The organism is Pseudomonas sp. PDM25, from assembly GCF_019219045.1.
GTDB lineage: Bacteria > Pseudomonadota > Gammaproteobacteria > Pseudomonadales > Pseudomonadaceae > Aquipseudomonas.
In genome coordinates this window covers 173,015-230,685 of the sequence record NZ_JAHUWL010000005.1, presented here as the reverse complement: position 1 = coordinate 230,685, position 57,671 = coordinate 173,015, and the positions used below count along the sequence as shown (strand labels likewise).

Below are 57,671 nucleotides of genomic sequence, written 5' to 3'. Positions count from 1 at the left end.
AGTCGATCAGGCCCGGCGTCACCCAGGCCCCTTTAAGATCATTGACTGCCGGGTACTCGCCCGCCGGCAGTTCAGCGCGTGGGCCGATCCACTCAATGTGCGCTCCTGACGTCACGATGGCCGCATCCTCGATGATCGAGTAGGCGCCTTGCGCCATGGTTGCGACGTGGCAGTGTTGCCAGAGAGTTTTCATCCGTGGCCTCCGTTAGGTTATCGATGAGAAAAAGAAGGTTCCCGCTCCACCGGTACTGCCTTGCCTGCCGCCGGTTTCACCCACGTCAGGTAGGCCAGCACCAGCAATACAATCCAGACCACGCCGACGATCAGAGCCGCCTGGGTGTCCGGGAAATAGCCCAGCACGCCAAAGATGAACAGCATGAAGGCAATCGCCGCCATCGGCGCATAGGGCCAGAACGGCACCGGGAATTTCAGTTGGGCGACCTGCTCGGCACTCATGGAGCGACGCATGGCCACTTGGGTGAACAGAATCATCAACCAGACCCACACCGTCGCAAAGGTGGCGATGGAGGCGATCAACAGAAATACGTTTTCCGGAATCAGGTAATTCAGCAGCACGCCCAGCAGCAACGCGACACTCATCACCACTACCGTCATCCATGGCACGCCATTGCGCGACAAGCGGGCAAAGCCCTTGGGCGCATGCCCTTGCTGGGCCAGACCGTACATCATGCGGCCCGCACCGAAGATGTCACTGTTGATCGCCGACACTGCCGCCGAGATCACCACGATATTGAGAATGGTCGCCGCCGAGCTGATCCCCAGGTTGTCGAAAATCTGCACGAACGGGCTGCCTTGGCTGCCAATCTGCTGCCATGGAAAGATCGACATCAGTACGAACATCGTCAGCACGTAGAACAGCAGGATACGCAACGGTACGGCATTGATCGCCCTGGGCAGCACGCGCTGCGGGTCTTTGGCTTCACCGGCCGTTACGCCGATGATTTCAATCCCGCCAAATGCAAACATCACTACCGCAAACGAAGCGATCAGGCCGCCCACGCCATTGGGCATGAAGCCGCCATGGCTCCAGAGGTTGCTGATGTCGGTCGCCTGGGCGCCCGGCGCCGTGCTGATACCGAACAACATGATGCCGAAGCCACCGAGGATCATCGCGACGATGGCCGCGACCTTGAGCAGCGACAGCCAGAACTCCATTTCACCGAAGACTTTGACGTTGCACAGGTTCAAGCCGCCGACCACCGAAACGATGCCCAGTACCCAGATCCAGCGGGCGACTTCCGGAAACCAGAAGCCCATGTAAATACCGAATGCGGTGACGTCGGCCATGCCGACGATGACCATTTCAAACGCGTAGGTCCAACCGAGGATGAAGCCCGCCATCGGGCCAAGATACGTGCTGGCGTAGTGGCCGAAAGAGCCGGCCACCGGGTTGTGCACCGCCATCTCGCCGAGGGCGCGCATGACCATGAACACCGCCGCGCCACCGATCAGGTAAGCGAGCAGGACCGCAGGACCGGCCATTTGAATGGCCGAGGCAGAACCGTAAAACAGCCCGGTGCCGATCGCCGACCCCAGCGCCATGAAGCGAATATGTCGGGCAGAGAGCCCGCGTTTCAAACCTTTTGCTGGCTGTTGCATTGCTCGTCCTTATTTATTCTTATTCGACGCTAAATCGAATCGCGAGCAGGCTCGCTCCCACAGGGGGTATGCATTCCAATGTGGGAGCGAGCCTGCTCGCGATGGGGACATTACAGACTAGGCAGCAACTTCGCCGTAACCAGCTCATTCAGGCAACGCGTCGCCAACAACTCGCTCGCCGCGTTGATGTCCGGTGCGAAGAAACGGTCTTTCTCATAGAACGGCACTTCGGCACGCAGGATGGCACGAGCCTTTTCCAGCTTCGCAGAGGTCTTCAGACCTTCACGCAGGTCGAGGCCCTGAGCCGCCGCCAACCATTCCACCGCGAGGACGCCGCGAGTGTTTTCGGCCATTTCCCACAGACGTTTGCCGGCAGCCGGCGCCATGGAAACGTGGTCTTCCTGGTTCGCGGAAGTCGGCAGGCTGTCCACCGAGTGCGGATGGGACAGCGCCTTGTTCTCGCTGGCCAGTGCCGCAGCAGTCACCTGGGCGATCATGAAGCCAGAGTTCACACCGCCATTGGCCACCAGGAACGGCGGCAGTTGCGACATGTGCTTGTCCATCATCAGCGAGATACGACGTTCGCTCAGGGAACCGATTTCAGCGATGGCCAAGGCCATGTTGTCGGCAGCCATGGCGACCGGCTCGGCGTGGAAGTTACCGCCGGAGATCACGTCGCCTTCAGCGGCGAATACCAGCGGGTTGTCCGAAACGGCGTTGGCTTCGATGGCGAGCACTTCGGCGGCCTGACGGAACTGAGTCAGGCAGGCGCCCATGACTTGTGGTTGGCAACGCAGGGAGTACGGGTCCTGGACCTTTTCGCAGTTCTGGTGCGAGTCGGATACTTCGCTACGCTCGCCCAGCAGATCGCGGTAAGCGGCAGCGGCATCGATCTGGCCTTTCTGGCCACGAGCGGCGTGGATGCGGGCGTCGAACGGCGAGCGCGAGCCCAATACCGCTTCAACCGTCATGCCACCAATGGCCAGGGCGCCGGCGAACAGGTCTTCGCCTTCGAACAGACCACGCAGCGCGTAAGCGGTGGACACCTGAGTACCGTTGAGCAGCGCCAGACCTTCTTTGGCAGCCAGGGTCAGCGGGGTCAGACCGGCCACTTTCAGTGCTTCGGTGGCTTCCATCCACTCGCCTTTGTAGCGGGCCTTGCCTTCGCCCAGCAGCACCAGCGACATGTGGGCCAAAGGCGCCAGGTCACCGGAGGCACCCACCGAACCCTTCAATGGAATGTGCGGGTAAACCTCGGCATTGATCAGGGCGATCAGCGCGTCGATCACGACGCGACGAATGCCGGAGAAACCACGGCTCAGGCTATTGACCTTGAGCACCATGACCAGACGAACCAGCGCGTCGCTGATCGGCTCGCCAACACCGGCAGCGTGGGACAAAACGAGCGAGCGCTGGAGGTTTTCCAGGTCTTCGCTGGCGATACGGGTCGAAGCCAGCAGGCCGAAACCGGTGTTGATGCCATAAGCGGTGCGGTTCTCGGCGAGGATCTGTTCCACGCAGGCAACGCTGGCTTCGATCTGGGCCGAGGCACTGTTGTCGAGGGTGATTTTGACCGGTTGCTGATAAACATCACGCAGTTGGGCAAGGCTCAGTTGGCCGGGAATAAGGTTTAACGCAGTCATTTCGTGCTCCTTTTGAGAGTTTTTATTAACTCACCAGACGCTCCGGAGATGTCCGTTGTCCGTCGCGTCTCGCCTTCTGGGGAGCCGCGCCTTGGCACGCTGGTGTGGTGGAAATCAGTTCAGGTTCGGTAACACTTTGTGCAGCAAAATCGGGTCTTTCAAAACGGCGGCAGCACTGGCGATGTCCGGTGCCAGCCAGCGGTCCTGATCGTAGGCCGGGACTCGCTCGCGCAGCAGGCGCCAGGCAGCATCGGTGCCGGCCCCGAAGCGTTGCTCTTTCAAGAACTCAAACGCCTGAGCCGCCAGCAAGTACTCGATGGCAAGGATCTGCGTGCAGTTTTCCAGCGCGCGATGAAGCTTCAGCGCGGCGTTGGTGCCCATGCTCAAGTGGTCTTCCTGCAGGCCAGAGGTGACGTAGTTGTCGAGTACCGCCGGTTGCGCTAACTGGCGGTTTTCCGCACACAGCGAAGCGGCGACGTACTGGACGATCATCATCCCGGAGTTAACCCCCGGGTTGGCCACCAGGAATGCCGGCAAACCGCTGACATGCGGGTTGATCAAGCGGTCCAGACGACGTTCGGCGATGGAGCCGATTTCAGCCATGGCGATGGCCAGCAAATCCGCCGCCAAGGCCACGGATTGACCGTGCGGGTTAGCCTGGGACATCACGCGGAAGTCGTCCGGCGTACCCAGCAGCATCGGGTTGTCGGTGACCGAGTTGAGTTCGGTTTCGATTTGCTTTTTCGCGTGTTCGAGCTGATCGCGAGCGGCGCCGTGAACTTGCGGAATCGAGCGAATGCTCAGCGCATCCTGAGTACGAATGCCTTTGCTGCTGGCGATCACTTCGCTGCCATCAAGCAACGCACGCAGGTTGATGCCGACTTGCTGCATGCCTGGATGCGGTTTGAGCGCGATGATCTCGGCATCGAACGCGGCAATCTGACCGCGCTGGGCTTCGAAGCTCATGGCACCGATCACGTCGGCCCATTGCAGCAGACGTGTCGCATCCGCCAGCGCCAGGCAGCTGAGGCCGGACATGCACGGCGTGCCGTTGACCAGGCACAAGCCATCTTTGGCGCCCAGTTGAACCGGTTGCAGTCCTTCTTCGGCCAGCGCCTGCTGCGCGGAAACGATCTGCCCGCGATAGCTGACATTGCCGACACCCAGCAGCGCAATGCTGATGTGGGCCATGTGGGTCAGGTAACCCACCGAACCCTGGGACGGCACTTGCGGGGTGATGCCGCGATTGAGCAACGCCAACAGGGCTTCGACCACCCGGCGATGAATGCCGGATTTACCGTGGCTGTAGTTGCGAATCGCAGCGCAGATGATTGCGCGGGTCTGTTCGTCGGCCAAGGGGGCGCCGACGCCACAGGCGTGACTGAGCAGGGTGTTGCGTGACAATTGGCTGAGTTGCTCGTCTTTGAGCGAGACATTGCACAGCGCGCCGAGGCCGGTGTTGACGCCATAGGCGCGCTCGCCGCTGACGACGATGCGCTGGACGATGGCCTGGGCATTGTCGATCCGCGCCCAGACCTGTGGTGACAGCTCAAGCTGTGCGCCATGGCGGGCGACGGCAACCACATCCTGCCAACGCAACGGGGCGTCGGCGATAACGATTTTTTCAGCCTGGGACATCTGGAGCCTCATACAAATTCTGTTGACTACTGGAACCTTGTGGCGAGGGGATTTATCCCCGTTCGGCTGCGTAGCAGTCGTAAAACCATTACACGCGTTATGCCTGAGAAACTGTGGTGGTAGGTTTTGGGGCCGCTTCGCAGCCCAACGGGGATAAATCCCCTCGCCACAACCTCAGACCACCGCAGCCCGACGTTGTACGAACCGGTCCACATACTCATCCGCCGGCGAATGCAGGATCTCTCTTGGGGTACCCACCTGAATCAGGCGGCCATCCTTGAGAATCGCAATGCGGTTGCCGATGCGCACGGCCTCGTCGAGGTCGTGGGTGATAAAGACGATGGTCTTGTGCAGGGTCTTTTGCAGCTCCAGCAACTGGTCCTGCATTTCCGCGCGAATCAGCGGGTCGAGGGCGCTGAACGCCTCGTCCATCAGGATGATGTCGGTGTCCGCCGCCAAGGCGCGAGCCAGGCCCACACGCTGACGCATGCCGCCCGAGAGCTGATGCGGGTATTTGTTTTCGTAGCCCTTGAGGCCCACGGTGTTGATCCAGTGCAACGCACGCTCGGAGCACATTTGCTTGGTCTCGCCACGCACTTTCAGGCCGTAGGCAACGTTATCCACCACGGTCTTGTGCGGCAGCAGGCCAAAGCTCTGGAACACCATGCTGATCTTGTGCCGGCGAAATTCGCGCAGGGCTTCCATGTCGTATTGCAGGATGTCCACGCCGTCCACCAGGATCGCGCCGCTGGTCGGGTCGATCAGGCGATTGAAGTGGCGCACCAGGGTCGACTTGCCGGAACCCGACAGGCCCATGATCACGAAGATCTCGCCGGTGCCGATGCTCAGCGACAGGTCGTTCACGCCGACTACGCAGCCGGTTTCGGCCAATACCTGGTCTTTGGTTTTGCCCTGGCCGATCATGGCCAGCGCATCCTTGGAACGGTTGCCGAAAATCTTGAAGACGTTTTTGACTTCGATCTTGCTGATGGCTTCGTTGTTCATTTGCTCACCTCATGCCGTGCCCGACCATACGCCTGAGTAATACGGTCGATGACCACAGCCAAAATCACGATCGCCAGACCGGCCTCAAGACCACGTCCAACGTTGAGGGTCTGAATCCCCACCAACACGTCCTCACCCAAGCCACGGGCACCGATCATCGAGGCAATCACTACCATCGACAGGGCCATCATGGTGGTCTGGTTAATCCCGGCCATGATGCTCGGCAGGGCCAGCGGAAGTTGCACTCCAAACAGTTGCTGCCAGCGGTTGGCACCGAAGGCGTTGATCGCTTCCATCACTTCGCCGTCGACCTGGCGAATACCCAGATCAGTCAGGCGGATCAGCGGTGGTGCGGCGTAGATCACGGTGGCGAAAATCGCCGGGACCTTGCCCAGGCCGAACAGCATCAGCACCGGGATCAGGTACACGAAACTTGGCATGGTCTGCATGATGTCCAGCAGCGGCATCAAGATCGAACGCAGGCGATTGCTGCGCGCCGAAAGAATGCCCAGCGGAATGCCGATCATCACCGAAATGATGGTCGCCACCATCATCAGCGCCAGGGTCTGCATCAGCTTGTCCCAGAGGCCGACGGCGCCCACCAGGAACAACAAGCCTACGATCACGGCGGTGGTCACGACTTTGCGGGTCGCGTGCCAGGCAACGCCCGCCACGATCGCCAGCATCAGCCACCAGGGCGCCGCACGCAGCAGCCCTTCAAGATTGACGATGGCCCACAACAGGGTGTCGGAGATGTGCCGGAACACGTCGCCGTAGTTGGTGACCAGCGAATCGACCCAACTGTTGACCCAGTCGGCGATGGAAAAGGTAAAGCTTTCGGGAAACATAAGAGACTCTCAATCAAGGGGTTGCGATCAAGCATCCGACTGCCGCTCAGGGCAGTCGGAGAGGCTCAACCTACAAGGCCGCGTCGATCTTTTTGGCTGCGTCGTCGCTCACCCATGCGTGCCAGACTTCAGGATGTTCCTTCAAGAAGATCTTGGCCAGTTTTGGTGACTCGATCCGCTCTTTGGCCATGCGCCCGAGGTTCTGGTTAAGCAGGTCGATTGGCAGGTTGACCTTTTCCAGCACAGCCACCAGTTCCGGGGCTTGCTCGTGGAAGGTCTTGGACAGGCCGACCTTGATGGTCACTTGCTTGTTCACGCCTGGTTTCTCATCGAGTTTGACCAGATCCACCTGGCCCATCAGCGGGGTTGGCGACCAGTAGTAGAACAGGATCGGCTCGCCACGCTTGTAGCTCGACAGCACCGCGGCATCCAGCGCCGGGCCGGTGCCCGGACGGAAGTTGGTATAGGTGCTTTCCAGGCCGTAGCTTTTCAGCATTTCACTGTTGTCCAGCTCACAGGTCCAGCCAGCCGGGCAGTTGTAGAAACGGCCCTTGGAGGGTTCTTCGGCGTCCTTGAACACTGCAGCGTATTTACCCAGATCGGCGATCGCTTTCAGGTCCGGGGCTTTAGGCTCCAGCTTGCGCTTGGCGTCGCCTTCGATCACGTAACGCGGCACGTACCAGCCTTCGACAGCACCCACGACAGGCGCGCCGACACCGACAACTTTGCCGGCCTTCTCAGCCTTGTTCCAGACTTCGCTACGGCCGACCCACTCTTCGGCGAAGATTTGAATATCGTTGCTGCTCAGGGCGTTTTCCATGGTGATGGAGTTGCCCGGCAGGCTGTCGGTCTTGCAGTCGTAGCCTTTCTCCAACACGACTTGCAGCACGTCGGTCAGCAGCATGGCGCTTTCCCAGTTCAGGCCGGCAAATTTCACCGGTTTGCCCGACTCGCACCAACCCGCCGCCTGAGTGGCGCCGGCGCTGGCCAGCAGGCCCATGGAAAGCAATGTGGTCAGCAGGGTCTTGTTCGATTTCATTGTAGTGACGCTCCTAATCATGAGTTGGCTTACGGCAGTCAAGAGGCATCCAGCCCTGTCCACGTCCAATCAGGCCTGCGCCGCAGCGCGACCGGCCCCGCTTGTTATAGGTGCTGCATCGCTGTCCTGCTCGAGCGGCAGGATCAGGTGATCGGGAACTGCGCTGTGCCATTTTTTCGCACACACGTAATACAGGGCTGCAGGAATCACCAGACCGATGATCCAGGAAATATCCACATCACCCAGGGCCGCCACCAGCGGACCGGTATAGAACTTGGTGGAGATAAACGGCAGCTGCACCAGCAAACCGAAGACATAGACGCTGATACCGAGGGCGTTCCAACGGCCGTAGCGACCATTCGGATCGGCCAGTGCCGGCACGTCATAGCGCTCGCGAGTGATGCAGTAGTAGTCCACCAGGTTGATCGCGCTCCATGGCGTGAAGAACGCCAGCAGGAACAGGATGAAGGACTTGAATGCACCGAGGAACGAGTGCTGACCGAGCAGCGCCATCAGGGTCGCGGCACCGACGATGACCAGCACGAAGACCAGACGCTGCAAGCGCGATACCTTCAGGTCACCACGGAAACCACTGATGATGGTCGCAATGCACATGAAGCTGCCGTAGGAGTTCAGCGTGGAGATGGTGACCTTGCCGAACGCGATGCTGAAATACAGCAGCGCAGCGGTGGCACCGGTACCGCCCAGACCGACGATGTAGGCGACTTCGTGACCGGCAAATTGGCCGTTGGCCGATGCGGCAGCGAACACGCCGAGGACCATCGCTACCTGCGCACCAATGACCGAACCTGCGCCTGCGGCAAAAAAAGTTTTCACCGAGGAAATCTTGCTCGGCAGGTAGCGAGAGTAGTCAGCCACGTAAGGACCGAAGGCGATCTGCCAGGACGCCGCGAGCGATACCGCGAGCAGGAAACTGCTCCAGCTGAAGTGGCGGATTTGCAACAGTGCGCCAACATCAACCTGGCTCATCAGACGGCTGAACAGATAAACAAAAGCAATCACGCCAATGACACTGGCAACACGGCCGATCCAATGGATCACCCGATAACCAAGCACCGTGACCAGCACGATGACACTGGCGAAGATCAGGATGCCGACGCTGTCGCTGACATCAAACAACTGGCCCAGCGCTTGACCGGACAGCACGGTGCCCGTTGCGGTGAAGCCGAGGTACATCAGGCAGACCAGCACGATCGGAATGGCCGCGCCATACACGCCGAACTGCACCCGGCTGGAGATCATCTGCGGCAGGCCAAGCTTGGGCCCTTGCGCCGCATGCAGTGCCATTACGCCACCGCCGAGCAGTTGACCGATCAACAGACCGATCAACGACCAGAAAACGTCACCGCCCAGCACCACGGCCAGGGCCCCGGTGACAATCGCGGTGATTTGCAGGTTGGCACCCATCCACAGGGTGAACTGGCTCAACAGACGACCGTGTCTTTCCGCTTCCGGGATGTAGTCGATCGAACGTTTCTCGATCAACGGTTTGCTGCCTGCACGATCGCTATTAACAGCCATGATTCAACCTCTGTGGATTGTTATTGGAATTCACTGTGAAGCGGCTCTTTGTGGGAGCGGGCTTGCTCGCGAAGAGGCCGGCACATCCAACATCAATGCCGACTGGTCTACCGCTTTCGCGAGCAAGCCCGCTCCCACAGGTATTGCGTTATTTGCCGGTAATCATCGGCAGGTTCAGCCCCTGTTCCTTGGCGCAGTCGATCGCGATCTGGTAACCCGCATCGGCGTGACGCATGACACCGGTAGCCGGGTCGTTGTGCAGCACGCGAGCGATACGCTCGGCCGCTTCGTCAGTACCGTCGCAGACAATCACCATGCCCGAGTGCTGGGAGAAGCCCATGCCGACGCCGCCGCCGTGGTGCAGGGAAACCCAGGTCGCGCCGCTCGCGGTGTTGAGCAGAGCGTTGAGCAGTGGCCAATCGGACACGGCATCGGAACCGTCTTGCATGGATTCGGTTTCGCGGTTCGGGCTGGCTACCGAGCCGGAGTCCAGGTGGTCGCGACCGATCACGATTGGCGCGGACAATTCACCGCTGCGAACCATTTCGTTGAACGCCAGACCAAGCTTGGCGCGCAGACCCAGGCCAACCCAGCAGATACGTGCCGGCAGACCCTGGAAGCTGATGCGCTCGCGCGCCATGTCCAGCCAGTTGTGCAGGTGCGCGTCGTCCGGGATCAGTTCTTTGACCTTGGCGTCGGTTTTGTAGATGTCTTCGGCGTTGCCCGACAGTGCAGCCCAGCGGAACGGACCGATACCGCGGCAGAACAGCGGACGGATGTAAGCCGGTACGAAACCCGGGAAGTCGAATGCGTTCTCGACGCCTTCTTCCTGAGCCATCTGACGGATGTTGTTGCCGTAGTCGAAGGTCGGAATACCCATTTTCTGGAATTCGAGCATCGCTTTAACGTGTACAGCCATCGATTGCTTGGCGGCCTTGACCACGGCAGCAGGCTCGGTCTTGGCGCGAGCGCGGTACTCTTCCCAGGTCCAGCCGGCTGGCAGGTAACCGTTGAGCGGGTCGTGGGCGCTGGTCTGGTCGGTGACCATGTCCGGGCGCACGCCACGCTTGACCAGTTCCGGCAGGATTTCAGCCGCGTTACCCAGCAGGGCGATGGAAATCGCTTTGCCTTCCTTGGTGTATTTGGCGATACGGGCCAGCGCGTCGTCGAGGTCGGTGGCTTGCTCGTCGACATAACGGCTGTTCAGACGGAAGTCGATGCTGACCTGTTGGCATTCGATGTTCAGCGAGCAGGCGCCGGCCAGGGTCGCGGCCAGAGGTTGAGCGCCGCCCATGCCGCCGAGGCCTGCGGTCAGGACCCAACGACCTTTCAGCTCATCGTTGTAGTGTTGGCGACCGGCTTCGACGAAGGTTTCGTACGTACCTTGAACGATGCCCTGGCTGCCGATGTAGATCCAGCTGCCGGCAGTCATCTGGCCGTACATGGCCAGGCCTTTGGCGTCGAGTTCGTTGAAGTGTTCCCAGCTCGCCCAGTGTGGCACCAGGTTGGAGTTGGCGATCAGTACGCGCGGGGCGTTGCTGTGGGTCTTGAACACGCCGACCGGCTTGCCGGATTGCACCAGCAGGGTCTCGTCGTCGTTCAGGTTGGTCAGGCTTTCGACGATCTTGTCGTAGCATTCCCAGTTACGTGCCGCACGACCGATACCACCGTAAACCACCAGTTCTTTAGGGTTCTCGGCGACTTCCGGGTCGAGGTTGTTCATCAGCATGCGCAGCGGCGCTTCAGTCAGCCAGCTCTTGGCGGTCAGCTTGTTACCGCGGGCAGCGCGGATTTCTACATTGCGGTATTTAGTAGGTTTCTGGGTATTGTCAGTCACGAAAAAGACTCCTCAGCGATCAATCCAAACCAACCCTGGCGGTGGGTAAGCCAGCCTGTGCGCGTCAACGCGACACAAGCGAATCAGTGGACGTTGCGAGGAGTCTCGATCGACTCATACGCATACGTCTTTACTTGTACATACAAGCATATGCAATCAAGCGGCCAACTTGCTGAATGCGTGCTCAAGAAAAGTTCTGAAAGGGCTGGAAAGCGCCTGGATCAAGGGTTCTGGCAAAGATGAAATTTTTCAGGGGGATTTTGTGAGGTGATGACAGCTGTTACTTGAGCGGGGTTTTGCGCCACGCTGGGGCGTTCGGTAACAAAATGGTGCGCGATGGGAAACAGGGGTAGAAGGCTGCTTTGTGGTGAGGGGATTTATCCCCTCACCACATTAGATTGCTTCAGCAGTTAATCAGCGTGCAGTCAGTTCGATCACGCAGCATGGGCCATTGCTGGAGACTTCCAGCAGGCCGGCGTTACCGTCGAGTTGCAGGCAATCATGGCGACCGAGTTGTGAGGCACTGTTACCGACCTTCACTTCAAGTTCGTCGGTGACACTGAATACGAGCACGGTGCCTGCCGAGCTGAAAAACCGCTGCTCGCCATCCAGCCACTGCAACCGCGCGCTATAACGCTGCGGTGCATAAATCAGGTTGAAGTCGCGGATCGGCCCACCGAGCAAGGTGCAGGAAACCTGGCTCTCGCCACTGAAAGCAAATGGCTCCAGCGGTAACAATGGCCGAGTGTCCTGACCATCAACCCGCAAGGTCATGCCGTCGCCTTGCAGCACAGTGATCACTCGCTCATAGCCGGCGAATGTCGAGAAGCCGCCCGACTCGCCGATGTCGGCAATCGACAGACGCCAGCCGAAACCCTCAAGGCCGGCACCTCCATCACGGGTGATTTCTTCAGTGCTGCCGCCGCCGTTTTTCCACGGCATGCGCGGGTAATCTTTTGCGCGTAGAACCTTTACTTGATTCATTTATGAAACCGACCTTCCAGACGATGACGGGAACCGGGGTGGATCAAACGGGCGGCGGTCACTGGCTGACGGCCGGACCAGGTGCGGCGGCGAATCAGCAGGCACGGCTCGCCCTTTTCAATCTGCAGCAACTTGCACTCGCTGGCCTCGGCCAGAATCGCTTCGACCACGTGCTCGCCTTCCGTCAGCGGCGCGACCTGGTTCAGATAAGCGTATGGCGTTTGCAGGGTGAAGTCCTGCTTGAGGTAGTCCGGTGCTACCAATGCGTTGACGAAACGGTCTTCGATTTGCACCGGGATATCATTTTCAAAATGCACGATCAACGAGTGAAAGACTTTCTGGCCTTCACGCATGTCCAGGGCCAGTGCCCGCTCGGAACCGGCAGCCTCTTCTTCGAGGGTGATGACCTTGCAGGTGTGGCGATGGCCACGGGAGGCGATTTCGTCGGCGATGTTGTGGACTTCAAACAGCGCGGACTGACTTTTCGGCTCGGCGACGAACGTGCCGACACCCTGCATGCGCACCAGCAGACCGTCGGCGGTCATCTCGCGCAGGGCGCGGTTGATGGTCATACGACTGAAGCCCAGCTGGTTGACCAGTTCGCTTTCCGACGGAACGCGGTAGTGCGGTGGCCAGTTTCCACTGTCGATTTGCTGGGTGATCATCTGTTTGACGCGGGCGTACAAGGGCGCCGGACTGTCGCCCAGATTGGCGCTCAGATTGGCATTCGGCGGCAATGTGGCAGACGGAGTTGGCACGGTTAATCCTTGTTCATTTGTTAGAGATTGCTAGCTTGCCGGAGTTTACCGAGCAGGCAAACGTCTGTATATGTATATACAAATAACACACGATGGGGTGCTGAACCATGTCCGCCTTCTTTGCCGAACGCGCGCTGCTGCCTAGTGGATGGGCCAACAATGTACGTCTTGAGGTCAGCGCCGATGGCGTGTTGACCCATATCCAGGCCGATTCCAACGCAAATGGCGCAGAACGGCTTAGCGGTCCGCTGCTGCCAGGTATGCCGAATTTACACTCCCACGCCTTCCAGCGCGCCATGGCCGGACTGGCGGAAGTGGCGGGTAATCCGAATGACAGTTTCTGGACCTGGCGCGATTTGATGTATCGCCTCGTCGGAAAAATCAGCCCGGATCAACTCGGCGTCATCGCCCGTCAGCTGTACATCGAAATGCTCAAGGCCGGTTACACCTCGGTCGCGGAATTTCATTATGTACACCACGACACCAACGGCCAGCCTTACGCGGACCCGGCCGAACTGGCCCTGCGCATCAGCCAGGCCGCCAGTTCCGCCGGGATCGGCCTGACCCTGCTGCCGGTGCTCTACAGCCATTCCGGTTTCGGCGGCCAAGCCCCGAACGACGGCCAGCGCCGCTTTATCAACAGCACCGAAAACTACCTCAAGCTTCAGTCGCGCTTGCAGCCGATCCTGGCGCAGCAACCGGCGCAGTCGCTGGGTTTGTGTTTCCACTCGTTGCGCGCGGTAACACCGCAGCAGATCAGCGAAGTATTGGCGGCCAGCGACAAGCAGTGCCCGGTGCACATCCACATCGCCGAGCAGCAGAAAGAAGTCGATGACTGCCTGAGCTGGAGCGGCCGTCGTCCGCTGCAATGGCTGTACGAGAACACCGAAGTCGATCAGCGCTGGTGCCTGGTTCACGCCACCCACGCCAACCCGGAAGAAGTCACGCTGATGGCCAAGAGTCGCGCCATCGCCGGCTTGTGCCTGACCACCGAAGCCAACCTGGGCGACGGGATTTTCCCGGCGGTGGATTTCCTCGCTCAGGGCGGGCGCATGGGCATCGGTTCCGACAGCCATGTGTCATTGAGCGTGGTGGAAGAATTGCGCTGGCTGGAATACGGCCAGCGTCTGCGTGATCAGCGCCGTAACCGTTTGTATGGCGCGGATCAGCCGATGGTCGGCCGCACGTTGTACGACGCGGCGCTGGATGGCGGCGCTCAAGCGCTGGGTCAGTCGATTGGCGCGCTGGAAGTTGGCAAACGTGCGGATTGGCTGGTGCTGGATGGCAACGATCCGTACCTGGCGACAGCCAGTGGCGACGGGATTCTCAATCGTTGGTTGTTTGCCGGTGGCGATCGCCAGGTGCGCGATGTGCTGGTCAATGGCCAGTGGGTTGTGCGCGACGGGCGCCATGCGGACGAAGAAGAAAGTAACCGCGCCTTCACCCAAGTCCTGCGCGATCTCTTGGGCTGACACAAAAAAAAATGTGGGAGCGGGCTTGCTCGCGAAGGCGGCTTAACAGTCAACGAATATGTTGAATGTGATGGCCTCTTCGCGAGCAAGCCCGCTCCCACATTTGTTATTCGCGAGCCATTAGTTCGAGGTCTTGGCCATCTGCGTATCTGTCGCGCGCCAGATCAGCCGCGTGGTGTCGTAACCTTGCTGACGCGCCTTGCTCAGCAGTTCCTCACGCACGACGCCATTGACCGTCGGGGTCCGGGACAGCAGCCACAGATACTTGCGGCTCGGATCGCCAACAATGGCGGTCTTGTAGTCATCACTGACGTACAACACCCAGTACTCTCCCTTCGCCGCACCCGGAATCAGCCGCGAAAACCAGGTATCGAACTCGACCCACAGCTTGTCGGTTTTGCCCGGTTCCTGTGGCCAGGCCACGCCTTTGGCCTCTTCCCATTGCCAGTCCGCCGTCAGGCAGCGATTGTGCACCAACACCGTGCCGTCAGGCTTGAGCGTGTAATGGGCTTCGGATTGCGCGCAGTTGCGCTGGAAATACATCGGCAGACGAGCCAACTCGTACCAGGTCCCTTGGTACTTCTTGAGATTGACGCTATTGGCAGTTTTCGGTGCCAACGGATCTACGCCAGAGGTGGCGCAGCCGGCCAAAACCAGGCCGGCTAAAAGGACTATCAGTAACCGCTTCATTGTTTTTCTCCCGTGGGCGTATAACCCCGGTTTACTTCAGGCCTTGGCCGGAAAACATCAGCACTTTGTCACCGGCGTACTGCACGCTGATAAAGCTGTTCTTGTCGCCCCAGGTACAGCTGGACATGCCAAGCGCGCCCGAACAATCGGCGGGTTTGCCCAGCAAGGCTTCTACTTCGGCCTTGGGCATGCCTGACGACAGCTTCGAGTAGTTTTCCTGATTGATCTTGCTGCAAGCGGCCAACAACACGCAGAACGAAAGCAGGGCGATAGAACGCAGCGACATGGTGTAGCTCCTGGGGCGAAGGGGAATGGCATGGCTGCCAAGCTGAAGCTTAGAAGAGAAAACCCCTATCTGGTTCCCTGGGCGGCCGGCTATTTATCAGGCCGCTCGTCTGCCTTATTTGGAAAATCTGCAACTTTACTTTCGCTATTGGGTATTTCGTCGGTTTTCGCAAAAACCGCCTAATCTTTGGCGTCGGCCAGTCGACATAAAAGCAGCGCAACGCCCACGACTGTGGCAAATTGACGCCCCTTTGTTGACCAGCCCCTCCGCGGTAGCTCATTTAATGACCAGAAACATGAAGTTCAGCCACAAGATCTTGTTGGCTGCCGCCCTCGTGGTGGCCGTTGCATTCGCTTGTTTCATCCTCTTCAACGACTACCGCCAGCGGCAAACCCTGCGCAGCAGTACCGAATCCTCGATGCAGGAACTCGGCAGCCTGACCACCAGCAACATCCAGACCTGGCTGGAAAGCCGCATGCAGTTGCTGCAATCGCTGTCCCAGCAGATCGCCGTGGACGGCAGCGCCCAGGCCAACCTCAAGCGCGCCATCGATCTGCCGGCCTACACCAGTAATTTTCAGTTGAGCTACTTTGGTGGCACCGACGGCGTGATGTTCTCGGTCCCGGCCGGCAATCGTGCAGCGGATTACGACCCCCGCGCCCGTGGCTGGTACAAGGCGGCCAACGGTGCGCAACAGACCATCGTCACCGAACCTTACATCGCCGCGTCGTCGGGCAAACTGGTGATCACCGTTGCCACCCCGGTGAAATATCAGAATCAAATGATCGGCGTCGCTGGCGCAGACATCGACCTGTCCAGCGTCAGCGCGATCATCAACTCGCTGAACTTCGGCGGCCACGGCCACGCGTTTATCGTCAGCGCCGACGGCAAGATCCTGATTCACCCGGACAGCAAACTGGTGCTCAAGAGCCTGACCGACGCCTACCCGAACGGCGCGCCGAAAGTCAGCCCGGGCATGAAAGAAGTCGAGATCGACGGCAAACGTCAGTTCATCTCCTTTACCCACGTCAACGGTGTGCCCTCGGCAGACTGGTACGTGGCGCTGGTGCTGGATCAGGACACCGCATTCTCGATGCTCAGCGAGTTCCGCACCTCGGCGATCATCGCCATGGTCATTGCCGTGGTGATCATCATCGCGCTGCTGGGCATGCTGATCAGCTTCCTGATGCAGCCGCTGCTGACCATGGGCCGCGCCATGCATGACATCGCCGAAGGCGAAGGTGACCTGACCAAACGCCTGACGATTCACGGCCAGGACGAATTCGGTGCACTGGGCACCTCGTTCAACCGTTTTGTGGAGCGTATTCATACGTCGATTCGCGAAGTGTCCTCGGCCACCGGCCAGGTCAACGAAGTCGCCTTGCGTGTGGTGGCGGCGTCGAACTCGTCGATGTTCAACTCCGACCAGCAAGCCTCGCGCACCAGCAGCGTCGCCGCCGCTATCAACGAACTGGGCGCCGCCGCCCAGGAAATCGCCCAGAACGCCGCCCTCGCCTCTCAGCATTCGAGCGATGCTCGTGCATTGGCCGAGGACGGCCAGCAAGTCGTCGATAAAACCATTGCGGCGATGCAGCAGCTCTCGGCGAAGATCAGCGATTCGTGCGGCAACATCGAAACGCTCAACAGCAACACCGTGAACATCGGGCAGATTCTGGAAGTGATCACCAGCATCTCCCAGCAGACCAACCTGCTGGCACTCAACGCCGCCATCGAAGCGGCCCGAGCCGGTGAAGCCGGTCGCGGTTTTGCCGTGGTCGCGGACGAGGTGCGCAACCTCGCGCACCGGACTCAGGATTCGGCGCAGCAAGTGCAGAAGATGATCGAGGAGCTGCAAGTCGGCGCCCGGGAAGCCGTGATCACCATGACCGACAGCCAGCGTCAGAGCGAAAGCAGCGTTGGCATCGCCAACCAGGCGGGCGAACGTCTGGGCAGCGTGACCCAGCGTATCGGTGAGATCGACGGGATGAACCAGTCGGTGGCCACTGCGACGGAAGAGCAAACGGCTGTGGTGGAGTCGATCAATGTCGACATTACCGAGATCAACACGCTGAATCAGGAAGGGGTGGAGAACTTGCAGTCGACGTTGCGTGCGTGTGCGGATCTTGAGCAGCAGGCGGCGCGGTTGAAGCAATTGGTCGGAAGCTTCAGGATTTAAGCCATTCTTGCGGGCCCCTTCGCGAGCAAGCCCGCTCCCACAGTGGATTTGCGTCGATCACAAGTCCACTGTGGGAGCGGGCTTGCTCGCGAAGGCTGCATCAGCCGCGATGAAGATTTAGAACCTTGAACCAGGCGCTGAAAGAAACTCAATTTCCTCAGCCGTAGATTCGCGTCCCAACACCGCATTGCGATGTGGAAACCGTCCAAACCGCGCAATGATCTTCTGATGCCGCTCGGCATAATCCAGGTTGTCCGCAAACACCGCACGATCCGCCTCGGGTTGCTGTTCAACCAGCTCGATAAACCGCGAAACCGCTTCGTTCTGCACCGCCAGATTCTCGCAATGCTCAAACACCAGGTAGATGAATACCCGTTGGATCGGCTGCAACTGCCGATCGAAATCCGCAGCAATGCCTTGCGCCACCAGTGCCTGAGCCCTGAGATCGCCTGAAAAGGATTTGGGAGTGTCGCGAAAGATCATTCGCGGGAGCTGATCGAGCAGCAGCACCAGGGCCAGCCAACCTTCGGGGCGGTGCGCCCACTCGGTCAATCCGCCGGCCAGTGCCTGCTCGACCCAGTCCCCGAAACGCGTCTGCGCTTCGAGGTCCTGGCTGTCGCGCTTGCCGAACCATAACTTGCCCTTGTCAGCCGCTATTTCGCTGGGGGATTCGAATGTTCCGAACCACCATTCGAGCAACGGCTGCCAGGGCGCGGTCATGGTTTATTCCTTGTGGTAAGCCGTGACGCGCTCGACTTCTTCTTTCGAACCGAGGAACACCGCGACACGCTGGTGCAAGCCGTCAGGCTTGATGTCGAGGATGCGCTGATGACCATCGGTGGAAGCGCCGCCAGCCTGTTCAACCAGGAACGACATCGGGTTGGCTTCGTACATCAGACGCAGCTTGCCCGGCTTGGACGGCTCGCGGCTGTCGCGTGGGTACATGAACAAGCCACCACGGGTCAGGATGCGGTGCACGTCGGCGACCATCGCGGCGACCCAGCGCATGTTGTAGTTCTTTTTCAGCGGGCCTTCTTCGCCCGCCAGCAATTCGCTGACGTAGCGTTGTACCGGCGCTTCCCAGTGACGCTGGTTGGAGGCGTTGATCGCGAATTCCTGAGTGGACTGCGGAATCTTGATGTCTTCATGGGTCAGGACGAAGCTGCCCATTTCGCGGTCCAGGGTGAAGCCTTTTACGCCGTCGCCCAGGGTCAGGATCAACATGGTCTGTGGACCGTAGATCGCGTAACCGGCAGCCACTTGCTCGGTGCCTGGCTGCAGGAAAGCCTTTTCGTTCAAGGGCTCGTTTTGGCTCAGATATTCGTTCGGGCAACGCAGCACCGAGAAGATAGTACCGACCGGCGCGTTGATATCGATGTTCGACGAGCCGTCCAATGGGTCGAAAACCAGCAGGTACGCGCCTTTCGGGTATTTGCCCGGGATCTGGTAGGCGTTGTCCATTTCTTCGGACGCCATGCCAGCCAGGTGACCGCCCCATTCGTTGGCTTCGAGCAAGATCTCGTTGGAGATCACGTCGAGTTTCTTCTGCACTTCGCCTTGGACGTTTTCGGTGCCCATGCTGCCCAGAACACCACCCAGGGCCCCTTTGGACACGGCGTGGTTGATCTCTTTGCAAGCACGCGCCACCACTTCGATCAGGAAACGCAGATCGGCAGGGGTGTTGTTGCTACGGGTCTGCTCAATCAAATAGCGACTCAGGGTAACGCGGGACATGGAAGGCTCCGGTGGAATGGGGGGCTAAAAACCCGCGCAGTTTAACGCGAGTCAGGGCGCATTTCCTCCTATCAGACGTGTTACATCCAATAGAGTTCATGCGCCCGGTTGAGCGTAGTTCGAATCCGGGTTCTTTACCGACCGATAAACCGCCTTCGCGAGCAGGCTCGCTCCCACAGGGTCCGCATTCCACTGTGGGAGCGAGCCTGCTCGCGATTGGGTGCGCAGCACCCGCCTTCAAGGCTTGACCGGCGGCTTGCGCAACAGACTGAACGCCATCGCGCCCAGGAACAAAACACTGAGCAGCAACACCGCCCACAGCCCGATTTTCTTCCAGTTTGTGTCGATCGTCGCAGCCGTTGTCACGGTCGACGCGGGTGTGGCCACCGCCCCGCCGTCCACCGTAGCCTTGCCCAATGTCGCTAACTTCGCAGCGCTGTAATCTGGAATCAACGTCGACAGCGGCAGGCTCGCCGCCTTCACCGTGGCACTTCCCAGCGCGAGCGTATAAGGCCCCGCCCCGCGCGCCAGGAACACCAATTGAATGGAGCGCACGGCGAATCGCACTGTCGGCGCCTCTGCCCCCAGACCGCCGCCGCGCTCGTCCACCGTCAGCTTCAACTGCTGAACGATTTGCCCCGACAGCTGCAATTCGTTCTGCACCACGTCCTGGCCATTCTGGGTCAAGCGATAGAGCAAACCGCTGCTCATCGGCTGCCACGGCAGGCTGCTTTCCCGACGACCGGACAAGGTCACGGGCGCCAAACTGTTGGGCTGACTCAACTCGACCTGCAAGCGCTCGACATTCAGTCCCATGGGTAATTGCCAGGTGTATTCACCGGCCTTTACGCTGCTGCCGGCCAGCGGTTGCGACCAGACAAGCGGTAACGGCAGATTGCGGGTCTTTGCGCTTTGCAGCTGCGCCGAAGTCAACGTCGGTGCCGATTGCGGCGTGCTCCACAGCAAGCGCAGATAGCGGGCCGACTGACCCGGCAGGGCGACTGCATGCTGCTCGACCTGTTCGTCAGCAAACGTCAGACGCGCCACCTGACCTTCACCCCAAGACTGCCAATGCTGCAAGTCGTCGCTGGCTTCGATGGTGAAACGCTGGAAGCCGTCGCGTTCGCTGGTCCAGTCGAGGATCAACTGCTGCAACGGAGCTTTGATGCTGCTGGCATCGAGCAACCAGCCGCGCAGCATTTCTTCGCCCGCCTCCAGCTGACTGGACGGTTGTACTTCGACCAGCGTGCCGTTCGCGCTCGATTGCACCCGCACGCTCGGTGCATGCTCGGTGGAGTCTGCCGAGTTGTACAGCGGGAACCATTTCACGTCGGTCAGGGTACGGTTTTCGCTGGTCTGCGCCGGCGCGCGCGCCAAGGAATACGCCTGCGCCTCTCCGGCGACATTGAACACACGCACATCGCTGAGATCGGTTTGCCGTGCATTCAATTGCACGCTCAATGGCAATTCGAGGCGATACCACGGACCTTCGCCGCTGACCGACAACGGCACCTGCGTGGCGAAGTCCGCCAGTTTTTCCTGGGCACTGGCCGACAGCGCCACACCCAGCGCAACAGCGCCCAACCAGACCAGGTTCAGCTTCTGACTCAAGACGACACTCCTTCGGTTTGCGGGGCCGGTTTTTCAGCCTCCGGCTCAGCATCAAAGCGCTTGGGCGGCAACGGGGCGAAATAGCCCACCACCAACAACAACACGCCAACGCCGATAAACGAGACGATCCGGGCGAGTCCGCCACGGTTACTCAATTCGACAAAGAACAGTTTGGCCACCACCACACCAATCAGCGCCGCACCGATCAGCCAGACTTCACGGCGATGACGCAGATGACCGCCGATCATCAGACTCAGCGCCATCAACGTCCAGACGATGGACAGACCGGCCTGCACCAGCATGGATTCGAGCAACGCATCCAGCTCGAACGGCACACCGCCCCAGTGGGCCGTGCGCATCACCAGCGCCGTGAAGAACACAAACAGCGAGGCGCCAGCGATCAGTTGCGTGGCGTGTTCAGCATAGTCCTTGCGAATCGCCAGTTGCGTCACGGCGCTGCGGGACCATACGTAGACGCCGAACAGCGCAAACAGCAGACCCAGCTCCAGCGGGTTGATCAGCGGTACGTAAGGCAACGGCTCGGCGGTGCCGTCGCTGACGATGTTCGCCAGCCAGAACCAGCCGAGCATGAGCAATGCCAATGGTGCGGCGGCATAGACACGGTATTCGCGGGCATAAGTCGACACCGGCCATGGCCAGGCACGGGGTGCGGCCGCGAGCACCAGATACAGGCTCGGCAGAATCGCCCAGCCCAACCAGCGCCAAGCGTTGTACTGCTCGGACAACAGCAGCAAACCGTAACGCAGCTCCAGCGCCAGCACACCGATCAACAGCCAGCAGCCGAGCACGTGCGCGGTACTAAGCGCGCGGGCCGGTAACATCGGCGTCAGACGCCGCAGGGAGATGAAGTGCACAACGAACACGGCCGCCCATACCAGCCAACCAAAATTGGCCGCCGGGTGATAACGCGAGTGCCACGCAGCCAATAACACCAAACCGGCCGCAGGCATCAGCAAGGTGCAGAGCAAGCCCAGCGACGACCATTTCAAACGCAACGCCAACACCGTCCACAGCGCCACGCTCAGCGCCGCAACGGCCAGCAACAACGTCGCTTGCAGATTCAACGGTGCGAAGCGCAGCACCTCACTGAGCCACGCCAGCGCCCACCAACCCGCGCCCCACACCAGCAGCACTTCAGACAAACGCTGCAAACTCAGCCCATCGAAGGCCGACGCATGATTGCCGAGCTGCAAGCGCCAGGCGCCGACCATCGCAGCCAAACCCAACACCAGCGGCGTCCAGAAACCGCTGTGAGCCAGAGGCTTCAATCCTTCACTCGCCAGCGGGCCGAGCAAATCCGGCCCGGCCATCAGGAACGCCGCGCCACCGATCACCTGCAACAGCAAACCGAAGACAAAACTCACGCGCTGCTTCAGGTACAGACTCAGCCAGATGATGAACAGACCGCTGGCCGCCCATACCGCACTCGCTGTTTGCCAAGGCAGGACGAACAGCACCGCCAGATTGATCAACACCAGACCGGCCAACAGCACCACCGACAAGCCGCGCAGCAATCGCACGTCGCTTCGGACCATCTCATCGCGCGCCGCCAGCAACATGCCAGCGATCAGCGCCAGGCCGATCAACGACGCGCTCAGCAATCCGCTCCAACCCGCGTTGAACACAGCGCCAGACTCACCGCTCGAACCTTGCAGCCGCAGCAGGAACAACGCACCGCCGAGCAACTGCACGGCGAATGCGGTGAACAGGAAGGTGCGCGACTGCAGACGCAAGCCAACGAACAAGGTCGCCAACCCCGCCAGCGCCCAACTGATCGCCGTGCCGTGAGTGAAGAAGAACAACGGCGCCAGCAGATAGAGGAAGGTCAGACCGAGGCAGGCCAGTACCGGCAACCCTTTGCGCTCCCATTCCGACGTCTGCTCGGGCAAGGCTTTGCGCAACTGGTAGAAGCTGAACAACAACGCCACGCCGAGCATCAACGCGCCGAGCGGCGCACCGTCGAGCAGGCTGCTTTCACCGATCCGCAGTTCGCTGATAAAAGCCAGCGCCGAGCCCAGCTGCAGCAGCAAGGCAAAGGCTCGGGCCAGCGGTCGTTGCTGACGCAGGCCCAGCCAGAAGATGCCGGCGCCTTCGACGGCCCAAGCGGCGGCAGTCCAGCGCGCATCGAGCCCCAACGGAATCGCCAGGCTGGCGAAGATCACCCCCAGCGCCAGACAGGTTTCCGCCAACAGCAACGCTCGTCCGCCCATCAGCAGCCGCGCCAGGCCCATGTAAATCACGCCCAACGCCAACGCGCTGAAGGCTGCGGCGAATTCCAAGTGCTGGACCAACGCGAACTGCAAGCCGAAGCCCACCAACGGAGGACCGAACAGCATCGTGCCGTCGACGTAATCGCCCTTGCGCGCCGACCAATGCAGCAGCGCTTCACGGCTGCCATCCTCGGGGGCGTCGCTCATTTCCAGCAACTTGCGCCGGGCGAACAGCAGACCGATGGCCAGGTACATCAGGAAGAACACAATCAGGAACGGCTCGGTACTCCACAACAACTCCGGCGTATAGGAACGCAGGCCCCAGGCGAAACTGATGCCGAAGGTGCCGACGAAGCCGATCAGGTTGAGCAGCCGCCAGGCCTTGAACCAGGCGATGGCGAGGATGCCGGCGTTGAGTAAAGCGAAATAGCTGAACAACGCGACATGGTTGCCGGCGCCGGTGGAGGTCAGGATCGGCGCGGCAAAACCGCCCAACGCCGCAGCGGCAGCCAGGCCCAAGGCATCCTGGGTGATGGCAAGAATCGCCGAGAACACCGTCACCGCGACCAGCAGGCCTAACGCCGCCGTAGGGTCGAGCAGCGGATGCAGGCGCATCGCGGCAAACACGGTCAGGTACAGCACCGCGATTCCGGTGCCCTGCAACATCAACGCGAAATGGCTGTTGCGTGTTCTAAGCCACCAACCCAGCCCCAAAAGCCCCAATGCCGCCGCCGCAACACCGGCGTAACGCAACTCGATCGGCACCACCATGCCTTCGGTGGCGTAACGCAGCAGGAAGGCCAGGCCGAGAAACAACAGCACCACACCGACCCGCAGCACCGTGTTGCCGCCGAACAGCCAGTTGCGGGCGCCACTGATGGCGCGATCGATGAAGTTCGGGCCACGCGGGATGGCCGGTTGTTGTGGTTCGCGGGCGACCGGTTCGGGTTTCCAGGTATCGACGGGCACTGGACGACTCGCTTCGGCGGCCGCCGCGGTAATCGGTTCCAGTTCGGGAGGGAGTTCCCAGATCAGCTCCGGGGCTTCGACAGGAGTTTCGTCGAGCGTGAACTCAGGAGACGGCTCGGGTTCGTGGGATTCAGGCGTCTTGACGCCTGACACTTCCAGCAATGACAGTCGTTGCTGCACTGCATTCAGCGCGATCTGAGCCTGATCAAGTAGCTTACGTTGCTCGGCGGCCTGTGAACCCAGGCGGCCAATGCGAATGGCCTGGCCAATACCCAACCCGAGCAGCGCGCCCAGCAGCGCATCGCTGAACGACTCGTCGAGTACCCAGCCCAGCACCATCCCTATCAGCATGAACATCCATTGCATGGTCGATATCCCTAAGCGGCCCCGCTGCGGGGCGAATCCGGGCGATACAGCGTCTGGTTCAGTCTAGTGACCAGTCACCCGGAATCCAGTGTGAGAGCAGATTGCATCTGCACCACAAATCCAATGTGGGAGCGGGCTTGCTCGCGAAAGCGGTTGGTCAGTCAACATGAATGCTGAATGATCAACCGCTTTCGCGAGCAAGCCCGCTCCCACAAAGGGTCAAGTTGGCGCTTAGTATATCGGCCAGGCCCAACAACCGACGGGCCTTGCTCGCAATTATTGCTAAAAGTTACTCCAAAGCTTTCCAGATATCCGTGGCGTACTCGCGAATGGTCCGGTCGGACGAGAACCAGCCCATCCTGGAGGTGCTCAACACCGCCGAACGCCACCATGCTTGAGAATCGTGCCAATGGGCTTCTACCCGCATCTGCGCTTCCCAATAGGAGTCGAAATCGGCGCAGACCAGGAAGCGATCGTAGTCGATCAGCGAATCGATCAATCCTGTGTAACGGGAAGGATCATCCGGCGAGAACACCCCGCCGCGTATCGCTTGCAAGACGTCATTAAGCCGATGGGATGCCGCAATATCCGGCGTCGCATTGAACTCATGGTTCTGCTTGCGCGCTTCAACCTGCTGAGCGCTAAGGCCGAAGATAAACATGTGTTCCACGCCGATGCGTTCGCACATTTCGACGTTGGCCCCGTCCAGGGTGCCGATGGTCAGCGCGCCGTTGAGGCCGAACTTCATGTTGCTGGTGCCCGAAGCCTCGAAGCCTGCGGTGGAAATCTGCTCCGACAAATCCGCTGCCGGGATGATGCTTTCCGCCAGACTGACGTTGTAGTTGGGCAAGAACACCACTTTGAGCAAACCGCGCACCGTCGGGTCGTTGTTCACCACCCGGGCGATGTCGTTGGTCAGTTTGATGATCAGCTTGGCCTGGTGATAACTGGCCGCCGCCTTGCCGGCGAAGATCTTCACCCGCGGCACCCAATCGACTTCCGGCTCGGCGCGAATCGCCTGGTACAGCGCAACGGTGTGCAGCAGGTTGAGCAGCTGCCGTTTGTATTCGTGGATCCGTTTGACCTGCACGTCGAACATCGCGGCCGGGTTGACCGCGACCCCCAGCCGTTCGTGAATGATGTACGCCAGGGCTTTTTTGCTGTGCAGTCGCTGCTCGGCGAACGCCTTGCGGAACGCAGCTTTCTCGGCGAACGGCTCCAGGCCGAGCAAACGCTCTTCGGCGTTGTCCAGCAGATCCGGGCCGAGGGCGTCGACCATCATCGAGGTCAACTCCGGGTTGGCCTGGTAGAGCCAGCGGCGGAAGGTGATGCCGTTGGTCTTGTTGTTGATCCGGTCCGGGTAGATTTTGTGCAGTTCGGAGAACACGGTTTTGCGCATCAGCTGCGTGTGCAGCCCGGACACGCCGTTGACGCTGTGGGAACCAAGGAACGCCAGGTTGCCCATGCGCACGCGGCGGCCGTTGTCTTCTTCGATCAGCGACACCGCGCGCAGGACCTCGAAGTCATGGATACCCTTGGCCCGCAGCGAATCGATGTGCTGGGCGTTGATCAGGTAAATGATCTGCATGTGCCGCGGCAGCATCCGCTCCATCAAACCGACCGGCCAGGTTTCCAGCGCTTCCGGCAGCAGCGTGTGGTTGGTGTAGGACAGCGTGTCGACGGTGACTTGCCACGCGGCATCCCACGCGACGTCATAGACATCGACCAGTTGCCGCATCAGTTCGGCCACGGCAATCGAGGGGTGCGTGTCGTTGAGCTGGATCGCGGCATGATCGCCCAGGGTCAGGACCGAGGTGTGCATGTTGCGATGGCGGCGCAGCAAGTCCTGCAAGGACGCGGCGACGAAGAAATATTCCTGGCGCAGGCGCAGTTCCTGGCCGGCTTCGGTACTGTCCGCCGGGTAGAGCACCCGGGAAATACTTTCGGCTCGGGCGACTTCTGCCACGGCGCCCAAGTGGTCGCCGGCGTTGAAGCGTTCCAGGTGCAAATCTTCCATGGCCCGGGCGCGCCACAGGCGCAGCGTGTTGACGCTCGCCCCGCGCCAGCCGACGACCGGCGTGTCATAAGCAATGGCGCGAACGGTTTCCGCTGGCGCCCAGACTTGCTTGGACTTGCCGGTGTCGTCGGTGACGGTTTCGACACTGCCGCCGAAACCGATCGGGTAAACGACCTCTGGCCGTTCGAACTCCCAAGGGTTACCGAAATCCAGCCAGTGCTCGGTCTGCTCCTGTTGCCAGCCGTCGACGATGGCCTGGCGGAACAAGCCGTGTTCGTAACGAATGCCGTAACCGTGGCCGGCAATGCCGAGGGTCGACATGCTTTCCATGAAGCACGCGGCCAGACGACCGAGGCCACCGTTGCCCAGCGCGGCATCGGGCTCCAGCAGGCGGATGCGCTCGAGGTCGACGCCGAGTTCAGTCATGGCCTCGCGGGCGACGTCCAGCAGGCCAAGGTTGCTCAGGCTGTCGTAGAGCAGACGGCCGATCAGAAATTCGAGGGAGAGGTAATAAACCCGCTTTTGACCTTTGCGGTAGATCTGCCGGGTGTGATCCATCCAGTGCTCGACCATGTGATCGCGCGCCGCCAGGGCAATGGCTTCGAACCAGTCGTGGTCGAAGGCGTGATCCGGGTCTTTGCCCACCGCGTAGGTGAGTTTGGTCAAGACGGCGTCGCGAAATGCGGCCACCTCTGCTTCGCGAACAAGTGGTTCTTGAGTCATTGATAGGACCTCGAGCGAGCGTGGAGTAGTTGAGCCTAGACGGTCTGACAGGCCGTTGGAACTCTGGTTCGGCAGTTTTTCCCGTTAGTGTGAGATAGATCGACATTACCTTGCCGCGCACCGGAAAGAATGCAGGGGCCGTGCCGGGTTACAGGTGTTATTGGGCGGAATACGAAAAAATCTGGCGAAAGGTTGTTCAAAAATCCACCAGTCCCGGTATGATCGCGCGCCCTGATGCACGCTGGTAACAACCGATGATGAAGTCCAACCTGATCGCCGCCGCGGAGATCGATCGCCTCGACACCTGGGCCAAGTACTCCGCCCCGATGTGTGGTTCGTGCGTTTCCAGCTGCTGCACCCTGCCGGTCGAGGTCAAGATCAAGGATCTGATCCGTATCGGCATCGTCGATGAATTCGAGCGCGGCGAGCCGCCGAAGAACATCGCCAAGCGTCTGCAGAAGGAAGGGATCGTCGAGCGTTACAACCAGAAGTCCGAGATCTTCACCCTTCAGCGCATGAGCAACAACGATTGCCTGTACCTGGATCGTAAGAGCCGTCTGTGCACTATTTATGAAAAGCGCCCGGATACTTGCCGCAACCACCCGAAAATCGGGCCGCGGCCGGGGTATTGCGCGTATAAGCCCAAAGAAGTGGCGCGCGAGACCAGCGAGAGCCGCCGCACCCTCGAAAAGTTCTAACCCGGAATCGCGCTGCCTGAGCCGGCCCCATCGCGAGCAGGCTCGCTCCCACATTGAAATGCATTCCCCTGTGGGAGCCTGCTCGCGATGAGGCCAGAACTGACAGCGCACAAACCCCAGACAAACAAAAACGCCCCCGACCTTGCGGTCGGGGGCGTTTTTTTAGCAGCTAACTAAGTCGAAACTCAGTTACCGGCTTTCTTGGCAGCGCGGGTACGCTCGCTTTCGCCCAGGATCTTCTTACGAAGACGGATGGACTTAGGAGTGACTTCGCACAGTTCGTCTTCTTGCACGAACTCAAGCGCTTGTTCCAGGGTGAAACGGATAGGCGGAACCAGAGCGATGGTTTCGTCTTTACCCGAGGCACGCATGTTGTCGAGCTTCTTGCCTTTGGTTGGGTTAACGCCCAGGTCGTTGTCGCGGCTGTTGATGCCGACGATTTGACCTTCGTACACGTCTTCACCGTGACCCAGGAACAGTTTGCCGCGAGCTTGCAGGGTTTCCAGCGAGTAAGTCAGCGCCTTACCGGTAGCAACCGAAACCAGCACGCCGTTCTGACGGCCGGACATGTCGCCGGACTTCATCACGTCGTAACGGTCGAAGATCGAGGTCAGGATGCCTGCACCGGAGGTCAGGGTCAGGAACTCGTTACGGAAACCGATCAAGCCACGAGCCGGGATGTTGTACTCAAGGCGCACACGGCCCTTGCCATCCGGAACCATGTTGGTCAGGTCGCCTTTACGGATACCGATCTGTTCCATGATCGAACCTTGCGATTCTTCCGGCAGGTCGATGGTCACGTTTTCGTACGGTTCGTGCTTGACGCCGTCAACCATGCGGATGATCACTTCCGGACGACCAACACCCATTTCGAAGCCTTCGCGACGCATGGTTTCGATCAGTACCGAGAGGTGCAGCTCACCACGGCCGGAGACTTTGAACTTGTCGGCGGTGTCGCCTTCTTCAACGCGCAGAGCAACGTTGTAGAGCAGTTCTTTGTCCAGACGTTCCTTGATGTTACGGCTGGTGACGAACTTGCCTTCTTTACCGCAGAAAGGCGAGTCGTTTACCTGGAAGGTCATGGAAACGGTTGGTTCGTCAACGGTCAGCGGCTTCATCGCTTCGACGTTCAGTGGGTCGCACAGAGTGTCGGAGATGAACAGCTGGTCGAAGCCGCTGATGCAGACGATGTCGCCGGCAGCTGCTTCTTCAACGTCGATACGGTGCAGACCGTGGTGACCCATCAGCTTCAGGATACGACCGGTACGCTTCTTGCCGTCGGCGTCGATAGCGACAACCGGAGTGTTCGGCTTGATGCGACCACGGGCGATACGGCCAACGCCGATAACACCCAGGAAGCTGTTGTAGTCCAGAGCGGAGATTTGCATCTGGAACGGACCTTCACGGTCGACTTTCGGCGCAGGTACGTTGTCGACGATCGACTGGTACAGCGGGGTCATGTCTTCAGCCATGTCGGTGTGTTCCAGACCGGCAATGCCGTTCAGGGCCGAGGCGTAGACGACTTTGAAGTCCAGCTGTTCTTCGGTAGCACCCAGGTTGTCGAACAGGTCGAAGATCTGGTCCAGAACCCAGTCCGGACGCGCGCCTGGACGGTCAACCTTGTTGATCACCACGATTGGACGCAGGCCGGCTTCGAAAGCCTTCTTGGTCACGAAACGGGTTTGCGGCATAGGGCCGTCTTGAGCGTCAACCAGCAGCAGAACGGAGTCAACCATCGACATTACGCGTTCAACTTCGCCGCCGAAGTCGGCGTGGCCCGGGGTATCCACGATGTTGATGTGGTAGCCGTTCCAGTTGATGGCGGTGTTTTTCGCCAGAATGGTAATACCGCGCTCTTTCTCCTGGTCGTTGGAGTCCATCACGCGCTCGTCGTTGAGCTCGTTGCGCTCCAGGGTGCCGGATTGACGCAAGAGTTTGTCTACCAGGGTGGTCTTACCATGGTCAACGTGAGCAATGATGGCGATGTTGCGTAGATTTTCGATCACTTGTGTATCTCGATCAGAGGATTCGGTGTGCTGACAAGTCTTGGCAGCGATTTACAGTAGAGTCAGGCCTTGCCGTTACAGCTTGACGGCAGAGTCGGGGGGCCGGTGACGCAGGCCACAGGCGTACAGCCCCGGGCTCTTAGCTCGGTCGATAAACGCGCACATTGGCATGCCCCTCACTGAGCAAATGGTGGGCATGCAGGCGACTCATCACGCCTTTGTCGCAATACAGCAGGTACTGGCGAGTAGGGTCCAGTTCCTTGAAACGAGCGTTCAATGCATAAAACGGCATCGTTTGTACCTCAATGCCAACGAGGCTCAGCGGGTCGTCTTCAGCGGCATCCGGATGACGGATGTCGATGACGATCTGACCAGCCAGCGCTTCACTGACTTCTTCGATCTGCAAGTCCTGGCCCAATTCGTCGATCACGCGATCGATCGGCACCAGTTTGGCGTTCTCAAGCGCACGCTCAAGTACTGCCATGTCGAACTGTTGTTCTTCGTACTCCACGCGTGGACGCTTGGCGTGGGTCTTGGGGTTCACCGAGATGACCCCACAGTATTCCGGCATGTGCTTGGCGAAGTCGGCAGTCCCGATTTCGTTGGCCAGGTCGATGATGTCCTGCTTGTGACTGGCGATCAGCGGACGCAAGACCAGCTTGTCGGTCACGCAGTCGATCACGGACAGGTTCGGCAGCGTCTGGCTCGACACCTGGGAAATCGCTTCGCCGGTGACCAGCGCTTCGATCTCCAGCCGATCGGCAATACGGGAAGCAGCGCGCAACATCATACGCTTCAAAACTACGCCCATATGACTGTTATCGACTTTCCCGAGAATTTCTCCCAGTACTTCCTCGAACGGCACACTGACAAATAACACGCGTTGGGAGCTGCCGTACTTCTTCCAGATGAAGTGCGCGACTTCCATAACGCCCAGTTCATGGGCTCGTCCGCCCAGATTGAAGAAGCAGAAATGGCTCATCAGGCCACGGCGCATGATCTGGTAAGCAGCAACAGTGGAATCGAAGCCGCCGGACATCAGCACAAGTGTCTGTTCCAGGGCACCCAGCGGATAACCGCCGATGCTGTTGTGCTGGTTGTGGATCACGAACAACCGTTTGTCGCGAATTTCGAGGCGAACTTCGATTTCCGGCTCTTTCAGCGAGATTCCGGCGGCGCCGCACTGACGACGCAGTTGGCTGCCGACGTATTTCTCGACGTCCATCGAACTGAATTCATGCTTGCCGGCACGCTTGCAGCGCACCGAAAAAATCTTCCCGGCCAACGCATCACCAAAGTGCTGCTTGCACTTGGCGACGATGTCGTCGAAGTCGCCCAGCGGGTATTCGTCGACTTGCAGGAAATGCGCGATGCCCGGCATGCAGCTCAGGCGCTCGGTCATCTCCTTCAGGGCTTTGGGCTCGCTGACGCGGGTTTCCAGCTCGAGATTGTCCCACACACCGTTCACCACCACGGCCGGGTCCAGGTCGCGGAGCACGGTACGGATGTTTTTGGCCAACTGGCGGATGAAACGCATCCGTACCGGGCGGCTCTTGATGGTGATCTCGGGGAAGACTTTTACGATTAGTTTCATGAAAACAGCGCGCGCTGGGCCAGCCGAAAAAGGGGGGCGCGGATTATAGCGGAAATTGCTCAAGGTTTAACCAGTTAATGTGCAGAAGGTTTTTCGCGCACCAAAACAGGTCATTTGCTGAATTTGACGCTACATTACGGGGCGCTATTTCCAGCTTTGCTGCGCTTTGCACCTTTATAAGCGTGAAATTGGGGCAAAAAACCCATGGTGGGGCACTGGCATGCAATTTGCTCCCTTGTGAGGCAGGTTGCCTTGGCAGAGTATTCGCGCCGGCATCACCCACATTCTAAGGGCATCCACTACTAAGCCCGAAGCCACCCGGAGGACACTATGTCGAAGTCGGTTCAACTCATCAAAGATCATGACGTCAAGTGGATTGATCTGCGCTTCACGGACACCAAAGGCACTCAGCACCACGTGACCATGCCGGCTCGCGACGCGCTGGATGAAGCTTTCTTCGAAGAAGGCAAAATGTTCGACGGTTCCTCCATCGCTGGCTGGAAAGGCATCGAAGCCTCCGACATGATCCTGATGCCGGACGACAGCACTGCCGTTCTCGACCCGTTCACCGAAGAGCCAACCCTGATCCTGGTTTGCGACGTGATCGAGCCTTCGACCATGCAAGGCTACGACCGTGACCCACGTGCGATCGCCAAGCGTGCCGAGGAATACCTGAAGTCGACCGGTATCGGCGACACCGTATTTGTGGGTCCAGAGCCTGAATTCTTCATCTTCGACGAAGTGAAGTTCAAGTCCGACATCTCCGGTTCCATGTTCAAGATCTACTCCGAACAAGGTTCGTGGATGTCCGACCAGGACGTGGAAGGCGGCAACAAAGGCCACCGTCCAGGCGTCAAAGGCGGCTACTTCCCGGTTCCTCCGTTCGACCACGACCACGAAATCCGTACCTCCATGTGCAACGCCATGGAAGAAATGGGCCTGGTCATCGAAGTTCACCACCACGAAGTGGCGACTGCCGGCCAGAACGAAATCGGTGTGAAGTTCAACACCCTGGTGGCCAAGGCTGACGAAGTTCAGACCCTGAAGTACTGCGTACACAACGTTGCTGATGCATACGGCCGCACCGCGACCTTCATGCCTAAGCCTCTGTACGGCGACAACGGTTCGGGTATGCACGTTCACCTGTCCATCGCCAAAGATGGCAAGAACACCTTCGCTGGCGAAGGCTATGCCGGCCTGTCCGACACCGCCCTGTTCTTCATCGGCGGCATCATCAAGCACGGTAAAGCGCTGAACGGCTTCACCAACCCGTCGACCAACTCCTACAAGCGTCTGGTCCCAGGTTTCGAAGCTCCGGTAATGCTGGCCTACTCGGCTCGTAACCGTTCCGCTTCGATCCGTATTCCTTACGTGTCCAGCCCTCGCGCTCGCCGTATCGAAGCCCGCTTCCCGGATCCAGCAGCCAACCCGTACCTGGGCTTCGCTGCACTGTTGATGGCTGGCCTGGACGGTATCCAGAACAAGATCCACCCCGGCGATGCTGCTGACAAAAACCTGTATGACCTGCCGCCTGAAGAGGCGAAAGAGATCCCACAAGTTTGCGGCAGCCTGAAAGAAGCCCTGGAAGAGCTGGACAAAGGTCGTGCGTTCCTGACCAAAGGCGGCGTTTTCAGCGACGACTTCATCGACGCTTACATCGCTCTGAAAAGCGAAGAAGAAATCAAAGTACGTACCTTCGTACACCCACTGGAATACGAGCTGTACTACAGCTGCTGATCCGGTAGCGCCTGCGCAAGCGGCGTGACAAAAAAGAGGCCTCCTTCGGAGGCCTTTTTTGTGGGCGTAAGTTTTCAGGCAAAACGCTTTTGCATTTTTTTGAAAATAGTTCTGTGAAACTTCCAAGCAATTTTCATTTACTGTCCCGGGACTTTTCGGAAGGACCATCAGATGAAATCAGCATCGACCCCTCTTTATTCGCTAGCGTTGTTTCTTGCGACGCTAACACCTGCCTGGGCCGCGACTGATAGCTCCCATTCCGCTGATGAGAGCAAACACTGGCGGGTGGAAAAATCTTCCGATGACAGCCGGTTTCAAACGGCCCTTCTCAGCGGAAATACGCGCTATGACGGCAAAACCGGCGAAGCCCTATTGGCGATAAGTTGTCATCCTGATAACCCGATGAGAATGTCCCTGACTATCCCGACACAGCGTCTTGGCTTCAATGCCGATGATTATGAAGGCCCGGGCGCACCGGCAAACGGACCATTGCGCCTGACAACCGGCGCGCGCACGCCCATCAGCTATCTGGTTAGCGGTTCGGGCTCGGTAAGGAGCCTGCAAGAAGACGGTTGGGTATTCGAGTTCGGTACGAGCATCGACAAGCGCGAGTTGCATTACTGGCTCACTAAGACTGCCCATGGTCAGCGTGCAACGTTGACACTGCCTTCGCGCAAGAGTGATACCCCGCTGATTGCAGAGTTTGTATTGCCAGAAGACGACAGCGGGTTGCGCAAGGTTATCGGGCCTTGCATGGAAACATCCAGATGAGCCGCTCCGCAATTTCTGACAAGCAATCGATCCATCTCCCATGACATTCACAGTTTCGTCCGGCATCAACCCATTTGAGTTGCTCGTAGCCTGTACCGACTTACCTGCACTCAACGGATGGAACAATGAAGATCTACATGCTCACAACCCTGCTTGGCACCCTGGCCGCAGGCGCCCTGTCGGGCTGCAACCCAGCAGCACCGACGGCGGCAATCGAACGTATTGTTTTACTGCAAAGCAGCGCATCCTGGGACGACACGCCTTACATCGCCTACCCGAAGACGGCACCTGAGCTGTCGCTCCTGAAACTCAAGATACCTGCAAACACTGCGCTCGACTGGCACACCCATCCAATCCCCAATGCAGCGTACATTCTTGCCGGCGAGCTGACAGTTGAGAGCAAGGACAGCGGCCAGGTCCGACGCTTCAAGCAGGGCGATGCGGTGGCCGAAATGGTCAACATCACCCATCGCGGCAAAACCGGCGACAAGCCGGTAGAACTCATTGTGTTCTATGCTGGCAGCCAAGGTATTCCACTGTCGGAGTAAACCTTGATACCCACAGGGAGTCTGGATGCGGTCACTTTTGATATTTCTGCTGCTGTTTTTCGCTTGCCCTGTGATGGCGCAGATCTACAAGTACACCGACGCCGACGGCAACACCGCCTACAGCAATCAACCGCCCGATGGCGTGAAGGCTCAGCCGGTCGAGTTGCCACCGCTGAACAGGGTTGAGCCCCAAGCCGCTTCTGCGCCACCTGTCGAAGGCACCAGCCGTGAACAACCGCTTAGCGCTTACGAGGTGCTGGAACTGACCAACTTGCCGACCACCGAAGCGCTGCGTGCCAACAACGGCACCTTCACCGTCAATGTGCTGATCAAACCGCGCCTGCAAGGTCCTCATCTGTTCAGGCTGTTGCTGGACGATCAACCTTACGGCCAGCCGAGCAACGTGCCGATCCTGCAACTGGTCAATATTGATCGCGGCACCCACAGCCTCGCGGTGCAGGTGATCGACGGGGAAAACATCGTTCAACAAAGTCCCGCCGTGACGTTCACCGTACAACGGGTGCACAAGCCGTGAGGCTGTGGCTGCTGATCACCTGCCTGATCGCCCTGCCGGTGACAGCGGAGGTGTTCACCTACGTCGACGCCCAGGGCAATCGGGTCTACACCGACCAGCCAGGTTCCGGCAATGCCAAGCGTGTGCCGATGGCAACGAGCAATCGCATGTCCGCCAAGCCCAGCGGCGCAGTACCGGTGACGACTGGAAAGAAGGCCGAAACAAAACCACTGTTCCACTACGACATGTTGAGAGTACTGGTGCCGGAGCCAGATGCCACGGTACGCAGCAATGCTGGCGAGATTATCGTCAGCGTCACCAGCGAACCCGGCCTGCAGCGAGGCCATCGCTACCAACTGCTACTCGACGGCCAACCCACCGCAGCGCCCGGCCTGAGTCCGGTGTTCGCCCTGAGCAACATCGATCGCGGCAGCCATAACCTCTCAGTGGAAATCCTCGACGAACAGGGCCGCACGGTCGAACGCACCGCCAACCAGCCGTTTCACATGCTGCGCATCTCCCTCGCGCAGAAGCGCCAGGTCAAACCCTGCGCCCTCACCGATTACGGCCAACGGCCGGAATGCCCGCTCAAAGACAAACCCGTAGTAGAAGAAAAAAATCCTTTCCTGCGCTTCTTCTAACGCCGTTCAGGTTTGCGCACTATATTGGTGCAATTGGTTGCACCGTACCCATATACCAACCCATTTTGGTTCGAAAGTACCCGTCAAAGCTGGCAGAACGCCACGCAAACGAGCGTCAAACGCCCGTTTCAGGCCTTAAACGCTTCTTTTCGGAGCCTTGGTTTGGTTTTTGCATTTTCCTCGTATCGGCGCTTTATTCATGCGCGCGCCCTGCTCCAAAAGAGGGAGTAGGGCGTGCTCACCGTAAATGGCGATCGCGCAAAGCCCCACGAGACGCAAGACTAGGCATGAGGAGAGAAGTTTGGTTGCTCCAAATGAACGACGAATAACGACGGATTGCGTCTCGTGGGGCTTTGCCCTTCGGGTTGGCGCTGTGATCGCGCCATGCTGCGTTGTAGGACTTGAAAAGGGAAAGCCATTCTCTGCGTCCTACGCCTTGCCTGGCGCGATCACAGCGCCAACGCGATTCGCCATTTACGGTGAGCACGCCCTACTATGACCATTAGCGACGCACTGCATCGATTGCTACTCGACAACCTGACCACCGCCACCATTCTGCTCGATGCCGAACTGCGCCTCGAGTACATGAACCCGGCGGCGGAGATGCTCCTGGCCATCAGCGGTCAGCGCAGCCATGGGCAGTTCATCAGTGAGTTGTTCACCGAATCCACCGAGGCGCTGAACTCCCTGCGCCAGGCGGTCGAGCAGGCACATCCGTTCACCAAGCGCGAAGCGATGCTCACCGCCCTCACCGGCCAGACACTGACCGTCGACTACGCGGTAACGCCCATCCTGGCCAACGGCGCCACCATGCTGCTGCTGGAAGTCCACCCCCGTGACCGCTTGCTGCGAATCACCAAGGAAGAGGCGCAGCTGTCGAAACAGGAAACCAGCAAGATGCTGGTGCGCGGCCTCGCTCACGAGATCAAGAATCCTCTCGGCGGGATTCGCGGCGCGGCGCAATTGCTCGCCCGCGAACTGCCGGAAGAAAGCCTGCGCGACTACACCAACGTGATCATTGAAGAGGCCGACCGCCTGCGCAATCTGGTCGATCGCATGCTCGGTTCCAATAAGCTGCCGTCACTGGCGATGTGCAACGTCCACGAAGTGCTGGAACGCGTTTGTCATCTGGTGGAGGCCGAAAGCCAGGGCTGCATCACTTTGGTGCGCGACTACGACCCAAGCATTCCAGACGTGTTGATCGACCGCGAACAGATGATTCAGGCCGTGCTGAACATCGTGCGCAATGCGATGCAGGCCATCAGCAGCCAGAACGAGCTGCGCCTCGGCCGCATCAGCCTGCGCACCCGCGCCATGCGCCAGTTCACCATCGGCCACGTGCGCCATCGCCTGGTGACCAAGATCGAAATCATCGACAACGGCCCGGGCATTCCCGCGGACTTGCAGGAAACCATCTTCTTTCCCATGGTCAGCGGCCGTCCGGACGGTACCGGGCTGGGCCTGGCCATTACCCAGAACATCATCAGCCAGCACCAGGGCCTGATCGAATGTGACAGCCATCCAGGCCACACCACCTTCTCGATCTTTCTGCCACTGGAACAAGGAGCCACATCGACATGAGCCGTAGTGAAACCGTGTGGATCGTCGATGACGACCGTTCTATCCGTTGGGTCCTGGAAAAAGCCTTGCAGCAAGAAGGCATGACCACGCAAAGCTTCGACAGCGCCGATGGCGTGATGAGTCGCCTGGCGCGCCAGCAGCCAGACGTGATCATCTCCGACATTCGCATGCCGGGTGCCAGCGGTCTGGACCTTCTGGCGCGGATTCGCGAACAACACCCACGGCTGCCGGTCATTATCATGACCGCTCACTCCGATCTGGACAGCGCTGTCGCGTCCTATCAGGGCGGCGCGTTTGAATACCTGCCGAAACCGTTCGACGTTGACGAAGCGGTGTCACTGGTCAAACGCGCGAACCAGCACGCCCAGGAACAGCAAGGCCTGGAAGTCCCGGTCGCCTTGACCCGCACGCCGGAAATCATCGGTGAAGCGCCGGCAATGCAGGAAGTGTTTCGCGCCATCGGGCGCTTGAGCCACTCCAACATCACTGTGCTGATCAACGGCGAATCCGGTACCGGTAAAGAGTTGGTGGCACACGCGCTGCACCGTCACAGTCCGCGTGCGGCTTCGCCGTTCATTGCGCTGAACATGGCGGCGATCCCCAAAGACCTGATGGAATCCGAGCTGTTCGGCCATGAGAAAGGCGCGTTCACCGGCGCGGCCAACCTGCGTCGCGGGCGTTTTGAACAGGCTGACGGCGGCACGCTGTTCCTCGATGAAATCGGCGACATGCCGGCAGACACCCAGACTCGTTTGCTGCGGGTGTTGGCGGACGGCGAGTTCTACCGCGTCGGCGGTCATGTGCCAGTGAAGGTCGATGTGCGAATCATCGCCGCGACTCACCAGAATCTGGAAACCCTGGTGCATGCCGGGAAATTCCGTGAGGACTTGTTCCACCGCCTCAACGTGATTCGCATCCACATTCCACGGTTGTCGGACCGTCGCGAAGACATCCCGACCCTCGCCAAGCACTTCCTCAGCCGTGCCGCGCAAGAACTGGCGGTGGAGCCGAAGCTGCTGAAAAGCGAAACCGAGGAATACCTGAAGAACCTGCCGTGGGGCGGCAACGTGCGTCAGCTGGAGAACACCTGCCGCTGGATCACGGTGATGGCTTCGGGTCGCGAAGTGCACATCAGCGACCTGCCGCCGGAGCTGCTGAACCTGCCGCAGGATTCGGCGCCGGTGACCAACTGGGAGCAAGCGCTGCGCCAGTGGGCTGACCAGGCGTTGGCCCGTGGCCAGTCGAGCCTGCTCGACAGCGCCGTGCCGGCGTTCGAGCGGATCATGATCGAAACCGCCCTCAAACACACCGCCGGCCGCCGCCGTGATGCCGCCGTTTTGCTGGGCTGGGGGCGTAATACCCTGACGCGCAAGATCAAGGAGTTGGGGATGAAGGTTGATGGTGGGGATGATGATGAGGGGGATGAAGGCTAGCAGCCTTTAGTTTTCTGCTGACTGTCAGAACCAATCGCGAGCAGGCTCGCACACAGATGTTGTGCAAGAGCATCATTTTTTGGTCAACATCGAACCAATGTGGGAGCGGGCTTGCTCGCGAAAGCGGTGTATCAGGCGACATTAATGTCGACTGACACGGCCTCTTCGCGAGCAAGCCCGCTCCCACATTTAGAGCTCCGTGCACCGCGTCAATGCACCGTGAACCGCAATCGCGCACGACAACCTATCCAAAACCCCGCCTTCATCTGCAAGAAAACCCATATCGCAGAAACACAAAAGCCCCGGAATACGGGGCTTTCGACGTTTCAGCGCGACATTCTGTTTCAACTTGTTAAAACCTGGCACGCCCCCTGCAATAGTCCATTCAGTGATTCAGTTCACTACCCAGTTTCGGGGACCTTGGTACAGGCAGGCCGGGGATTCCCCTCTTTACACCGGGCTCACACCGCACAAGCGACGAGCCCAAGCAGTTTTGGGGCCCTTGATACAGGCAGGTCAGGGGTTCCTTCTTTACACCGGGCTCACGGCGCAATGCGCGAGCCCTGCCGTTTTGGGGACCTTGGTACAGGCAGGCCGGGGATTCCCTCTTTTATTGCTCTCGGAGATGGATCTCCAGCCGCCAGCGGTCATCGACCTCGCTACCGGCCCACTCGCCCTGCAGTGGCCGGGCCGCCACCACCGTCAGCAACACCCCCCCATCACTCAAACGCACGCGCCAGTTCACGCTCTTGTCGTTGATTTTGAGCTGACCTTTCTGTGCCTTTCCTTCAGCTTCGAACAGCAACGCGAGGCTACCGTCGACGAACTCGCCGTGAGCCTTGGGTTCGTTGTTGAACCACACCACCAGCCCATCGTTCGTGACCTCGACCTGCTGCAATTCGCTGGGGTCGGGAGTGGTCAGGCGACCGATCATCAACCCCACCATCACCCCGACAATCGCCAGCGAAGCCATCACTCGCGGGAATAGCTTCGAACGCGGGTCAGCTTCAGGCGTAGAATGCCGCTCATCTTTACCTTCGGAGCCGTGCATGTTTCACGTCATCCTTTTCCAACCAGAAATTCCGCCGAATACCGGCAACGTTATCAGGCTGTGCGCCAACAGTGGCTGCCACCTGCATTTGATCGAACCGCTGGGCTTCGAGATGGACGACAAGCGTCTGCGCCGGGCCGGCCTCGATTACCACGAGTATGCCACCCTGCAGCGCCACGCAGACCTCGCCAGCTGTCTGGAAAGCCTCGGTCATCCTCGGCTGTTCGCCTTTACCACCAAGGGCTCGCGGCCGTTCCACGATGCCAGCTTCGCCGAGGGCGATGCGTTCCTGTTCGGCCCGGAAAGCCGTGGTTTGCCGGCAGAAGTACTCGATGCCCTGCCCGGCGAACAGCGCCTGCGCCTGCCGATGCGTGAAGGCTGCCGCAGCCTGAACCTGTCGAACACCGTGGCGGTCGCCGTGTACGAAGGCTGGCGCCAGCTCGGTTTTAAATAACACACATAACAAATGTGGGAGCGGGCTTGCTCGCGAAGGGGTCATAACATTCAACATCATCGTTGCCTGTTACACCGCTTTCGCGAGCAAGCCCGCTCCCACATTGGACTAGCTTTGACTCAGGACCGCTTACTGAACGGTTGGAGTCTCGCCAGCCGCCTGCATGCGTTGCAGCTCTTGCGCGTACAGCGCGTCGAAGTTCACCGGGGCCAGCATCAGCGCCGGGAACGAACCGCGGGTGACCAGGCTGTCCAGGGTCTCGCGAGCATACGGGAACAGGATGTTCGGGCAGAACGCGCCGAGGGTGTGGCTCATCGAAGCGTCGTCGAGGTTCTTGATCAGGAAGATCCCGGCCTGTTGCACTTCAGCAATGAACGCCACTTCTTCACCGTTTTTCACGGTAACGGACAACGTCAGTACGACTTCGTGGAAGTCGCCTTCCAGAGCCTTTTGACGAGTGTTCAGATCCAGACCGACGCTCGGTTCCCACTGCTGGCGGAAGATTGCCGGGCTTTTCGGTGCTTCGAAGGACAAGTCACGTACATAGATGCGCTGCAAGGAGAATTGCGGTGCGGTTTCTTCTTCGCTAGCTGCAGTGTTCTGTTGGTCAGTCATCTCAGATCCTTTCTGATCTTGGGGTCTTATAGGGAAGGCATTCAGGCCTTGAGCATGGCGTCGAGCTTGCCGGCGCGCTCAAGGGCGAACAAATCATCACAACCACCCACATGGGTGCTGCCGATCCAGATCTGCGGCACGGACGTACGTCCGGCCTTCTGAGCCATGGCGGCACGCACCTGCGGCTTGCCATCGACCTTGATCTCTTCGAAGGCCACGCCTTTGTTCTCGAGCAGGTACTTGGCTCGCGAACAGTAAGGGCAGTAATCGCTGGAATAGACGACGACGTTGCTCATATCACTTCACCAGCGGCAGGTTGTCGCCTTTCCAGCTGGAAATACCGCCGGAAAGCTTGGCGGCGGTGAAGCCGGACTTCATCAGTTCGCGGGCATGCGTGCCAGCAGTCTGGCCCATGGCGTCGACCAGGATGATGGTCTTGGCCTTGTGCTTTTCCAGTTCGCCAACGCGAGCGGTCAGTTTGTCGTGAGGAATGTTCACCGCGCCAACAATGTGACCGGCAGCGAAGTCCTTGGTCGAACGAATGTCGATCACAATGCCCGCGTCCTTGTTGACCAGCCCGGTCAGTTCACCGGTGCTCAGGCTGCGGCCGCCGCCTTGCATCTGATAGGCCAAAAGCAAGGCCGCCAGTACGACGAAGATACCCACGAGAATGTAGTGGTTGGTGGCGAATTGGATCAGATGTTCAACCATCGAAGGAAGTTCCAGGGCGTTAAAATGTCGGCCAGTATACACAGCCACTATGGTGGGCCAAACCCCGTCCGGCGGTGACGTGGCCGGAACTTCGCTTTAAACTGCCACTCCCTTTTCCATCGCCCTCTTTTAACTCAGCCACGAGTGGAATCCATGACTACCACGCCTAAACCTTTGGTCCTGATTATTCTCGACGGCTTCGGTCACAGTGAGAGCCCTGAATCCAACGCCATCTTTGCGGCGAAGAAGCCCGTACTGGACCGTCTGTGGGCCACCGTGCCGAACGGCCTGATCTCGGGCAGCGGCATGGACGTCGGCCTGCCGGATGGCCAGATGGGCAACTCCGAAGTCGGTCACATGAACCTCGGCGCCGGCCGCGTGGTGTATCAGGACTTCACGCGCGTGACCAAATCGATCCGCGACGGTGAGTTCTTCGAGAACCCGACCATCTGCGCCGCTGTCGATAAAGCCGTCGCTGCCGGCAAAGCCGTGCATTTCATGGGCCTGCTGTCCGATGGCGGCGTTCACAGCCACCAGGATCACCTGATTGCCATGGCCGAACTGGCTTTCAAGCGCGGCGCCGAAAAAATCTATCTGCACGCTTTCCTTGATGGTCGCGACACGCCGCCGAAAAGCGCTCAGTCGTCCATCGAACTGCTGGATGCAGCCTTCCAGGCCCTCGGCAAAGGCCGGATCGCCAGCATTATTGGCCGTTACTTCGCCATGGACCGCGACAACCGTTGGGACCGCGTGTCCCAGGCATACAACCTGATTGTCGATGGCAACGGCGAATTCAACGCCGCCACCGCTCAGGAAGGCCTGCAAGCCGCGTACGAACGCGGCGAGAGTGACGAATTCGTCAAAGCCACCAGCATCGGTGAGCCGGTGAAAGTCGAAGACGGCGACGCCGTGGTGTTCATGAACTTCCGCGCTGACCGCGCCCGCGAACTGACCCGTGTGTTCGTCGAAGACGATTTCAAGGAATTCGAACGTGCCCGCCAGCCAAAACTGGCCGGCTTCGTCATGCTGACCCAGTACGCCGCCAGCATTCCCGCCCCATCAGCCTTCGCCGCGGGCAGCCTGGACAACGTGCTGGGCGACTACCTGGCGAAAAACGGCAAGACCCAACTGCGCATTGCCGAAACCGAAAAGTATGCCCACGTAACCTTCTTCTTCTCCGGTGGCCGTGAAGAACCGTTCCCGGGCGAAGAACGCATCCTGATCCCGTCGCCAAAAGTCGCCACTTATGACTTGCAGCCCGAGATGAGCGCCCCGGAAGTCACCGACCGCATCGTTGATGCCATCGAAAACCAGCGTTACGACGTGATCGTGGTCAACTACGCCAACGGCGACATGGTCGGCCACAGCGGCGTGTTCGACGCAGCGGTAAAAGCCGTTGAATGCCTGGACCTGTGCGTTGGCCGCATCGTCGATGCGCTGGAAAAAGTCGGTGGTGAAGCCCTGATTACTGCCGACCACGGCAACGTCGAGCAGATGTCCGATGAAACCACCGGCCAGGCACATACCGCCCACACCACCGAGCCGGTGCCGTTCATCTATGTCGGCAAGCGTGACTTCAAGGTTCGCGACGGCGGCGTGCTGGCGGACGTGGCACCGACCATGCTGATGTTGATGGGCCTGGAAAAACCGGCGGAAATGACTGGCACGTCGATTCTGGTGTAACCCGCCCCTTCAAACACCACCAAAACCCTGTGGGAGCGGGCTTGCTCGCGAATGCGGTGTATCAGTCGACATCAACGTTGCCTGACACACCGCATTCGCGAACAAGTCGAATCGTCGCACCGCCGCTCCCACATTGGTTTTCGGTGTTTTTCTGTCCGGTTATCACACAACCCCAATTGGGCGTTTTTTTTGCAGCGCTTGGCGGGCATACTAGGCCCGTCCCTTTCCCTGGTGTCGCCCGCCTCTATGCTTCGCGTCCTGATAGCCCTTGCTCTGACATGCCTGCTCCAACCGGCCTTTGCTGACGAGCGCGCGCAAACCCAACAACAGTTGGACGCCACGCGTCAGGACATTGCCGAGCTGAAAAAGCTGCTGGGCAAGCTCCAGGAAGAAAAGTCCGGTGTGCAGAAAGACCTCAAAGGCACCGAGACCGAGATGGGCAAGCTCGAGAAGCAGGTCGAAGCCCTGCAAAAAGAGCTGAAGAAAAGCGAATCCGAGCTGCAGCGACTCGATGCCGAGAAAAAAAAACTCCAGAGCGCGCGCATTGAACAGCAGCGACTGATCGCCATTCAGGCCCGCGCGGCCTATCAGAACGGTCGTCAGGAGTACTTGAAGCTGTTGCTCAACCAGCAGAACCCGGAAAAATTCGCCCGCACCCTCACCTATTACGACTACCTGAGCCAGGCCCGCCTGGAGCAGCTGAAGAATTTCAACGAAACCCTGCGCCAACTGGCCAATGTCGAAAAAGACATCGCCATGCAACAGGCGCAATTGCTGGTGCAGAAAAGCAGCCTCGACAGCCAGCGTGATGAACTCGACAAAGTCCGCAAGGAGCGCCAGCAAGTCCTGGCCAAACTCAGCGACGACGTGAAGGCCCGGGATCAGAAGCTGGCGGCCCGCGAGCAGGATCAGGCAGACCTGTCTAAAGTCCTTAAAACCATTGAAGAAACCTTGGCCCGTCAGGCCCGAGAGGCAGAAGAAGCGCGGCAAAAAGCGCTGATCGCCCAGCAGGAAGCCGAAAAAAAGCGTTTACGTGAGGCCCAGGCTGCAGCAGATGCTGAGGCCACTGATGCCCCACGCAAACCCGTTAAATCGACACCCGGCGCCCTGGTATCAAGTTCAGGTGAGACCTTCGGCGGCCCCTTTGCTTCAAGCCGGGGAAAACTTCCCTGGCCAGTCGATGGTCGACTGCTGGCACGCTTTGGCGAAACCCGTGGCGACGACGCCCGCACCAAGTGGGACGGCGTGATGATCAGCGCCTCCGCCGGCAGCCAGGTGCACGCCGTGCATGGCGGTCGCGTGGTGTTCGCCGACTGGTTGCGAGGCGCCGGGCTGCTGGTGATTCTCGACCATGGCAACGGTTTTTTGAGTCTTTATGGTCACAACCAGACACTGCTCAAGTCTGCGGGTGACGTGGTAAAAGCCGGTGAGTCCATCTCCACTGTGGGTAGCAGTGGCGGGCAGGACACGCCAGCGCTGTATTTCGCTATTCGTCAGCAGGGTCACCCGAGTGATCCAGCGCAATGGTGCCGCGCGCAAGGATAGGCGTTGAGTCACCTACATTAGGAGTTCGTTCGACATGCTGCATTTGTCCCGCCTTACCTCGCTGGCCCTGACGATCGCCCTGGTGATCGGCGCGCCTCTGGCGTTTGCCGCTCAACCTGCTCCGGCGGTCGCGCCTGCGGGCACTGCTGCGACCACCAAGGCGCCGTTGCCTCTGGAAGAGTTGCGCACCTTTGCCGAGGTCATGGATCGGATCAAGGCAGCCTATGTCGAGCCGGTGGACGACAAGACCCTGCTGGAAAACGCCATCAAAGGCATGCTCAGCAACCTCGACCCACACTCCGCCTACCTGGGCCCGGAAGACTTCGCTGAATTGCAGGAAAGCACCAGCGGCGAATTCGGCGGCCTGGGCATCGAAGTCGGTGCCGAAGACGGTTTCATCAAGGTGGTTTCGCCGATCGATGACACCCCGGCCTCCAAGGCTGGCATTCAGGCCGGCGACTTCATCGTCAAGATCAACGGCCAGCCGACCCGCGGCCAGAGCATGACCGAAGCCGTGGACAAGATGCGCGGCAAGATCGGCCAGAAAATCACCCTGACCCTGGTGCGCGACGGCGGTGCGCCGTTCGACGTGACCCTGGCCCGCGCCATCATTCAAGTGAAGAGCGTGAAGAGTCAGTTGCTGGAATCCGGCTACGGCTACATCCGCATCACCCAGTTCCAGGTCAAGACCGGCGACGAAGTCTCCAAGGCCCTGGCCAAGCTGCGCAAGGACAACGGCAAGAAGCTCAAAGGCATCATCCTCGATCTGCGTAACAACCCCGGCGGCGTGCTGCAAGCGGCGGTGGAAGTGGTCGACCACTTCATCACCAAGGGCCTGATCGTTTACACCAAGGGCCGTATCGCCAACTCCGAACTGCGCTTCTCCGCCACCGGCAAGGACGAAAGCGAAGCCGTGCCAATGGTCGCGCTGATCAATGGCGGCAGCGCCTCGGCCTCGGAAATTGTCGCCGGTGCCTTGCAGGATCAGAAACGCGCGGTGGTCATGGGCACCACCAGTTTCGGCAAAGGCTCGGTACAAACCGTGCTGCCGCTGAACAACGACCGCGCACTGAAGATCACCACGGCGCTGTATTACACGCCGAACGGCCGCTCGATCCAGGCTCAGGGCATCGTCCCGGACATCGAAGTGCGCAAGGCCAAGATCACCAACGAGCAGGACGGCGAGTACTTCAAGGAAGCCGATCTGCAAGGTCACTTGGGCAATGGCAACGGCGGCGCCGACAAACCGACCAGCTCCAGCGGCAAAGCCAAGGCAATGCCGCAGGATGACGACTACCAATTGGCCCAGGCCCTGAGCCTGCTCAAAGGGTTGAGCATCACTTCCGGCCGCTGAGATGCGCCTGCGGTTATTACTCGGTCTGCTGTGTTGTCTGGCGGGTGTCGCTCACGCGGCGCCTGCCACAACAGCGGCCACACCTCAAAAAGCTTATCTAAGCCTGATCATCGATGACCTGGGGCAAAACCTGCCCCGGGATCGCCGCGTGCTGGCCCTGCCCGGCCCAGTCACCGCGGCGATCATGCCGGACACGCCCCACGCCACCGAATTCGCCCGCGAGGCCCATCGCGCTGGCAAGATTGTCATCCTGCACATGCCCATGGACCCGGCCACTGGCCCGTTCGCCTGGCACCCTGATTTGCCCATCGACGAACTTGAGAAACGCCTGAACGCAGCGTTCAAGGTCGTGCCCTACACCGCAGGCATCAACAACCACATGGGCAGCCGCATGACCGTTCAGCCGGCTGCCATGGCTTGGTTGATGGCGGACTTGCAGCGTCGACACAAGTTCTTCGTCGACAGCCGCACCAGTGCGCAAACCGTGGCGGCCGCCGAAGCACAGAAGATTGGTCTGGCGAGCGTTTCGCGGGATGTGTTCCTGGATGACGAGCCCACTGAAGCCGCGATATTTACTCAGCTGCAGACGGCAATCAGCCTGGCGCACAAGCAGGGTTCTGCGGTGCTGATCGGGCACCCGTATCCGCAGACTCTGGCAGTTCTGGAGCGTGAACTGCCCAGGCTCAGGGCGCAGGGAATCGAGTGGATTGATATCAGGCAGATGATCAGCGTGCGCGGCAATCGCGCAACAGCTGCACACGGCAAGGACGGGCTTTACCGCATCCCTCCTGCCCGCTGATTGATCGGAACTTCTGATCTCACGATAACTATATATGTCTCTTGGTACTCAGCCTAATGCCACGATAGTGCTTATCTGAATTCCCAAGGAACAGTCATGAGAAATAAACTTACGATAATTAAATACTGCACTTTTTTGATACTTTTGCTATCCCAAGCCTCGCACGCAGGTGATCTCGGCGAGGGACTGACCAACCAATCAAACTCGATACTTTTGAAAAACAATGATGCTAAATACAATCATTGGAATGGCATTGGCAAAATTTTCAAAGACAGCAAACCACAGTGTGTGGCCAGCCTGTTAGATACCCGAGACGAAGACAACAATGCACGGGGCCCGGCTTATCTGCTCACAGCAGGACACTGTGTAGCCCAAGGTCTGGATCACCCTGTCACCGATATACCTTTTGAGGCAAGCGTGACATTTAACTTCTTCATCGATACCTCGGATAAATACAAGAGCTACAAAATTCATAAAGCAAACTGGGCTAGCATGTCCACCACTGACATTGCTATTTTGGAGCTGGACACCCCTCTGTCTACGCTACTTGAAGATGGGGTGACACCACTGAAGCTGGCATACAGAACCTCCAGGATAGCTAGCGATATACTTATTGTCGGCGCACCAGATAATCTTCCAGAATCCGGTCTGCGCCTAGCTGCTTGCTATCAGGAATCAACAGAAGCAACGCTTGTGTTGAAATGGTGGGTCTTTCCGAACACCCTGAAAAACAGGTGCAAGGGTATTCGTCATGGCGATTCCGGGAGCCCTGTCCTTGATCGTGAAACAGGAAGTATTGTCGGCGTGTTATTTGCTTCTACATTTGTATCGACGCTAGATGAATTATGTTTCAACACCGCTTGTGAAGTGAAAAATGAAAAAACCGAGTTATCTCCTGAAACCAATTACAGCCACACGGCCGATTACTTACCAAGTTGTTTTGTAAAAGGAATTTTCAGCACCACATCTAGCTCTTGCACGCTGGAACCAACGTTCAATTTAGAACTGAACGATTACGCCCCATTGAGATACGCCACCGTACCATCTACTGAAAACCCGACGCTGCCTACATGGGGTCTGGACTTTTCGATGGACAAGCCTTACTACCGCTTTAAAACTGTCCGCGACGCCAGGGACTGTTTGTCCCCTCACTACTACAGCGACGTAATAAGCACCACCGGTGCTTTGATCAATACTCCTACAGGTCGCAAAGCAGGCATGTATTTTCTCTGCGTACTGGGCGTCGAATCAGCAGAGCAGACTCCGACAGCAGGGCTACTGAGAACCGTCTGGATTTCTCCAGCACAACTCGTAGAGGCAGAACCCGTCAGAATGGCAGAACCCATAATTACGTTGGGAGCCGACTGGAATTACAATGTCACATGGCGTCATTCGTTACCTTTGTATTTTAATAGCTTCTACTACGCCGGCCCGACAGACACAACAAACTGCGGTGACATAAAGCGTGAAGATTATACTTATGCTTATGGAAATAACGCAGTGACTTTTACTGCCGAGCAGCTTCCTCTAACACTCTGCAGCTACAATAACAGCCTGGACTCCCGATCCTCTGCGGTACGCACCGACTTGCTGACACTGCCTTGACACGATCTGACAGCTTCAACTATCCATATAACTCGACCGACCCACTAAGCACCGAAATTAACCAAATTAAATTTATCGCCAAGGAATGGCCATGAACTACACGCGCACCGTATTAATCGGCTGTTTATTCAGCAGCTTCCTTAGCCCTGTCCAGGCAGCCCCAAGAGATATTGGTGAAGGACTCAGAAATAATTCCATATCGAAAGCACTGAAAAATAGCGAACAACAATATTCGCTCTGGAATGGTATCGGCTACCTGACCACCCAAGACAGTGCATGCATGGCGACCCTTATCGACACCAGAAATTTTGAGCACAAAGCTGTTGGACCTGCTTATTTAATCACCAGCGGTCACTGCGTAACAGCCGAAATCGGAACGTCCAAGCTAAACCAGACATTTGATGCGAGCATAACTTTCAATTACTTCTATGACACGCCCGACAATCATAAGACATATAAAGTTCGAACAGCCAATTGGACCAGCATGGTCGGCACGGACATGGCTTTACTTGAAGTCGATAAACCTCTTGCACTGCTAATTGAAAACGGAATTGTCCCGCTCAAACTTGCACCCCTCCCGCCCCTGGACAGGCATGACGTACTCAATGTGGGCGCACCTGGAAAATTCGTGGAGAAGGGGCTGCGCTTGAGCGCATGTACTCAAGAGGTTTCCAGAACCATGTCCGACAGCATCTCAAGATTCCCCGGGGGCTTAACGAATCAGTGCGCTGATTTACACCCAGGAAGCTCTGGAAGCCCGATGCTGGATCGTCGTACAAACGAGATCATCAGCATTACCTCAGAAAAAGGCTATAGCTACGCGGCAAATTTTATCTCCGACTGTTTTATTAATGGAGTCTTCACAAACAACTCAGAAAACTGCACATTACGGGAAGTTGATATTACTGTCGAACTACCGAGTCTTTTCACAACACATGCATACTCTCATTGGAATTCAGCGGGGAAAGAAATTTTACCTACGTGGGATTACAAGTTCAGTATCAACAGCCCTTACTATCGCTACAAAACCACACGCGACGCCATAAATTGCCAAGACCCCAGCCGGTACAGTGCCGCTATTAGTTCGACAAGTCCTCACATAAACAGCGCTATTGGCCCTCAGACTCGCATGCACGTCTTGTGCATTATTGGTGTGGAGTCACAAGAGCAGAAGCTCTCCAGTGGATTACTACGAAATACTTTCACGCACGCTGTCTATCTGGCAGAGCCGGCTCCTGTACCGAATATTACTCTGAGCTCCAATCGGCACATTAACATCACATGGGAAAATTCATATCCAGAATATACCACCCACTTTTTTCACTTAGGCCCGGCCGACTCCACACAATGCGGCAATCATGATGATCCGCGTTACAAAACCATAGCCGGCAGCGGAGTTTTATACTCATTCTCACCTGTCAAACTCTGCAGCTACGCCCGCCGAGATACTGAACCACACCTATCCGCGATACGCTTTGACGTGATCACCCTTCCTCCAATCGAGCTGAATACAACATCCACTACAAATACCGCGCCATGATGTCGTCGACCACGCCTTCCTTGCGTAACTGATCCAGCGCAGCCTGAAGCTTTGCCACCACCTCATCCGGCACGTCCTTGTTCAACGCCAGGTACAACTCGGCGCTGTTGAAGCGCAGCACAGTCTTGAGCCCGTTCACGCCGTCCTGGCGCGCCAGATAGCGGCCTGCCGGATCCCCCGTGGCCCACAGGTCGATCTGGCCGTTGACCAGTTTTTTGGCGTTGTCTTGATCGCGCAGTACAACGATCGGTTTCAATCCTTGCTTGGCCAGCGTCTCGGCAATCGCATCGCCCTTGTAGGCGCCGATCTTGTACTTGCGCGCCTGATCCAGCGTCTCGAGCGTGATCTTGCTGTCCGCATTGGCCAGCATGATCCAGTCGTCCGGACCAATCGGGCCGACCCACTTGAAGAGTTTCTCGCGGTCCGGCAAACGCGCCATCACGAACACGCCATAACCGGGTTTTTCCAGGGCGAGTTTGTAGATTCGCTCCCAAGGGAAACGCAGCGTCAGGCTGTAAGGGATGTCGGCACGTTTGAACATCTCACGGACAATGTCCACGGCAATGCCGTTGATGTTCTCGTCCTGAGCGAAGTTCTTGCCGTTCTTCGCCATGTTGTACGGCGGGAAGTTTTCCGTCAGCAACACCAGACCGGTGCCGGGATTTTCTGCGGCGTGAACTCCGTTGATGAACAACAGAGAAGCACTGGCGAGGACAAGAAGAAGGCGTTTAAGCATGTCTGGCTACCGAGATCCATGGCGTGCCCAAGAGTGCCTTGAGCCCGCCATGCTGTCCACTGGCCTGTACCGTTTGTTTAACGCATCACGATGCCGCGATGAGCCATGTAGGCCTTGGCTTCCTGAACGGTGTATTCGCCGAAGTGGAAAATACTCGCCGCCAGCACCGCGCTGGCGTGGCCTTCGAGGATGCCGTCGGCCAAGTGCTGCAGGTTGCCGACACCGCCGGAAGCGATGACCGGAATCCCCAGCGCATCGCTGATGGCGCGGGTGACGCCCAGGTCGAAGCCGTTTTTCATGCCGTCCTGGTCCATGCTGGTCAGCAGGATTTCACCGGCACCGAGACCTTCCATCTTCTTCGCCCACTCAACGGCGTCGAGACCGGTTGGCTTGCGACCGCCGTGGGTGAAGATTTCCCAGCGCGGGATTTCGCCCGGACCGGAAACCTTCTTGGCGTCGATGGCGACGACAATGCACTGCGAGCCGAAATGCTGAGCCGCTTCGCCGACGAATTCCGGGTTGAACACCGCAGCGGTGTTGATCGAAACCTTGTCCGCGCCGGCATTCAACAAGTTGCGAATGTCCTGCACGGTACGCACACCGCCGCCCACGGTCAGCGGGATGAACACCTGGCTGGCCATGCGTTCGACGGTGTGCAGCGTGGTATCGCGGCCATCGACGCTGGCGGTGATGTCGAGAAAGGTAATCTCGTCGGCACCTTGCTCGTCGTAGCGACGGGCGATTTCCACCGGGTCGCCGGCATCGCGAATATTCTCGAACTTGACGCCCTTGACCACCCGGCCGTTATCCACGTCCAGGCAAGGGATGATGCGTTTGGCCAGCGCCATGGTCAGTCCTCAGCCTTTGTACGAATCGCAGAAAGCTTGCGCTTCAGCGACATCGAGGGTGCCTTCGTAAATCGCCCGGCCGGTGATGGCGCCGATGATGCCTGGCGCCTTGGCGTCGAGCAGCGACTTGATGTCACCCAGATTGTGGATACCGCCGGAAGCGATCACCGGAATCTTCGTCGCAGCGGCCAGGGCGGCGGTGTACGAAACGTTGCAGCCCTGCATCATGCCGTCTTTGGCGATGTCGGTATAAACGATCGCGGATACGCCATCAGCTTCGAATTGCTTGGCCAGGTCGATCACCTGAATAGTGCTGATTTCAGCCCAGCCGTCAGTGGCGACAAAACCGTCTTTGGCATCCAGACCGACGATCACCTTGCCCGGGAACGCGCGGCAGGCCTCAGCAACGAAAGCCGGATCTTTCACGGCTTTGGTGCCGATGATCACGTAGCTCACACCCGCTTTGACGTAGTGTTCGATGGTTTCCAGGGAGCGGATACCGCCGCCGATCTGGATCGGCAGGTTCGGGTAGCGCTTGGCGATGGCGGTGACCACTTCGCCGTTGACCGGCTGGCCTTCGAAGGCGCCGTTCAGGTCGACCAGATGCAGACGGCGGCAACCGCCTTCCACCCACTTGGCAGCCATGCTCACCGGGTCATCGGAGAACACCGTGGAATCTTCCATGCGGCCCTGGCGCAGACGAACACAGGCACCGTCTTTAAGATCGATAGCGGGAATAATCAGCATCTGGCAAACCTTCAAATTCGATTGTTCAGCTTCGCTCGAAAATCAGTTTTTCTCGAGCGCCCACAGGTCGCTTTCGATGCTTTCGAACCTCTCTTTGAGGTGCGTCTGCACATCGAAAATCGCCCTGTTGTAATAGTGCGGCGCAATTTCACGGGTAAACAGCTCAAGGATTTCAGCCGCCTCGAACGAACCCAGGTCCAGCTCGAAGCGGTCTTCCATGAAGCGTTTGATCTTGTGATTGGCCTCGTTCTCCTGTTCAGGAGTGAGGGTCAGGATCGGCGGCTTCTTCTTGACGGCCATTTACCAGCGACCATCCCACGCGGCGAAGTTCTGCAGCAATTGCAGGCCATGGGTATGGCTCTTCTCCGGGTGGAACTGCACCGCGAACCGCGAGCCATCGGCCAGCGCTGCAGCGAAATCGACACCGTAGTGACCGCCACCCACCACTTGCCGCGGGTTGCCGGCAGCGATGTAGTAGCTGTGCACGAAATAGAAACGCGCCAGGTCCGGAATGTTGTGCCACAGCGGATGGGTGACCGTCTGCTTCACTTCGTTCCAGCCCATGTGCGGCACTTTCAAGTGTTCGCCGTCTTCGTGCAAATCCTTGCCGAAGAACTTCACCGCGCCCGGAAACAGGCCGATGCAGTCGACGCCGTCGTTCTCTTCACTGCTGTCGAGCAAGGCTTGCATGCCGACGCAGATGCCGAGGAACGGGCGATCCTGGCTGACTTCACGCACCAGCGAATCGAAGCCCAGGCGACGGATCTCCGCCATGCAGTCGCGAATCGCGCCGACGCCGGGGAAAACCACCCGGTCGGCTTCGCGAATCACAGCGGCATCGCTGGTGATCAGGACCTTGCCGGCACCCACGTGCTCGAGGGCTTTGGCCACCGAGTGCAGGTTGCCCATGCCGTAATCGATAACCGCGACCGTCTGCATTACAGAACGCCTTTGGTCGACGGCATCTGACCGGCCATGCGGTCATCCAGCTCTACAGCCATGCGCAGGGCGCGGCCGAAAGCCTTGAACACGGTTTCGATCTGGTGGTGAGTGTTGGTGCCGCGCAGGTTGTCGATGTGCAGGCTGACGAGCGCGTGGTTGACGAAGCCCTGGAAGAATTCCTGGAACAGGTCAACGTCGAAGCCGCCAACGGTGGCACGGGTGTAGGGAACGTGCATCTGCAGGCCAGGGCGGCCGGAGAAGTCGATCACCACGCGCGACAGCGCTTCATCGAGCGGCACGTAGGCGTGGCCGTAGCGACGGATGCCTTTCTTGTCGCCGATGGCTTTGGCAAAAGCCTGCCCCAGAGTGATACCGACGTCTTCCACCGTGTGGTGGTCGTCGATATGCAGGTCGCCCTTGCTGACAATATCCAGGTCGATCAGCCCGTGACGGGCGATCTGGTCCAGCATGTGCTCAAGAAAAGGTACACCGATATCAAATCGGGCCTTTCCGGTGCCATCCAGGTTAATCGAGGCTTTGATCTGGGTTTCCAGAGTGTCGCGCTCGACTGACGCCTTACGTTCGGCCATCACCAGCTCCGCAAAATCATTGGGCGAAAAAGGCAATCATTATAGGGGCGCGGGCGCCAAACAGAAACACGATACGTGATATCCCTGACGGGCTGAACCCGGTGCTGTCGGGGATAGACATGTCCATACAACTGGGCAAACACAAGAATTGTGTCCATGGAGATCAAATGTGGGAGCGGCCGACGATTCGACTTGCTCGCGAAAGCGGTGTGTCAGGCAACATTGATGTCGACTGACACGCCCTCTTCGCGAGCAAGCCCGCTCCCACAGGGGTTTTGCGTTAGTGGAACAGTACTGCCGTTTTCTGCAAGGTCACCCAAACACCCCACGCCAACGGAATACCCACCACTAGCCATGCAGCCACTGCCAAAGGCTTGGTGCCCGCATCCGCTTTCCACTCCAGTACGGTGCTGCTGTCAGCCCCTTTGTCGTGGCCCAGCGCCTGTTCGGCGGCCAGTTCAGCGTCGGTCATGAAGTACTTGTCAGCCACCGGACGCACCAGCAAATTGCAGATGAACCCCAGCACCAGCAGGCCCGCGAGGATGTACAAGGTGATGTCGTAAGCCGCGGCGCGTTCAACGCCGATGCTCAGCTGATATTCACGCAGGTAGTTCACCAACACCGGACCCAACACGCCCGCCGCCGCCCAGGCCGTCAGCAGACGACCGTGGATCGCGCCGACCATTTGCGTGCCGAACAGGTCCGCGAGATACGCAGGAACCGTCGCAAAACCACCGCCATACATCGACAGGATGATGCAGAAAGCCGCCACGAACAGCGCAACGTTGCCCAGGTGACCGAGGTTCGGGATCAGCGCGTACAGGGCAAAACCCAGGGCGAAGAACACGAAATAGGTGTTTTTGCGGCCCAGGTAGTCCGAGAACGAGGCCCAGAAGAAGCGGCCACCGATGTTGAACAGGCTCAGCAAACCGGTGAAACCGGCAGCAATCGCCGCGATCGAGGCCAATTGCGAAGCGTCCAGTTGACCGAATGTCAGGCCGTTACCCAACAACGTGCCAGCGAACACTTCCTGCAACAGCGGAGAAGCCATGCCGAGAATGCCGATACCCGCCGAAACGTTCAGGCACAGCACCAGCCACACCAGACGGAATTGCGGGGTTTTCCACGCCACATTCACGTGGACGTGACGGTGGGTGATCATCGCGTTGGAAGCTTTCTTCGCCGGAGCGGTCCAGCCTTCAGGCTTCCAGCCGGTTGGCGGAACGCGGTAAGACAGTGCGCCACCGATCATGAACACGAAGTAGATCGCGGCCATCACCAGGAAGCTCTGCCATACGCCGACGCTGGTTGACGAAGCGAAGTGGCCCATCAAGGCTGCGGCCAGCGGAGCACCCACCATCGCGCCACCACCGAAACCCATGATCGCCATGCCGGTCGCCATGCCGCGCTTGTCCGGGAACCACTTGATCAGGGTCGATACGGGCGAGATGTAACCCAGGCCCAGGCCGATACCGCCAATGACCCCGGAGCCGATCCACATCAGCCATATCTGGTGGGTATAAACCCCCAGCGCTGAAATCAGCAGACCGCCACACCAGCACAGGGCCGATACAACGCCAGCCTTGCGTGGCCCGGCGTGTTCCAGCCAGCCGCCCCAGATGGCGGCCGAGCAACCGAGGAAGATGAAGAACAGGGTGTAGATCCAGCCGAGCATCGAGATCGGCCAGTCGCATTGCGACGAGAAGACTTGCGAGATGAAGCTCATGTCCGGCGCGCAGGCCACGGCCTTGGTCACGCCCAGGGCTTTGGACAGTGGCAACCAGAACACCGAAAAGCCGTAGGCCATGCCGATGCAAAGGTGGATGGCCAACGCGGCCGGTGGTACCAGCCAACGGTTGAAACCGGGCTTGGCGATGATGCGTTCCTTGGACAGGAACGCAGGCTGGCCGGCGTTGAGGCCGTCCGCCGTGATGCTCGTGGTCATGGTGTATCCCCCAATTATTAGAATGGTTCGTCAGCGCTCCTCACCCCCAGCCTTTATGCGCACGCATGACTGTTTTTGAGGTGAAGCTCCATTTTGGTGCGACATCGCGTCGCAGAAGGACGGACGAACCAGCAAAGGTTACCATCTGTACGTGACAGAAAAACCAAAGTGATATCACCTTTTGTATGTCATCAGTTCTCGTACCACTGAAGGAGCCCTCATGCCGATCATTGTCGAGCCGCTAAACGAAGCCACTTATCAAGATCAGCAAGATCTGCAGAAGATCTACCGCGATGCTCCGGACTGGCTGCTTGCCCCGTTTGCCGGGGAATTGCAGTTGATCGAAGGCTGCCTGCTGGACGGTTCGCTGATCGCCGGCCGCTTCAACGATCGACTTTTGGGCGCGGCACGTCTGCAACGGCACTCGGATGTCTGGCACCTGTCCCAACTATGCGTACGAAAAATTACCCGTCGTCGTGGCGTGGCCGAGCGACTGGTGAATGAAGCGCAGAAAATGGCGTCGCAATCGGGCGCGACATTGCGTTTGCTGGCGCCTGCCGGGCATCTGGAAGCACAAGCCCTGGCGGCCAAACTGAAAATACCGCTGGTTGTGTTGCCGAGGTGATCGCTGACCGGTCGTCCGCTGCGGAGCGCTATACTCCCCGGCTAAATTTCGAATTCGACTAACTACAAGGACTCGCCCATGAAAGCGTTCGGCAAAATCCTGGGTCTGGTACTTCTCGGGCTATTGCTGATCATTGTGGCGCTGGGCTTTGCCCTGACCCACCTCTTTGATCCCAATGACTATAAAGACGAGATTCGCCAGATAGCCCGCGACAAGGCCCACATCGAGCTGACGCTCAATGGCGATATCGGCTGGAGCCTGTTCCCATGGCTGGGCCTGGAATTGCACGAAGCCACGGTCGCGACCCTGGCCAAGCCCACCGAGCCGTTCGCTGATTTGCAGATGCTCGGCTTGTCGGTCCGTGTGCTGCCGCTGCTGCGCCGTGAAGTGCAAATGAGCGATGTGCGCGTCGAAGGCCTGAACCTGCGCCTGACCCGCGACAAGGACGGCCACGGCAACTGGCAAGACATCGGCAAGGTACCGGCGCCGGCTACCCCGGCCACACCGCCCGCGACTACTGGCGAACCCCCGACCGAGACCACCGCCCAAGCGGAAAAACCGGCCCAGCCGATTCGCCTGGACATCGACAGCCTGACCATCAACAACGCCCGCGTTGAATACAGCGACGAAAGAACCGGCAAGCAATTCAGCGCCGAAAGCATCCAGCTGAGTACCGGCCCGGTGCATGACTCCACGAACATCCCGGTCAAACTCACTGCGTTCCTGGGCACCAACCAGCCGGTCTTGCGTGTCCGTACCGAGCTCAACGGCGAGCTGCGTTTCGAGCGCGCACTGCAACGCTACAAATTCGAAGACATGAAACTCTCTGGGGAAGTGGCTGGCGATCCGCTGCAAGGCAAAACCATGACCTTCGCCGCCCAGGGGCAGTTGCTGCTGGATAAAGCGGCGAACGTCGCCGAATGGACCGGCATCAAGATCTCTGCCAACCAACTGCGCGCATTGGGTGAACTGAAGGTCAACGACCTCGACAAAACCCCGCAAATCAGTGGCGGCCTGTCGATCGCCCAGTTCGATCTGGCGAAATTCGTCGACAGCATTGGTCAGCAGCTTCCGGCGATGGCTGAAGGCAGCCTGAGCAAAGTCGAACTGGTCAGCCGCCTTGCCGGCACGCCGACCAGCGTGATCCTGGACGACATCAACCTCAAAGT

51 protein-coding genes (2 of these 51 running past the window's edge) are annotated in these 57,671 nt (G+C 58.9%); 20 read left to right on the top strand and 31 right to left on the bottom strand.

The window, feature by feature from the left end:
- The 11 genes from hutI to hutC form a co-directional block, all read right to left on the bottom strand.
- Positions 1-193, bottom strand: the 5' portion of a protein-coding gene (gene hutI / locus KW848_RS11425; protein ID WP_218536872.1) for an imidazolonepropionase. 1,013 nt of this gene lie to the left of the window's left edge; 193 of the gene's 1,206 nt are visible here — the first part of the coding sequence; its start codon is at positions 191-193; its stop codon lies beyond the left edge, outside the window.
- A 17-nt stretch (positions 194-210) separates the two neighbouring features.
- Complete coding sequence (locus KW848_RS11420; RefSeq protein ID WP_218536871.1) at positions 211-1,620, bottom strand: amino acid permease; 1,410 nt, start codon at positions 1,618-1,620, stop codon at positions 211-213.
- Positions 1,621-1,730: 110 nt separating this feature from the next.
- The gene (gene hutH, locus KW848_RS11415; RefSeq protein ID WP_111449400.1) at positions 1,731-3,263 is read right to left on the bottom strand and encodes a histidine ammonia-lyase; all 1,533 of its coding nucleotides are present in this window, start codon (positions 3,261-3,263) and stop codon (positions 1,731-1,733) included.
- A 114-nt stretch (positions 3,264-3,377) separates the two neighbouring features.
- Entirely contained in the window at positions 3,378-4,901 is a 1,524-nt protein-coding gene (hutH, locus tag KW848_RS11410; RefSeq protein ID WP_218536870.1) for a histidine ammonia-lyase, read from the bottom strand.
- 174 nt (positions 4,902-5,075) lie between these two features.
- Positions 5,076-5,906, bottom strand: coding sequence for a glycine betaine/L-proline ABC transporter ATP-binding protein (locus tag KW848_RS11405; RefSeq protein ID WP_052962672.1), 831 nt, complete (start codon positions 5,904-5,906; stop codon positions 5,076-5,078).
- Entirely contained in the window at positions 5,903-6,754 is an 852-nt protein-coding gene (locus tag KW848_RS11400; RefSeq protein ID WP_111449402.1) for a proline/glycine betaine ABC transporter permease, read from the bottom strand. Before KW848_RS11400 ends, KW848_RS11405 begins: the two co-directional genes overlap by 4 nt.
- A 70-nt stretch (positions 6,755-6,824) precedes the next feature.
- Entirely contained in the window at positions 6,825-7,793 is a 969-nt protein-coding gene (locus KW848_RS11395; protein ID WP_111449403.1) for an ABC transporter substrate-binding protein, read from the bottom strand.
- A gap of 69 nt (positions 7,794-7,862) precedes the next feature.
- Positions 7,863-9,335 (bottom strand): cytosine permease, encoded by a 1,473-nt coding sequence (locus tag KW848_RS11390; RefSeq protein ID WP_218536869.1) that lies wholly within the window; start codon positions 9,333-9,335, stop codon positions 7,863-7,865.
- Between the two features lie 148 nt (positions 9,336-9,483).
- Entirely contained in the window at positions 9,484-11,172 is a 1,689-nt protein-coding gene (gene hutU, locus KW848_RS11385) for a urocanate hydratase (RefSeq protein ID WP_218536868.1), read from the bottom strand.
- 414 nt (positions 11,173-11,586) lie between these two features.
- Complete coding sequence (locus KW848_RS11380) at positions 11,587-12,156, bottom strand: HutD family protein (RefSeq protein WP_111449405.1); 570 nt, start codon at positions 12,154-12,156, stop codon at positions 11,587-11,589.
- Positions 12,153-12,821, bottom strand: coding sequence for a histidine utilization repressor (gene hutC / locus KW848_RS11375; protein WP_236713266.1), 669 nt, complete (start codon positions 12,819-12,821; stop codon positions 12,153-12,155). The genes KW848_RS11380 and hutC overlap by 4 nt, the downstream gene beginning before the upstream one ends.
- A 200-nt stretch (positions 12,822-13,021) precedes the next feature.
- On the opposite strand from hutC, the gene KW848_RS11370 reads away from it, so the two are divergent.
- A complete protein-coding gene (locus KW848_RS11370; protein ID WP_218536867.1) occupies positions 13,022-14,386 on the top strand; it encodes a formimidoylglutamate deiminase in 1,365 nt (454 codons plus the stop codon).
- A 120-nt stretch (positions 14,387-14,506) separates the two neighbouring features.
- Here KW848_RS11370 and KW848_RS11365 read toward each other — a convergent pair whose 3' ends face one another.
- Together KW848_RS11365 and KW848_RS11360 are read right to left on the bottom strand one after the other, a co-directional pair.
- Positions 14,507-15,076: a lipocalin family protein gene (locus KW848_RS11365; RefSeq protein ID WP_192409874.1), complete on the bottom strand. Its 570-nt coding sequence runs from the start codon at positions 15,074-15,076 to the stop codon at positions 14,507-14,509.
- A gap of 31 nt (positions 15,077-15,107) precedes the next feature.
- Positions 15,108-15,362: a hypothetical protein gene (locus tag KW848_RS11360; protein ID WP_111449408.1), complete on the bottom strand. Its 255-nt coding sequence runs from the start codon at positions 15,360-15,362 to the stop codon at positions 15,108-15,110.
- A gap of 30 nt (positions 15,363-15,392) precedes the next feature.
- On the opposite strand from KW848_RS11360, the gene KW848_RS11355 reads away from it, so the two are divergent.
- Positions 15,393-15,545, top strand: a complete 153-nt coding sequence (locus KW848_RS11355; RefSeq protein WP_158539665.1) for a hypothetical protein — start codon at positions 15,393-15,395, stop codon at positions 15,543-15,545.
- Between the two features lie 100 nt (positions 15,546-15,645).
- The gene (locus KW848_RS11350) at positions 15,646-17,538 is read left to right on the top strand and encodes a methyl-accepting chemotaxis protein (protein ID WP_218536866.1); all 1,893 of its coding nucleotides are present in this window, start codon (positions 15,646-15,648) and stop codon (positions 17,536-17,538) included.
- 117 nt (positions 17,539-17,655) lie between these two features.
- Here KW848_RS11350 and KW848_RS11345 read toward each other — a convergent pair whose 3' ends face one another.
- The 5 genes from KW848_RS11345 to KW848_RS11325 all read right to left on the bottom strand — a co-directional run bounded on the left by KW848_RS11345 (position 17,656) and on the right by KW848_RS11325 (position 27,189).
- On the bottom strand, positions 17,656-18,258 hold the full coding sequence (locus KW848_RS11345; protein ID WP_218536865.1) for a DUF924 family protein: 603 nt from the start codon (positions 18,256-18,258) through the stop codon (positions 17,656-17,658).
- Between the two features lie 3 nt (positions 18,259-18,261).
- Positions 18,262-19,272, bottom strand: a complete 1,011-nt coding sequence (locus tag KW848_RS11340; protein ID WP_218536864.1) for a class 1 fructose-bisphosphatase — start codon at positions 19,270-19,272, stop codon at positions 18,262-18,264.
- A gap of 237 nt (positions 19,273-19,509) precedes the next feature.
- Positions 19,510-20,883 carry a DUF3999 domain-containing protein gene (locus tag KW848_RS11335; RefSeq protein WP_218536863.1) on the bottom strand — a complete coding sequence of 458 codons (1,374 nt, stop codon included), beginning with the start codon at positions 20,881-20,883 and terminating at the stop codon, positions 19,510-19,512.
- Positions 20,880-24,449, bottom strand: a complete 3,570-nt coding sequence (locus KW848_RS11330) for a DUF2339 domain-containing protein (RefSeq protein ID WP_218536862.1) — start codon at positions 24,447-24,449, stop codon at positions 20,880-20,882. Before KW848_RS11330 ends, KW848_RS11335 begins: the two co-directional genes overlap by 4 nt.
- A gap of 289 nt (positions 24,450-24,738) precedes the next feature.
- The gene (locus KW848_RS11325; RefSeq protein WP_218536861.1) at positions 24,739-27,189 is read right to left on the bottom strand and encodes a glycogen/starch/alpha-glucan phosphorylase; all 2,451 of its coding nucleotides are present in this window, start codon (positions 27,187-27,189) and stop codon (positions 24,739-24,741) included.
- 254 nt (positions 27,190-27,443) lie between these two features.
- Here KW848_RS11325 and KW848_RS11320 point away from each other — a divergent pair, with 254 nt between their 5' ends.
- Positions 27,444-27,887, top strand: a complete 444-nt coding sequence (locus tag KW848_RS11320) for a YkgJ family cysteine cluster protein (RefSeq protein ID WP_008149447.1) — start codon at positions 27,444-27,446, stop codon at positions 27,885-27,887.
- Between the two features lie 185 nt (positions 27,888-28,072).
- Here KW848_RS11320 and typA read toward each other — a convergent pair whose 3' ends face one another.
- Positions 28,073-29,893 (bottom strand): translational GTPase TypA, encoded by a 1,821-nt coding sequence (gene typA, locus KW848_RS11315; RefSeq protein ID WP_008149445.1) that lies wholly within the window; start codon positions 29,891-29,893, stop codon positions 28,073-28,075.
- Between the two features lie 139 nt (positions 29,894-30,032).
- Positions 30,033-31,487, bottom strand: coding sequence for a tRNA uracil 4-sulfurtransferase ThiI (gene thiI / locus KW848_RS11310; RefSeq protein ID WP_111449415.1), 1,455 nt, complete (start codon positions 31,485-31,487; stop codon positions 30,033-30,035).
- 330 nt (positions 31,488-31,817) lie between these two features.
- Here thiI and glnA point away from each other — a divergent pair, with 330 nt between their 5' ends.
- From glnA to ntrC, 7 genes are all read left to right on the top strand, one after another.
- Positions 31,818-33,224, top strand: coding sequence for a glutamate--ammonia ligase (gene glnA / locus KW848_RS11305; RefSeq protein WP_111449417.1), 1,407 nt, complete (start codon positions 31,818-31,820; stop codon positions 33,222-33,224).
- 171 nt (positions 33,225-33,395) lie between these two features.
- Positions 33,396-33,995, top strand: coding sequence for a hypothetical protein (locus tag KW848_RS11300; protein ID WP_218536860.1), 600 nt, complete (start codon positions 33,396-33,398; stop codon positions 33,993-33,995).
- A 125-nt stretch (positions 33,996-34,120) separates the two neighbouring features.
- On the top strand, positions 34,121-34,543 hold the full coding sequence (locus tag KW848_RS11295) for a cupin domain-containing protein (protein WP_375154709.1): 423 nt from the start codon (positions 34,121-34,123) through the stop codon (positions 34,541-34,543).
- 25 nt (positions 34,544-34,568) lie between these two features.
- The gene (locus KW848_RS11290; protein WP_218536859.1) at positions 34,569-35,078 is read left to right on the top strand and encodes a DUF4124 domain-containing protein; all 510 of its coding nucleotides are present in this window, start codon (positions 34,569-34,571) and stop codon (positions 35,076-35,078) included.
- Positions 35,075-35,698, top strand: coding sequence for a DUF4124 domain-containing protein (locus KW848_RS11285; RefSeq protein WP_218536858.1), 624 nt, complete (start codon positions 35,075-35,077; stop codon positions 35,696-35,698). The genes KW848_RS11290 and KW848_RS11285 overlap by 4 nt, the downstream gene beginning before the upstream one ends.
- 495 nt (positions 35,699-36,193) lie before the next feature.
- Complete coding sequence (gene glnL, locus KW848_RS11280) at positions 36,194-37,279, top strand: nitrogen regulation protein NR(II) (RefSeq protein WP_010464561.1); 1,086 nt, start codon at positions 36,194-36,196, stop codon at positions 37,277-37,279.
- Positions 37,276-38,712: a nitrogen regulation protein NR(I) gene (gene ntrC, locus KW848_RS11275; RefSeq protein ID WP_008149434.1), complete on the top strand. Its 1,437-nt coding sequence runs from the start codon at positions 37,276-37,278 to the stop codon at positions 38,710-38,712. The genes glnL and ntrC overlap by 4 nt, the downstream gene beginning before the upstream one ends.
- 610 nt (positions 38,713-39,322) lie before the next feature.
- On the opposite strand, the gene KW848_RS11270 is transcribed toward ntrC, so the two are convergent.
- On the bottom strand, positions 39,323-39,763 hold the full coding sequence (locus tag KW848_RS11270) for a hypothetical protein (protein WP_218536857.1): 441 nt from the start codon (positions 39,761-39,763) through the stop codon (positions 39,323-39,325).
- Here KW848_RS11270 and KW848_RS11265 point away from each other — a divergent pair.
- The gene (locus KW848_RS11265) at positions 39,762-40,217 is read left to right on the top strand and encodes a tRNA (cytidine(34)-2'-O)-methyltransferase (protein ID WP_007949025.1); all 456 of its coding nucleotides are present in this window, start codon (positions 39,762-39,764) and stop codon (positions 40,215-40,217) included. The two genes, KW848_RS11270 and KW848_RS11265, sit on opposite strands and share 2 nt — an antisense overlap.
- A gap of 129 nt (positions 40,218-40,346) precedes the next feature.
- On the opposite strand, the gene secB is transcribed toward KW848_RS11265, so the two are convergent.
- Genes secB through KW848_RS11250 form a run of 3 tightly spaced genes read right to left on the bottom strand, consistent with a single transcriptional unit; the run spans position 40,347 to position 41,543 of the window.
- Complete coding sequence (secB, locus tag KW848_RS11260) at positions 40,347-40,832, bottom strand: protein-export chaperone SecB (RefSeq protein ID WP_007897410.1); 486 nt, start codon at positions 40,830-40,832, stop codon at positions 40,347-40,349.
- Between the two features lie 41 nt (positions 40,833-40,873).
- Positions 40,874-41,128 carry a glutaredoxin 3 gene (gene grxC / locus KW848_RS11255; protein ID WP_008149430.1) on the bottom strand — a complete coding sequence of 85 codons (255 nt, stop codon included), beginning with the start codon at positions 41,126-41,128 and terminating at the stop codon, positions 40,874-40,876.
- 1 nt (position 41,129) lies between these two features.
- Complete coding sequence (locus tag KW848_RS11250) at positions 41,130-41,543, bottom strand: rhodanese-like domain-containing protein (protein WP_111449421.1); 414 nt, start codon at positions 41,541-41,543, stop codon at positions 41,130-41,132.
- A 153-nt stretch (positions 41,544-41,696) separates the two neighbouring features.
- Between KW848_RS11250 and gpmI the strand changes: the two genes are divergently transcribed.
- From gpmI to KW848_RS11220, 6 genes are all read left to right on the top strand, one after another.
- Positions 41,697-43,226 carry a 2,3-bisphosphoglycerate-independent phosphoglycerate mutase gene (gpmI, locus tag KW848_RS11245; RefSeq protein ID WP_218536856.1) on the top strand — a complete coding sequence of 510 codons (1,530 nt, stop codon included), beginning with the start codon at positions 41,697-41,699 and terminating at the stop codon, positions 43,224-43,226.
- Between the two features lie 246 nt (positions 43,227-43,472).
- The gene (locus tag KW848_RS11240; protein ID WP_218536855.1) at positions 43,473-44,771 is read left to right on the top strand and encodes a murein hydrolase activator EnvC; all 1,299 of its coding nucleotides are present in this window, start codon (positions 43,473-43,475) and stop codon (positions 44,769-44,771) included.
- A 34-nt stretch (positions 44,772-44,805) separates the two neighbouring features.
- Positions 44,806-46,125, top strand: a complete 1,320-nt coding sequence (locus tag KW848_RS11235; RefSeq protein WP_218536854.1) for a S41 family peptidase — start codon at positions 44,806-44,808, stop codon at positions 46,123-46,125.
- A gap of 1 nt (position 46,126) precedes the next feature.
- Entirely contained in the window at positions 46,127-46,924 is a 798-nt protein-coding gene (locus KW848_RS11230; RefSeq protein ID WP_218536853.1) for a divergent polysaccharide deacetylase family protein, read from the top strand.
- A gap of 96 nt (positions 46,925-47,020) precedes the next feature.
- On the top strand, positions 47,021-48,529 hold the full coding sequence (locus tag KW848_RS11225) for a serine protease (protein WP_218536852.1): 1,509 nt from the start codon (positions 47,021-47,023) through the stop codon (positions 48,527-48,529).
- 91 nt (positions 48,530-48,620) lie between these two features.
- Positions 48,621-50,069: a trypsin-like peptidase domain-containing protein gene (locus KW848_RS11220; protein WP_218536851.1), complete on the top strand. Its 1,449-nt coding sequence runs from the start codon at positions 48,621-48,623 to the stop codon at positions 50,067-50,069.
- On the opposite strand, the gene KW848_RS11215 is transcribed toward KW848_RS11220, so the two are convergent.
- The 7 genes from KW848_RS11215 to KW848_RS11185 form a co-directional block, all read right to left on the bottom strand.
- On the bottom strand, positions 50,050-50,805 hold the full coding sequence (locus tag KW848_RS11215; protein ID WP_192409860.1) for an ABC transporter substrate-binding protein: 756 nt from the start codon (positions 50,803-50,805) through the stop codon (positions 50,050-50,052). The two genes, KW848_RS11220 and KW848_RS11215, sit on opposite strands and share 20 nt — an antisense overlap.
- 77 nt (positions 50,806-50,882) lie before the next feature.
- Positions 50,883-51,653 (bottom strand): imidazole glycerol phosphate synthase subunit HisF, encoded by a 771-nt coding sequence (gene hisF, locus KW848_RS11210; protein WP_084318197.1) that lies wholly within the window; start codon positions 51,651-51,653, stop codon positions 50,883-50,885.
- Between the two features lie 9 nt (positions 51,654-51,662).
- Positions 51,663-52,400, bottom strand: coding sequence for a 1-(5-phosphoribosyl)-5-[(5-phosphoribosylamino)methylideneamino]imidazole-4-carboxamide isomerase (gene hisA, locus KW848_RS11205; RefSeq protein WP_007897434.1), 738 nt, complete (start codon positions 52,398-52,400; stop codon positions 51,663-51,665).
- A 42-nt stretch (positions 52,401-52,442) separates the two neighbouring features.
- The gene (locus KW848_RS11200) at positions 52,443-52,700 is read right to left on the bottom strand and encodes a DUF2164 domain-containing protein (RefSeq protein ID WP_008024930.1); all 258 of its coding nucleotides are present in this window, start codon (positions 52,698-52,700) and stop codon (positions 52,443-52,445) included.
- A complete protein-coding gene (hisH, locus tag KW848_RS11195; protein WP_074872718.1) occupies positions 52,701-53,339 on the bottom strand; it encodes an imidazole glycerol phosphate synthase subunit HisH in 639 nt (212 codons plus the stop codon).
- A complete protein-coding gene (gene hisB / locus KW848_RS11190) occupies positions 53,339-53,932 on the bottom strand; it encodes an imidazoleglycerol-phosphate dehydratase HisB (protein ID WP_003218037.1) in 594 nt (197 codons plus the stop codon). The genes hisH and hisB overlap by 1 nt, the downstream gene beginning before the upstream one ends.
- A gap of 280 nt (positions 53,933-54,212) precedes the next feature.
- Positions 54,213-55,877 (bottom strand): OFA family MFS transporter, encoded by a 1,665-nt coding sequence (locus KW848_RS11185; RefSeq protein WP_218536850.1) that lies wholly within the window; start codon positions 55,875-55,877, stop codon positions 54,213-54,215.
- A gap of 220 nt (positions 55,878-56,097) precedes the next feature.
- On the opposite strand from KW848_RS11185, the gene KW848_RS11180 reads away from it, so the two are divergent.
- Both KW848_RS11180 and KW848_RS11175 read left to right on the top strand, forming a co-directional pair.
- Positions 56,098-56,502: an acetyl-CoA sensor PanZ family protein gene (locus KW848_RS11180; RefSeq protein ID WP_218536849.1), complete on the top strand. Its 405-nt coding sequence runs from the start codon at positions 56,098-56,100 to the stop codon at positions 56,500-56,502.
- A 78-nt stretch (positions 56,503-56,580) separates the two neighbouring features.
- Positions 56,581-57,671: the 5' portion of an AsmA family protein gene (locus KW848_RS11175; RefSeq protein ID WP_218536848.1), read on the top strand. The gene runs 1,135 nt beyond the window's last position; only the first 1,091 of its 2,226 coding nucleotides appear in the window; its start codon is at positions 56,581-56,583; its stop codon lies beyond the right edge, outside the window.

Excerpts from the sequence above, each read along its gene's own strand:
- KW848_RS11220 (WP_218536851.1), top strand. The coding sequence starts at position 48,621 with ATGAACTACACGCGCACCGTATTAATCGGCTGTTTATTCAGCAGCTTC.
- hutH (WP_218536870.1), bottom strand. The coding sequence starts at position 4,901 with ATGTCCCAGGCTGAAAAAATCGTTATCGCCGACGCCCCGTTGCGTTGG.
- KW848_RS11295 (WP_375154709.1), top strand. The coding sequence starts at position 34,121 with ATGAAGATCTACATGCTCACAACCCTGCTTGGCACCCTGGCCGCAGGC.
- KW848_RS11350 (WP_218536866.1), top strand. The coding sequence starts at position 15,646 with ATGACCAGAAACATGAAGTTCAGCCACAAGATCTTGTTGGCTGCCGCC.
- glnA (WP_111449417.1), top strand. The coding sequence starts at position 31,818 with ATGTCGAAGTCGGTTCAACTCATCAAAGATCATGACGTCAAGTGGATT.
- KW848_RS11300 (WP_218536860.1), top strand. The coding sequence starts at position 33,396 with ATGAAATCAGCATCGACCCCTCTTTATTCGCTAGCGTTGTTTCTTGCG.
- KW848_RS11185 (WP_218536850.1), bottom strand. The coding sequence starts at position 55,877 with ATGACCACGAGCATCACGGCGGACGGCCTCAACGCCGGCCAGCCTGCG.
- KW848_RS11325 (WP_218536861.1), bottom strand. The coding sequence starts at position 27,189 with ATGACTCAAGAACCACTTGTTCGCGAAGCAGAGGTGGCCGCATTTCGC.
- KW848_RS11290 (WP_218536859.1), top strand. The coding sequence starts at position 34,569 with ATGCGGTCACTTTTGATATTTCTGCTGCTGTTTTTCGCTTGCCCTGTG.
- KW848_RS11400 (WP_111449402.1), bottom strand. The coding sequence starts at position 6,754 with ATGTTTCCCGAAAGCTTTACCTTTTCCATCGCCGACTGGGTCAACAGT.
- KW848_RS11345 (WP_218536865.1), bottom strand. The coding sequence starts at position 18,258 with ATGACCGCGCCCTGGCAGCCGTTGCTCGAATGGTGGTTCGGAACATTC.
- KW848_RS11370 (WP_218536867.1), top strand. The coding sequence starts at position 13,022 with ATGTCCGCCTTCTTTGCCGAACGCGCGCTGCTGCCTAGTGGATGGGCC.
- KW848_RS11360 (WP_111449408.1), bottom strand. The coding sequence starts at position 15,362 with ATGTCGCTGCGTTCTATCGCCCTGCTTTCGTTCTGCGTGTTGTTGGCC.
- KW848_RS11420 (WP_218536871.1), bottom strand. The coding sequence starts at position 1,620 with ATGCAACAGCCAGCAAAAGGTTTGAAACGCGGGCTCTCTGCCCGACAT.
- hutH (WP_111449400.1), bottom strand. The coding sequence starts at position 3,263 with ATGACTGCGTTAAACCTTATTCCCGGCCAACTGAGCCTTGCCCAACTG.
- hisA (WP_007897434.1), bottom strand. The coding sequence starts at position 52,400 with ATGCTGATTATTCCCGCTATCGATCTTAAAGACGGTGCCTGTGTTCGT.
- KW848_RS11365 (WP_192409874.1), bottom strand. The coding sequence starts at position 15,076 with ATGAAGCGGTTACTGATAGTCCTTTTAGCCGGCCTGGTTTTGGCCGGC.
- KW848_RS11390 (WP_218536869.1), bottom strand. The coding sequence starts at position 9,335 with ATGGCTGTTAATAGCGATCGTGCAGGCAGCAAACCGTTGATCGAGAAA.
- secB (WP_007897410.1), bottom strand. The coding sequence starts at position 40,832 with ATGACTGACCAACAGAACACTGCAGCTAGCGAAGAAGAAACCGCACCG.
- gpmI (WP_218536856.1), top strand. The coding sequence starts at position 41,697 with ATGACTACCACGCCTAAACCTTTGGTCCTGATTATTCTCGACGGCTTC.
- KW848_RS11225 (WP_218536852.1), top strand. The coding sequence starts at position 47,021 with ATGAGAAATAAACTTACGATAATTAAATACTGCACTTTTTTGATACTT.
- KW848_RS11405 (WP_052962672.1), bottom strand. The coding sequence starts at position 5,906 with ATGAACAACGAAGCCATCAGCAAGATCGAAGTCAAAAACGTCTTCAAG.
- KW848_RS11200 (WP_008024930.1), bottom strand. The coding sequence starts at position 52,700 with ATGGCCGTCAAGAAGAAGCCGCCGATCCTGACCCTCACTCCTGAACAG.
- KW848_RS11240 (WP_218536855.1), top strand. The coding sequence starts at position 43,473 with ATGCTTCGCGTCCTGATAGCCCTTGCTCTGACATGCCTGCTCCAACCG.
- KW848_RS11265 (WP_007949025.1), top strand. The coding sequence starts at position 39,762 with ATGTTTCACGTCATCCTTTTCCAACCAGAAATTCCGCCGAATACCGGC.
- ntrC (WP_008149434.1), top strand. The coding sequence starts at position 37,276 with ATGAGCCGTAGTGAAACCGTGTGGATCGTCGATGACGACCGTTCTATC.
- hisH (WP_074872718.1), bottom strand. The coding sequence starts at position 53,339 with ATGCAGACGGTCGCGGTTATCGATTACGGCATGGGCAACCTGCACTCG.
- KW848_RS11380 (WP_111449405.1), bottom strand. The coding sequence starts at position 12,156 with ATGAATCAAGTAAAGGTTCTACGCGCAAAAGATTACCCGCGCATGCCG.
- KW848_RS11250 (WP_111449421.1), bottom strand. The coding sequence starts at position 41,543 with ATGGTTGAACATCTGATCCAATTCGCCACCAACCACTACATTCTCGTG.
- glnL (WP_010464561.1), top strand. The coding sequence starts at position 36,194 with ATGACCATTAGCGACGCACTGCATCGATTGCTACTCGACAACCTGACC.
- KW848_RS11355 (WP_158539665.1), top strand. The coding sequence starts at position 15,393 with ATGGCTGCCAAGCTGAAGCTTAGAAGAGAAAACCCCTATCTGGTTCCC.
- thiI (WP_111449415.1), bottom strand. The coding sequence starts at position 31,487 with ATGAAACTAATCGTAAAAGTCTTCCCCGAGATCACCATCAAGAGCCGC.
- KW848_RS11340 (WP_218536864.1), bottom strand. The coding sequence starts at position 19,272 with ATGTCCCGCGTTACCCTGAGTCGCTATTTGATTGAGCAGACCCGTAGC.
- KW848_RS11230 (WP_218536853.1), top strand. The coding sequence starts at position 46,127 with ATGCGCCTGCGGTTATTACTCGGTCTGCTGTGTTGTCTGGCGGGTGTC.
- grxC (WP_008149430.1), bottom strand. The coding sequence starts at position 41,128 with ATGAGCAACGTCGTCGTCTATTCCAGCGATTACTGCCCTTACTGTTCG.
- KW848_RS11235 (WP_218536854.1), top strand. The coding sequence starts at position 44,806 with ATGCTGCATTTGTCCCGCCTTACCTCGCTGGCCCTGACGATCGCCCTG.
- hisF (WP_084318197.1), bottom strand. The coding sequence starts at position 51,653 with ATGGCGCTGGCCAAACGCATCATCCCTTGCCTGGACGTGGATAACGGC.
- hisB (WP_003218037.1), bottom strand. The coding sequence starts at position 53,932 with ATGGCCGAACGTAAGGCGTCAGTCGAGCGCGACACTCTGGAAACCCAG.
- KW848_RS11270 (WP_218536857.1), bottom strand. The coding sequence starts at position 39,763 with ATGCACGGCTCCGAAGGTAAAGATGAGCGGCATTCTACGCCTGAAGCT.
- KW848_RS11320 (WP_008149447.1), top strand. The coding sequence starts at position 27,444 with ATGATGAAGTCCAACCTGATCGCCGCCGCGGAGATCGATCGCCTCGAC.
- hutC (WP_236713266.1), bottom strand. The coding sequence starts at position 12,821 with ATGATCACCCAGCAAATCGACAGTGGAAACTGGCCACCGCACTACCGC.
- KW848_RS11395 (WP_111449403.1), bottom strand. The coding sequence starts at position 7,793 with ATGAAATCGAACAAGACCCTGCTGACCACATTGCTTTCCATGGGCCTG.
- KW848_RS11215 (WP_192409860.1), bottom strand. The coding sequence starts at position 50,805 with ATGCTTAAACGCCTTCTTCTTGTCCTCGCCAGTGCTTCTCTGTTGTTC.
- KW848_RS11330 (WP_218536862.1), bottom strand. The coding sequence starts at position 24,449 with ATGCAATGGATGTTCATGCTGATAGGGATGGTGCTGGGCTGGGTACTC.
- KW848_RS11180 (WP_218536849.1), top strand. The coding sequence starts at position 56,098 with ATGCCGATCATTGTCGAGCCGCTAAACGAAGCCACTTATCAAGATCAG.